Source organism: Ruegeria sp. (assembly GCF_028066395.1).
Classification (GTDB): Bacteria; Pseudomonadota; Alphaproteobacteria; order Rhodobacterales; family Rhodobacteraceae; genus Ruegeria.
In genome coordinates, this window is record NZ_JALCBM010000025.1 from 10,109 (window position 1) to 52,241 (window position 42,133).

The following is a 42,133-nucleotide window of genomic DNA, read 5'->3' on the forward strand; positions in this document are numbered from 1 at the left end:
GCATCGCAACCACCGTGGACGCCACCCGCGCATCCAGCTTGCGGGTGATCAGGTCACGCGCGGCAATCAGAACAACGGTCGCGACAACCAGAAGCGTTTCGGGTTGGAACCCCTCCAACCCCGGGCGGATGATCATCAGGACGCCTATGAAGCCAACGCCAATGGCGCTCCACCGTCGCCAGCCGACTTTCTCGCCCAGAAACAGCGCGGCCCCCATGGCCACGGCCAGTGGCAGGGCCTGAAACACCGCCGCGACCGTGGACAGATCGATCAGAGACAGCGCGGTCACGAACATCACCGCGCCCAGCCCCTCGCACGCGGCGCGCGCGACCGGCAACAGCGTCCACGCGGCGGGGTCGAAAACCCGTTTGCGCGTCGCAACCGACAGAAGTGCAAAGCTCAGACCGCTGACAACACCCAGCGCAATCAGAATCTGCCCGGTCGGCACGGTGACCGACAGGTGTTTGATAAACATATCCTCGATTGCAAAAGCCGCCATCGATCCGACAAGCAGCAGGATGCCGTTGATGTTGTTCATAAGCTCTTCCGAAAATCCCGGCAGCCTGCGCAGGACTGCCCCTTGCACAGCAAAACCGCAAGCGGCGCAGTCTGGCAAGAATAATCACCCGGCGATGTATGAATTGATTTGCGATGACCAATCGCGTTTCGTGATAGGTCAGTCCTTGTCGAGCGGCACCCCGTACAGCTCCAGCCGGTGGCCTTTCAGCTTGTAACCTAGCTTGGCGGCGATCTTTTCCTGAAGGGCTTCGATCTCGGGGTCGACGAATTCGATCACCTCGCCCGATTGCATGTCGATCAGGTGATCATGGTGATCGCGTTCGGCATCCTCATAGCGCGCGCGCCCGTCACCGAATTCCAGCCGTTCGAGTATCCCGGCCTCTTCGAACAGTTTCACGGTGCGATAGACGGTGGCGATAGAGATACCCGCATCCTCGGCCGAGGCGCGGGCATACAGCTCCTCGACATCCGGGTGATCGTCGCTTTGTTGCAGCACATGCGCGATGGTTCGGCGCTGGCCTGTCATGCGCAGGCCCTTGGCTTCGCAACGGGCGATGATCGTGTCGGACATGAAGTTGCCCCCTCAAGGATAGTTCGGGTGTCTGTCTTAATACGGATGGGCGGGCGGCGCCACCGGGGAATCGCGGCTCAGGCCGCGCGCTGCAGATCAGCCCAGACCGGCAGATGGTCCGAGGCGATATGCGCAGGCCGCGCGTCATGCACCCCGTGTGCCATCGCCTGCAACCCCTGCCCCAGCGCGATCCGGTCCAGCGCGCCCAACGGCTGCGCCGCCGGAAAGCTGGGCACCGGCGGCAGGAACCGCATATCGGGCGCCAGATGGTCCAACACCGGCTGCCGGGACCATTCGTTGAAATCCCCGGCCCAGACGGTGGGCATCTGCACCAGGTCAGAATCAAAGCGGCGCAAATGAGTGATCTGCTGGCGACGCGATGCGGACAGCAGGCCCAGATGCATCCCCATCACCCGCAGTGGCCCTATCTGGGTTTCGAACTCGACCCGCACAGCGCCGCGCGGCTCCAGCCCCGGCAGATCGTGATGTGCGGTGTGGTGCACCTGTATCGCGTCTCCGCGCCAGATCACGGCATTGCCATGCCAGCCCAGACTACCCGCGCCACCCAGATCAACCACCTGCCAGCCCGATTCTTCCAGCATGAAGTGGGGTAGCGCCGCAGGGCGTGGCGGCAGGCGCTTGTCGGCCTCTTGCAGGACAACGATATCGGCCTGCATCCCGTCCAAAACCTGCAGGATGCGCTGCGGCTGCCTGCGAAAGTCCAGCCCGACGCATTTCTGAATGTTGTAACTGGCGATACGCAGGGTTCGGGTCATCGGCATGCGTACCATTTTGCACCGTTGGGCCGCAGATTGACCAATGTTTTGTGCAACCCCCAACGCCGTTTGGTTTTGACGCCTGTGATCATGTCCCGCAGAACGTGGCACTGACCACTTCGTCGGAGGCCGGAGGGTTCATCAACTCTGCCGCGTCGGGCTGGTCCGTATAGGGCTGCGCCAGCACCGCGTTCAGACGATGGAAAGGCGCGTAGTCACCCTGCACTGCTGCCTGAATCATCTGTTCAACCCGGTGATTTCGCGGGATGAAAGCCGGGTTGGCGGATTGCATTGTGGCCTTGGGGTCAGCCTCGCGCTGCAACCGGGCCTGCCAGCCTTCGGCCCAGCCGTCAAACGCCTCGGGGTCGGTGAACTGGTCGCGGGGAGCACTACCGCCCAGCGCGCGGAAGGTGTTGGTGAAATCCGCCTGATTCTGCGCCATGCGGGTCAACAGGTCCGAGATCAGTTGCAGGTCGCCATCCTCGGCGCGGGTCAGACCGATCTTGGCGCGGAAGCGGCGCAGCCAGTTGTCCTGCAACAGGTCGGGCATGGCGTGGACGATCTCGGTCGCCTCTTCCACGGCGGCCTCCTTGTCCTCAGCCTGCTGGATCAAAGCGGTGGCCAGTTGCGCCAGGTTCCACACGGCGATATCGGGCTGGTTGGAATAGGCATAGCGCCCCATCCGGTCGATCGAACTGTAGACCGTGTTGGGGTGATAAGTGTCCATGAAGGCACAGGGACCATAGTCGATGGTCTCGCCGGAAATGGCGCAATTGTCGGTATTCATCACCCCGTGGATAAAGCCCACACTCATCCATCCGGCAATCAGGCGCGCCTGCGCATCGCGCACGGCCCGCAACAGGCCCATCGGACCGTCGGCCTGCGGGTAATGCCGCGCGATGGCGTAATCGATCAACTGTCGCAGGTGGTCCAACTGCCCGCGCGCCGCGAAGACCTGAAATGTGCCCACACGCAGATGGCTGTGCGCCACGCGGGTCAGCACCGCACCGGGCATCGGGCCTTCACGCAGAACGATCTCGCCGGTTTCCACGGCGGCCAGAGCCCGCGTGGTCGGGATGCCCAGCGCATGCATCGCTTCGGACACGACATATTCACGCAGCACCGGACCCAGCCACGCCCTCCCGTCCCCCTGCCGCGAGAACGGCGTACGGCCCGAACCCTTGAGCTGAATGTCGCGCCGGATGCCATCCGTGCCAACGGTTTCGCCCAGCAAAACCGCGCGTCCATCGCCAAGCTGCGGGTTGTAATGGCCGAACTGATGCCCGGAATAAAGCTGCGCCAGCGGCTCGGCCCCTTCCGGCAGGGTGTTGCCCGCAAACGCCTCGGCCATGTCCTGCAGATCGCCGGATGAGACGTTCAGGATGCGTGCCAGCGGTTCATTGAAGGCAATCATCTTCGGCGCACGCACCGGTTCCGGCGCTTGCCGGGCGAAAAAGCCATCCGGCAGTCGGGCATAGCTGTTGTCGAACGGGATCGTCAGGGTCATGCGGCAAACATAAGCAACCGGCCCGCGATTGCCATAGCGGATCGCCCTGCCCCATGCTTAACTGAGCCTGAATGCCAGAGGGACCGCCATGACCGCCGATCAGATCATCGCCCACCTGAACCTGCAGCCCCACCCCGAGGGCGGCTGGTATCGCGAGACATGGAAGGCCGACAATCCGGGCCGCGCCACCGGCACCTGCATCTATTTCCTGCTGCGCGCCGGTGAAAGCAGCCACTGGCACCGCGTCGATGCCACCGAGATCTGGCTGTATCACGCAGGCGCCCCCCTGATTCTGTCGATCAGCGCCACCGATGAAGGCCCGGCAACCGATCATCTGCTGACATCGAACCTGACCGAAGGCGCGCCGCAACTGATCGTGCCCGAAGGCCATTGGCAGGCCGCGCGCAGCACCGGAGAGTACACTCTTGTCAGTTGTACAGTGTCCCCGGGCTTTCAATTCGAGGGGTTCGAGCTGGCCGCACCGGGGTTCGATATCCGTCGAAACTGACCTCACAACCTATGGCAGAGATGTCACAGGCCACAGTTTTTCCCCGGGTTCTGCCATAATGAGACCACCAAAACCTGCAGCTTGGGTAAAATTCATTATTTTAAGCGTATTGGGATAGTTGGTTATGAGTGATCCGGAACAGAGTGAAAATCCATTGGATTACCCCAGATTGCGTCTGGATCGACAAATGGCGAAGATCCTTATGTGGTTGAAGCTGGGGATCGGTGCGGCCGGTTTTACCATCGTCATTGGATATCTGGTTCTAAGCAAGGCTGAGTTCGGCAGCAGTTTGGGTGGCTATGTTCTCGTGTCATTCGTCCTGCTGATGATCCTGATCCTGGGCGTGCGCGATATGCTGTCCCTTGGTCTGGCCAAGCAGTCCGAACGGAAGACACGCAAGAAGTAACGGCGCAGTGTTTCAGTACATGGTGTCCTGACCCTAGCCCCGCACTGCCACATCGCGTGCCGGGGCGGACACGACTCCGCCGCCCACCAGCGCCGCCACCCCGGTGGTTCCGGGACCCGAGGTCGGCAACCCGCGCGCCACCCGCACGGCGAGATAGGCAAAAGCCTGCGCTTCCAGCATGTCCCCGTCAAGATCAACGACCTCAACCGGATCGACGGGGCAATCGAGCGACACGCGCAGCATCTCCATCAGCACCGGATTGTGACGGCCACCACCGGTGACCAGAACCCGGGCGGGCGGTTTCGGGCAATGCTCCATCCCCTGCGCCACCCCGGCGGCGCACATGGCGGTCAGGGTGGCCACCGCATCGGCATCGCCCAATTGCTGTACCAGTTGGATCATCTGGGCAAAGTCGTTGCGATCCAGTGACTTGGGCGGCATGCGGGCAAAGAACGGCTCGGCCAGAAACAACTCCAGCGCGCCGGGTTCCACGGTGCCACGGCGCGCCACCGCACCGTCACGATCCATCGGCTGGCCCAGCCGCGCCTGCATCAGGTCATCGACCGGAGCGTTGGCCGGGCCAGTGTCAAAGGCCAGCAACGCGCCGGGGGCCTCGGGGCCGTCAAAAGACGGATCAACATAGGTCAGGTTGCCCACCCCACCGAGGTTCAGGAAGCACAAGGGCTGACCCGCGCCGATCCATTTGGCGCAGGCAAAGTGGAAGAACGGCGCCAGCGGCGCGCCCTCGCCCCCCATGGCCACATCATCGCTGCGGAAATCCCAGACCACCGGCAGGCCCAGCGCCTGTGACAGCCCGTTGCCATCGCCCACCTGCAGGGTGCCGCGCCCGCGCGGCTCATGCGCCAGGGTCTGGCCGTGAAAGCCGATCAGGTCGACCTCTTCGAACTCCGACAGGGCCTCGGCATGGGCTTGGGTGACCAACTCTGCGGCCGCTTCGACCTGCGGCCCGTGCCATTGCCCCAGCGCATCGCGCAGCACCGCGCGTTCCTCAGCGGAATAAGCGCGATACCCGGTGGGCCCGAAACCCAGGATCGCCTGCCCGTCGGTTTCCACCACAGCGGCATCCACCCCGTCCAGCGAAGTGCCCGACATCGCCCCCAGCGCCCGCACCGCCCCATGTTTTGCAATGGCCTTATTCATGGCCTTTTCCTTCTGTCCCTCGGCCCCTATAAGTTGCCCCGCAATTCAACCCTGAGGCAAGACATGACCTACCATCCCAAATCGGATTTCATCGCAGTGATGATGGAGCGTGGCTTTTTGGCCGACTGCACCGATTATCAGGGCCTTGACGAGGCGCTGATCAGCGGGGTGCAGACAGCCTATATCGGCTATGACGCCACAGCTCAGTCGCTGCATGTGGGTCATCTGATGAACATCATGGTCTTGCGCTGGCTGCAAAAGACCGGCCACAAACCGATCACCCTGATGGGCGGCGGCACCACCAAGGTGGGCGATCCTTCGTTCCGGTCGGACGAACGCCCCTTGCTGGGCCCCGAGCAAATCGACGCCAATATCGCGGGCATGCAACAGGTTTTTGCCAAATACTTGTCGTATGACGACAGCGAAACCGGCGCGCTGATGCTGAACAACGCCGAATGGCTGGACGGGCTGAACTATCTCGATTTCCTGCGCGATATCGGGCGACATTTCTCGGTCAACCGGATGCTGTCCTTCGAGTCGGTGAAATCACGGCTGGATCGGGAACAATCGCTGAGCTTCCTCGAATTCAACTACATGATCCTGCAGGCCTATGACTTTCTGGAACTGAACCGCCGCTATAGCTGCGTTCTGCAGATGGGCGGATCGGACCAGTGGGGCAATATCGTCAACGGCATCGACCTGACCCGCCGCGTACTGGATCACGAGATTTACGGCCTAACCACCCCGCTGCTGACCACCAGCGACGGGCGCAAGATGGGTAAATCTCAGGGCGGCGCAGTCTGGTTGAATGGCGATATGCTGAGCCCGTATGAGTTCTGGCAATTCTGGCGCAACACCACCGACGCCGATGTTGGCCGGTTCCTGAAAATCTTCACCGAACTGCCGGTAGACGAATGCGACCGTCTGGGTGCGCTGGAAGGGTCCGAGATCAACGAAGCCAAGGTGCGTCTGGCCAACGAAGTCACCGCCCTGCTGCACGGGGCCCCGGCCGCAGCAACAGCCGAGGCCACCGCGCGCGAGGTGTTCGAAAAAGGCGGCGTTGGGGACGACCTGCCGACCCTGACCCTGGCCGAAGCGGATGTGCCGATTTCCATCGTGCAATTGATCGTCAAATCGGGCCTTGCCAAATCGGGGAAAGAGGCCAAGCGCCTGATCGCCGAAAACGGCGCCAAGATGGACGATGCGCCGCTGACCGATGCCGGGCTGATGATCGACGCGGGCGCTCTGTCCTCGCCGATCAAGCTGAGCGCGGGCAAGAAGCGGCACGCGCTGGTGCAACTGGGCTAAGCGGCCCTATCCCACAAAAGGAAACGGCCACCCCAACTGGGTGGCCGTTTTTCTTTCAGTCGATAGGGGCGTTAGCCGCGGCCCTTGCCGCCTTTACCACCACCTTTACCGGAGCCATCATTTCCCTTTCCACCGCCTTTTCCGGGTCCGTCATGGCCCTTGCCGCCACCGTGGCCACCTTTACCGCCACCTTTTCCGGGCCCGTCCTTGCCCTTACCTCCGCCTTTGCCGGGACCGTCCTTCCCTTTCCCGCCGCCTTTACCGGGACCATCACTGCCACCACCGTCGCCGGGACCGTCATTACCACCACCGTCGCCGGGACCGTCATTACCACCGCCATCGCCGGGACCGTCATTACCACCACCGTCGCCGGGGCCGTCATTACCGCCGCCATTACCGGGGCCATCATTACCACCGCCGTCACCGGGTCCATCATTGCCACCATTGCCCGGACCATCAGCTTGTGCCCGGTCCGAGGAACGATCCTCACCCCGGTTGGTTTCCCCGATCGATGCCGTCGGCAGATCGGTCAGCAATGCAGCAAGCCCTGGGCACTGCGCCCCGGTCACCTGCAATGTCGTCTCGAAATCCGAGCGTTGCTGCAAACGCTCCAGAAAACTAGGCGTGACCTGCGTGCAGTCGCACAGCGCCGTATAGTAACCCGCATTTGCCAGATCGCGGGCCGTGCGCCAGTTGCAGGTCTCTGACGCCGCCGCGGCACTGCTTGCCGCCATCAGCCCCATGACAGGCACGGCAACCACCGCACCCAATCCGTGTTTCGTTAACTTTCGCATACCAGTTACCTCCTTCCCCGCAAACACGCCAACGTGTCCGGTTCTCTGTTCCCGAATTGGGCACTGATCGTGAAGCACAGCTTAAGATTTGCTGAGAATCGCTTCAGGACGGCCCAGCCATCGCGGTGGACTTCGGGCCTTAGACGCGGTAAATGAACAACTGTTCATATCCCCGGAAGGAGGCCCCAATGCAGCTGACCACAACCGCCGCTCTCGTCACCGGAGGCGCCTCGGGCCTGGGTGAGGCAACCGCCCGCCATTTCGCCGAAAACGGCGCGCAGGTCACGATTGTGGATCGCGACAGCGAACGCGGCCCACAGGTCGCAGCCGAAATCGGCGGGCATTTCGTGGAAACGGACGTGACCGATGAAGCTTCGGTCGCGGCAGCGGTTGCGCAGGCCGTGGACCGGATGGGCAAGATCACGGCAACGGTGAATTGCGCGGGCATCGCCTATGGCATCAAGACTGTTGGCCGGGACGGCCCCCACCCTCTGGACGCCTTCCAGCGCACCATCGACATCAATCTGGTGGGCACCTTCAACGTCTCGCGCCTTGCGGCCGAGGCGATGGCCGGGAATGACCCCGAACCCGATGGCGCGCGCGGGGTGATCATCAACACCGCCTCAATTGCGGCCTTTGACGGACAAAAGGGTCAGGCGGCCTACGCGGCCTCAAAGGGGGGCGTGGTTGGCATGACCCTGCCCATGGCGCGCGATCTGGCCGCAAGCGGTATCCGGGTGATGACCATCGCACCGGGCATCTTCATGACCCCGATGCTGGCCAGCCTGCCGCAAGAGGTTCAGGCCCAACTGGCCGCAGACGTCCCCAACCCCGCCCGCCTGGGCGACCCGCGCGAATACGCCCGTCTGGCCGGATTCATCGTCGAAATGGGCTATCTGAACGGAGAGGTCATCCGCATCGACGGCGCGCTAAGGATGCGCTAGCAAGACCCATGACCGAGCGAGAAAAGATGGAGGCGGGAGAGTGGTACTGCTGCCTCGACCCCGAACTGGACGCGCTGCGGGCTCAGGCGCGCCGTGCGGTGCATGTGCATAATCACAGCGACCCCGACACGCGTGGCGCTATGGCCCCTGCGCTGCACGCCCTCTTGGCGCGGGTCGGGCAGGATTGTCTGATCGAGGCCCCGTTTCACTGCGCCTATGGCATCAACATCCATCTCGGCAACCGGGTCTATTTCAACGCAGGCTGCACCATTCTGGATACGGCGCGGGTTCAGATCGGGGATGGCACCATGCTCGGCCCAAACGTGCAGATTTATTGCGCGCAACATGCGAAAGACCCCGAACAGCGCGCGCAAGGGCTGGAAATCGCCCACGCCGTCGCCATCGGGCGCAATGTCTGGGTCGGCGGCGGCGCGATCATCTTGCCCGGCGTGACCGTCGGCGACAATGCCATCATCGGCGCGGGCAGCGTGGTCACCAAAGACCTACCATCGGGCCAGACCGTCGTGGGCAATCCGGCGCGCGCCCGGACCTAGCCGCCCTCGGCCTTCTCTTCCAGCAACAACCACTCTTCCTCAGCAGCCGACAGCTTCTCCTGCCGTTCCACCAGTGCTTCGGTGGCTTTCTGGAACTTGACCGGCTCACGCGTGAACAGCTCAGGATCGGACATCAACTCTTCCAGCTTGGCGATCTCGGCCTCCAGCCGGGCAATCTCGGTTGGCAGCTTCTCCAACCGGTGCTTTTCCGAGAAGGAAAGCCCGGATTTAGGCTTACTCTCCTGCTTCACCTTCGGCTTCGAGGGTTTTGATTTTTCTTCCGTTTTCCCGATCTCATCGCCCCGCTGCGCGATGTAATCCGACCAGCCGCCCGCATAAACGGTGGCCCGCCCATTGCCCTCCATCGCGATGGTGGTGGTGGCGACGCGGTCCAGAAAATCCCGGTCGTGGCTGACCAGCAGCACAGTGCCGTCATAGTCGTCCAGCAACTCCTGCAGCAGGTCCAGCGTTTCCACGTCCAGATCATTGGTCGGTTCGTCCAGCACCAAAAGATTCGAGGATTTCGCCATCAGCTTGGCCAGCAACAGCCGCGCCTTCTCCCCACCGGACAGAGATTTAACCGCCGCCCTCGCCTGCGCGTCGTCGAACAGAAACTCCTTGAGGTAACCCACCACATGTTTGGGCTGCCCGCGCACCATCACCTGATCGGCCTTGCCGGACACGCGCATCTCGGGATCGCCGGTCAGGCTGTCCCACAGGGTCATTTCGGGGTCCAGCTGCGCGCGGGCCTGATCGAACACTGCGATCTCAAGATTGGTGCCCAGCGTGACCGAACCCTGATCCGCGGCCTCCTGCCCCAGAAGCATTTTCAACAGCGTGGTCTTGCCCACCCCGTTGGGTCCGACAAAGGCCACCCGGTCACCGCGCTGCACCAGCAGGTCGAAACCCCGCACGATCTGTTTGTCGCCGAAACCTTTAGCCAGCCCGTGCGCCTCAATCACTTTGCGCCCGGATTTGGGACCGGCCTCCAAGGACATCGCGGCCGAGCCCTGACGTTTGATCTGCGCCGCCCGCTCGGCCCGCAGCGCCTGCAATGCGCGCACCCGGCCCTGATTGCGCTTGCGTCGCGCACTGATGCCTTCGACGGCCCAACGCGCCTCGGCCTTGATCTTGCGGTTCAGCTTGTGGCGCTGCTGATCTTCCTCATCCCAGACCTTGTCGCGCCAGGCCTCGAATCCTTCGAACCCCTGCTCCTGCCGCCGCACCGCGCCCCGGTCGATCCACAATGTTGCCCGCGTCAGCGCCCGCAGAAAGGCGCGGTCATGCGAGATCAGAACGTAAGCCGCCCGCGTCGCCCCAAGCTCGCGCTCCAGCCAAGCAATGGCTTCGATATCCAAATGGTTGGTCGGCTCGTCCAGCAACATCAAGTCCGGCGCTTCAGCCATAAGCTTGGCCAATGCCGCGCGCCGCCTTTCCCCGCCCGAGGCGGTCTCGACCGCGCGTGACGGGTCAAACTTCAACCCCTCCCCGGCACGCTCGACCTTATAGAGCTCCCCCGGCTCCAGCCCACTGGCGGCATAGTCGCCCAGCGTGGCAAAGCCCTGCATGCCCGGGTCCTGTTCCATGTAGCCGACGGATTTGCCCGGGGGCACCACGATCTCACCCCGATCAGCCTCGACCAGACCCGCCATCACCTTCATCAGAGTGGATTTGCCCGACCCGTTGCGCCCCACCAGCGCCACGCGGTCGCCGGGCTGCACCACCAGATCAAGATCGGAAAACACCGGATCACCCCCGAAGGTCAGGGAAATGCCGGACATCTGCAACAAAGGAATTCTCGCCATGCCCGCCAGCTAAACCGGCTGACAAAGGGCGTCAACGCCCCGGCTTCACCTTTTCAAAAATACTCAAATCACCCGACCACGGCCCGCAGCAAACGTTTGCGGGCCGGGGGAATCGCCCCAATCTCAAGCCCCGTGAACACGTGCAGCGTGTTCATATGCCGATCCACCACCGCATGATCGCTGACCCAACCGCCCATCAGCAGATAGGTCCGCAACAAAGGCGGCATCCGCAGCATCGCCTTTTTCGCATCCGGCCTGCGCCGCAGACGCGCGGCAAAGCGGAACACATCCGGTGCCTTGACCCGTGGCAGCCAGCGTTTCGGCCCCAGATGCCGATGCTTGAGCATGGCAAAAGCGTCCAGATACTGCGCCGTCTCGGTCCCCGCGAAAGAGGAACAGCCAAACAACATGCTGACCCCGTTCCGATCCACAAAAGCCGTCATCGCCCCCCAGGCGATGCGCAGGATGTCCGGGTCAGTGCAATCGGGATCAACACAGAACCGGCCCATTTCCACCATACGGCCCCGAAAATCCTGCAAAGCGGACAGATCGTAAAACTGCGCCGAATAGCTGTTCGCGATCTCGGACCCGTCCTGCATCTGCAACATGCGGAAACAGCAAACCAGTTGTCCTGTGCGCACATCCTCGACCAGAACATGCGCGCAGAGATCGTCATACGCATCACAATCAGCCTGACCGGTTCCAAAGGCGCGGGTGCGCAGCGCCTGTGCGGCGGCGATATCCTCGCCGCCATGCGCTAGCCGGGCACGATAGCGGCCTTTCTTCAACAAAACGGTCCGGGTCATGGTCGCATCCTCCGGGGTTGCCGACCTGAATTGCGTTAGCGCCCTCTTAGCACAGGATGTGTAATCATCCCGTGACAAAATCAGGTCCCGTCAGCGCCCGGGATATTGGCCGGGTTGAAGTTGCCGATATTGCCCAGCAGCTGCCGCAGGAAGCCTTTGTTCTGGATGCTGGACTCAGTCACGCGACGATCCAGGACGATGATATAGCCATCCTCAAGCCCGAACCGTTCGATATTGCTGACCACCCCGCGCTGATCGAAACTGACCGCCACCAGCTCGCGAGAGACGACCTCGGGCCGTTTCGCGCCGCGATAGCGGACGCGCGAGGCGACATAATAGAAACCGGAATCGCGCAGCACCCCGGACGAGCTTGGCGCGCCCAGTGATTCCAGCACGGTATCGCGGGTATCGACGCCCACTTTGACCTCGGCCAGTTCTTCGGGCGTCGGCACATAGCCGTGATTCTTGAAAATCGGTGTACAGGCCATCACGGCCAAACAGGCACCAAAGGCCAGTGATTTAAACACTGGTTGCATGTTCTTCGTTACCTTCACCATTCAGACCCTCTTGCCTTGGCACCGTGCGGCTTCTATCCGATTACAGAAACCGTTGCCTTGGTTCAACACAGGAAAGGGTCGCGAATGACCGGACCGAAACCGCTGCGCGTGGCCGACCTGCCGCAAAACGCCCCCACCCCGTTCGATCTGCGCCCCGGCGCGGCGCAATTGGAGACCCTGAAACAAGAGCTTGGCCTGCTGGGTCTGCGCAAGCTGTCCTTCACCGGCACGGTGCAGGCGCAAGGCAAGCGCGACTGGCTGCTGACCGGCAAACTGGGCGCGACCGTCATTCAACCCTGCGTGATCACGCTCGAACCGGTGACCACACGGATCGACACGCCAGTGCGCCGGGTGTTTCTGGCCGACTGGGATGAACCCGATGAGCCCGAGTTTGAAATGCCCGAAGATGACGAAACCGAAGCCCTGGGCCCCGAGATCGACCCCGCCCAGATCATGGCCGAGGCGCTGTCGCTGGCCCTGCCCCAATACCCGCGCAAGGAAGATGCCGAGATCGGCACCGCCAGCTTTACCGAGCCGGGCAAACGGGCGATGACCGATGAGGATGCGAAACCCTTTGCCGGGCTGGCGGATTTGCGCGAGGCGCTGAAAAAAGACGAGTGACAGGGGCCCGATTTCCTGTCATAGCAGGCGGTCAGAAAAATCGCTTGAACATGACGAGAATCGCAGTATTTTCGCGCGCTCATCGGATTTAGGGTTGGACATTGCGGGGCTCGTCCCCTAAACGCGCGTCAAACCACGATAAAACGAAATACGAAACCCGGCTGGCGGCGAATCTGCTGGCCCTTAGTCAGACAAAGGTTGAGACCATGGCCGTCCAACAGAACAAAGTTTCCAAGTCGCGCCGCAACAATCGCCGCGCACATGACGCTCTGGTTGCTGCTAACCCGAACGAATGCCCCAACTGTGGTGAGCTGAAGCGCCCGCACCACGTCTGCGCATCCTGCGGCCACTATGACGATCGTGAAGTCGTCGCACAGGCCGATGAAATCGACCTGGACGAAGACGCGGCCTAAGCCTGATCGCACGCAGGCCACGGCATGACGGATCAGCCCTCGCAAACCGAACGGATCATCATCTCGGTTGATGCCATGGGCGGAGATTCGGGCCCCGCAGTTGTTGTTGCGGGGATTGCCAAGTCGGCGGACAAGAACCCCAAGATCGGGTTCATCCTGCACGGCCGGGAAAGCGAGCTGAAAAAACTGGTTGCCAAACGGCGCGTCCTTGAAGGGCGCGTCGTTTTTCGTGATTGCCCGGATGTGGTCACGATGGAGGACAAGCCCAGTCAGGTGGTGCGCAACGGCAAGCAGACCTCGATGTGGTCGGCGCTGGAATCGGTACGTCAGGGCGAGGCGCATGGCGCCGTGTCCTGCGGCAATACCGGCGCGCTGATGGCACTGTCGATGATGCGCCTGCGCAAACTGCCGGGCGTGAACCGCCCTGCCATCGCCATCCTGTGGCCCTCGCGCAATCCGCAGGGTTTTAACGTGATGCTGGATGTGGGCGCCGATGTGCGCGCCGACGCCAAGGACCTGCTGCAATTCGCGCTGATGGGCGCGTCCTATGCCCGCAACGGCATGGCGCTGGCCCGGCCTCGGATCGGGTTGCTGAATGTGGGCACCGAAGAACACAAGGGCCGCGCCGAGCTGAAAGAAGCACACATGATGATCTCGGATTTTGCCGATCAGGCGAATTTCGATTTCGTGGGCTTTGTCGAAGGCAGTGACATTCCGGGCAACAAGGCCGATGTCATCATCACCGATGGCTTTACCGGCAATGTCGCGATCAAGACCGGCGAAGGCACCGCCGGGCTGATCGGCGATCTGCTGCGCGAAGCGTTCAAATATTCGCCCCTGTCGCGGCTGGCCTCGATTCTGGCCATCACCTCTCTGAACCGGCTGAAAAAGCGTATCGACCCGCGGCGCGTCAATGGTGGCGTGTTTCTGGGCCTGAACGGCACGGTGATCAAATCCCATGGCGGCGCGGATGCCACCGGTGTGTCGGCGGCGGTCAAGCTGGCCTTCACGCTGGCCGAATCCGGTTTTTCGGAAAAACTGGCCGCACGGGTTGCATCCACGGCCGAGCTTCAACAAGATGCCGCGCATTCCGCGCCGCAGTCGGAATAATAACAAAAAAGGCAGTACCCCAACATGGCAGGCCGCTCAGTTGTTGTAGGTGTCGGGCATTATCTACCGGAACGCGTCGTCCCGAATGCCGAGTTCGAAAAGACGCTGGACACCTCGGATGAATGGATTCGCACCCGGTCGGGCATCGAACGCCGTCACTTTGCCGCCGAGGACGAGACGACCTCGGATCTGGCCACCCGTGCCGCCGAGGCCGCGCTGGCCGATGCCGGGCTAACTGGCGAAGATATCGACGCAATTGTGCTGGCGACCTCGACCGCGGACCTGACCTTTCCGTCCGCCGCCACCATGGTGCAGGCCCGGCTGGGCATGACCAAGGGGTTCGCCTTTGACGTCCAGGCCGTCTGCGCGGGATTCGTTTTTGCGCTCAGCAACGCCAACGCGCTGATTCTGTCGGGTCAGGCCAAACGGGTGCTGGTGATCGGGGCCGAAACATTCTCGCGAATCATGGACTGGACCGACCGTTCGACTTGCGTGTTGTTCGGCGACGGCGCCGGCGCGCTGGTGCTAGAGCTGCAGGAAGGCGAAGGCACCCCGCAGGATCGCGGCATTCTGGCAACCGATCTGAACTCGGACGGGCGCTACAAGGACCTGCTCTATGTGGATGGTGGCGTGTCGACTCACACCACCGGGCACCTGCGCATGCAGGGCAATCAGGTCTTCCGCCATGCCGTTGAAAAGCTTGCGAAAACCGCCGAAATCGCGCTGGATCGCGCGGGTCTTGGCGCCGATGATGTGGACTGGATCGTGCCGCATCAGGCCAATATCCGCATCATTCAGGGCACCGCCAAGAAGATGGGCCTGCCCATGGACCGGGTGGTGGTGACCGTTCAGGATCATGGCAATACCTCGGCCGCTTCGATCCCGCTGGCGCTGTCGGTGGGCAAGGAACGCGGCCAGATCAAGCCGGGTGATCTGATCGTGACCGAGGCCATCGGCGGCGGTCTGGCCTGGGGCGCGGTGGCGCTGCGCTGGTAACCGGCGCAAACCGGCTTAACCGCACTCTTGCAATTCGTTGATATTGACAGCGAATTTGCCCTGACCATATGCTTTGCTATCAACAGGGGGAATAGCATGGGCGACAAAACACTGACCCGAATGGATCTGAGCGAGGCCGTCTTTCGTGAGGTTGGCCTGTCACGCAATGAAAGCGCGCAACTGGTCGAGAGCGTTCTGAACCACATGTCCGACGCGCTGGTGCGCGGCGAACAGGTCAAGATCTCGTCTTTTGGCACCTTCAGCGTTCGGGACAAAACCGCCCGTATCGGTCGCAACCCCAAGACCGGCGAAGAGGTTCCGATCAAACCCCGCCGCGTTCTGACCTTCCGCCCGTCGCATCTGATGAAAGATCGCGTCGCCGCCGGGAACCGCAAGTAACGCCCGGGGCCAGCAGAGATGAGCAAGTCCCCCGACGCCTTTCGCACCATCAGTGAAGTTGCGGATTGGCTGGGTGTTCAGGCCCATGTGCTGCGATTCTGGGAAAGCCGCTTCACACAGGTCAAACCGGTCAAACGCGCCGGAGGCCGCCGGTACTACCGGCCCAACGACATGCGTCTGCTGGGCGGTATCAAGAAATTGCTGCATGACGATGGCGTCACCATAAAGGGCGTCCAGCGCATCCTGCGGGAACAGGGCGTGGCGCATGTCTCGGCCCTGTCGCCGGGGCTGGATGACGAAGCGCCACAGGTCGTGGCAGAGACCCCCGTGGAAGCCCCTGTGGTCGACAGCACTGTCGTGCCCTTCACCGCAAAACCGGCTGAGGATCGCCAGATCGGCATGGATCTGCAGGCCCCTGCCGCGCCTGCTCAGGACGCCCCGGAACCGCAGGCCCTGACCGAACCTGCGGGGGAAGCGGCGCTGGATACCGCGCCGTTGCTGGGCGGCATCGCCTCGCGCACATGGCAGGTCTCAGATTTCGATCCGCAGGTTCTGCGCCGCATTGCCCCCATCGCCAGGGACCTGCGCGCCTGGCTGGACCGGGTCGAAACGCAACCGGCGGGATAAGACAAAAAGGCGATGATTTCCTCTTGCCCCTGCCGGGAAAGTCTTTATGAACACCTCAACGTCGGGCTATGGCGCAGCCTGGTAGCGCGTCCGTCTGGGGGACGGAAGGTCGCAGGTTCGAGTCCTGCTAGCCCGACCAAATCACACCGACGTTTATGGCAGACAGGCCAGATCCCGCTCTGTCGCAAGGGGGGATCGGAATGACAGGCGTGTGCCCGAACCAGCAACTGGAAGCGATGATCGCCCGTGGTGAGATCACCGCCGATCCGGCAATCATCCCCGCTCAAGTCCAACCGGCCAGTCTGGATTTACGTCTTGGAACAGTGGCTTACCGCGTCCGTGCCTCGTTCCTTGCGGGCGAAACCCGCAGCGTCGCCGACCGTCTGGCCGAGTTCGAGATGCATCGCATCGACATCTCGGACGGCGCGGTTCTGGAAAAAGGCTGCGTCTATCTGGTGCCGCTGATGGAATCGCTGACCCTGCCCGCCGACACCAACGCGGTGGCCAATGCCAAAAGCTCGACCGGGCGGCTGGACCTGCTGACCCGCACCATCACCGATGGCGGGACCGAGTTCGACCGGGTGCCCGCAGGCTATACTGGCCCGCTTTACGCTGAGATTTGCCCACGTTCTTTCTCGGTTCTGGTGCGCCCCGGAATGCGGCTGAACCAGATCCGGTTCCGTCAGGGTCAGGCGGTGCTGAGCGATCCGGAACTGGCCACCCTGCACGCCGAATCGCCCTTGGTCGATGGTCCGGCGGTGATACAGGACGGGCTGGGCTTTTCGGTCGATCTGCAATTGCCCGATACCGATCTGGTCGGCTATCGCGCCAAACCCCATACCGGCGTGATCGATCTGGACCGCATCGGCGGCTATGCGCCGCAGGATTACTGGGAGGAGGTGCGCACCACCGATGGCCGCATCATCCTGGACCCCGGCGCGTTCTATATCCTCGTCAGCCGCGAGGCGGTGCATATCCCGCCGCTTTATGCCGCTGAAATGGCGCCCTATCTGGCCATGGTCGGCGAATTCCGCGTGCATTACGCCGGGTTCTTCGATCCCGGTTTCGGCCATGCCGCCGCTGGCGGCGCCGGGTCGCGCGGGGTGCTTGAGGTGCGCTGCCACGAGGCACCTTTCGTGCTGGAACACGGTCAGGTCGTCGGGCGGCTGGTCTATGAGAAGATGGCCGAGATGCCCACGCAGCTATACGGGGCGGGCATCGCTTCGAACTATCAGGGACAGGGGCTGAAACTGTCCAAACATTTCAAGGCGGTATAGGGTCAGGCCCTTATTTGATGTCGCGGTCCTGCTCGTCCGGGACCTGACGGGCGGGTTTCGCGGTGCCGCCCTGCCCGGACTTGCGCCCCAACTGGCCCGCCATATCAAACCCCTTGCTTACGCCCTGATTCACAATCCGGCGCATCACCTGGCGCACGATCATGTTGATGATCTGATTTGCGTTCATGTCTCAACTCCGTTTCGCGGCCCTAACATAGGCGTTTCCTGCGGCAACAAAAGGGCCGTTCGATCACTCTTCTTCGAACAGCTCGGTCTGGTCGTCATCCAACTCGTCCTCACGCCCTTCGCCCAATGGCACGGCCCCGGGCGGCGGGCGGTTTTCCAACAGCCCGGCGGCGCGCAATTCCTTGAGGCCGGGCAGATCGCGGGCGTTTTCCAGACCGAAATGATCCAGAAACTCGGGTGTGACGACAAAAGTCACCGGGCGGCCCGGCGTCATGCGGCGGCGGCCCAGCCTGATCCACTCCATCTCCAACAACTGGTCGATGGTCCCGCGTGAGACGGAAACGCCGCGAATCTCCTCAATCTCGGCCCTTGTACAGGGTTGGTGATAGGCCACGATGGCCAGCGTCTCGATGGCCGCACGGCTGAGCTTGCGGGTTTCGACCGTTTCCTTCTGCATCAGGAAGCCCAGATCGGGGGCGGTGCGGATCGCCCAGGCCTCCCCTACGCGCACCACGCGCACGCCGCGCCCCTCATAGCGTTTCTGCAGCATTTCAACAGCTTGCGCGGCGTTGCTGCCATGGGGCATGCGGGCCTCAAGATCGGCGATGGTGACCGGCTCGGCGCTGGCGAACAGCACGGCCTCGACCATGCGTTCCTGCTCGGCCAGGGGCGGCGCCTCGAACAGCATGCCGGTCTCTTCGGGGGCGTCAGTCACGGGTCTCGGTCCTCTTGCGCAGTTGGATCGGAGCAAAACTGTCGCTCTGCTTCATCTCCATATGTCCTTCCTTCACCAACTCAAGCGAGGCCGCAAAGGTCGCCGCCGTGGCTGAGCGTCGGCGTACCGGATCATTGTCCCAGCCCTCGGGCAGATAGGTCTCCATATCCGTCCAGGTGCCGGCAAAGCCGATCAGCGGGCGCATGCGTTCCAGCGCCTGTTCCATGGTGAACACCGCGTCGCGATCCATGACAAAGGGGCGAAATTCGTCACGGGTGCGGATGCGGGCGTAACCCTGCATCAGGTCCAGCAGCGTGGCGGAATAGGTCACGGTGCGAAGGCGGGTGACGTCCTCACCCTGCCCCCGTTTAAAGAAATCGCGGCCCAGTTGATCCCGCGCCATCAACCGTGCAGCGGCATCGCGCATGGCCTGCAGGCGTTCCAGTTGAAAGGCCAGATGCGCGGCCAGTTCCTCGCCCGATGGCCCCTCGTCATCCGGGTCGGGCGGCAGCAGCAGGCGGGATTTCAGGAAGGCCAGCCAGGCGGCCATGACCAGATAGTCGGCGGCCAGTTCAATGCGCAGCGCGCGGGCCTTTTCGACAAAGGCCAGATATTGCTGTGCCAGCGCCAAAACCGAGATTTTGCGCAGGTCCACCTTCTGCGTGCGCGACAGGGTCAGCAGCACGTCCAGCGGGCCTTCGAACCCATCCACATCGACAATCAGCGCCTCGGCGGCCAGCCGATCGGCGACCGACACCGGGTCTTCGCTGAAAAGACTATCGTTCATATACCTGCCCGCCCATTAGGGCAGATAGTTCCGCCTCGGCGGCCTTGATGTCAAGTTCCTGCGGCGGTTTGCGCATCGCCAGCGCCCGCTCTGCGCGGGTCTGTGCCGCTTGCGTCATCTGTCCTGCGGCCTCCAGCACCTGCGTGCGGGCCTCAAGGCTGCCATTGCAGTGCAGAACCACGTCACAGCCTGCCGCCAGCGCCTGCTGGGCGACCTCCTCCGGTGCGCCGCTGAGCGCCTTCATCGAGATATCGTCGGTCATGATCAGACCGTCAAAGCCGATCTTCTCGCGGATCAACTGGATCATCGTCTTCGAAATCGTCGCCGGTTGCGGGTCGATCCGGTCATAAACCAAGTGCGCCGTCATCCCCATGGGCAGATCGTTCAGGGCCCGGAACGGGGCGAAATCTGCGTTCTCCAACTCCTCCAGCGGCAAATCCACATGCGGCAGGTCATGGTGGCTGTCCAGCGTCGACAGCCCGTGACCGGGCATGTGCTTTATCACCGGCAAAACGCCGCCATCCAGATGGCCCTGCGCGACCGCTTTCCCGATCAGGGAAATCTGTTTGGCGTCAGAGCCATAGCAGCGGTTTCTAAGGAATTTATGCGTGTCATCCCGCGCCAGATCGACCATCGGCGCGCAGTTGCTGTCGATACCCAGCGAGAACAGCTCATCCGCGATCAGACGATATCGCAGATACATCGCGCGGTCCGCCTGATCCCCGGCGCGGGCGGTGTGGTCCAGCGGCGGCACCCATTCGCGAGCCAAGGGCGCGCGCAGACGCTGCACGCGGCCGCCTTCCTGATCGATGGTGATGGGGCAATTGCGGCCCACAGCCTCACGAAAATCATCGCACAGGGCGCGCACCTGATCGGCGCTGTCGATATTGCGGGCAAACAGAATGAACCCGAACGGGTTCATGTCACGAAACAGGGCGCGTTCTTCGGCTGTCAGGCGCAGCCCTTCGGCATCGCTGATAACTGCGCCAAAACTCACCGCGCGGCGACCGGGATACAGTCCGCGCCTTGCGCCACAAGGGCGGCACAGAACTGACGCGAGTCGCTTACGTCCTCAAACCCCATCACCCGCAGGCGGTAAAAGGTGCGTCCACCGCTTGAGGTTTTCTGGATAACACGCTGTTTTCCGTCCATATACTCACCAAATCGACCATTCAGACGCGCCCATTCGGCCTGTGCCACATCAGCGCTTTCATACGCGCCAAGCTGCGCCAGACGGGTGCCCTTGGGCAGCGTATCGGGGTCAATGTCCAAGCCGACGGCGGCCTTGACGGCGGCGTTAATTGCGTCCTCAGTGCTGGCGTTGGTGGAGGCGCTGGGAACGGCCCGCGCCGGTCGGGTTTGCGGGCGCAGCGAGCGTCGCACGCCGGGCAGCGCCACCAGCGCCGGATCGGGCTGTTGCGCGGCAAAATCGGCGGGATCGATTGCCGGTTCTTCCTCGGGCGTGACCAGCGAGGCCAGCTGCACATCTGCCTGCGGACTTTCCTCGGCCAATCCGGCGACCACCGAATCCACCGCGCTCTGCCGGGTCTCTTCCTCGACCACATGCACCGCCGGGGTTGGCTCCAGTTGTGCCACCGGCACGTCTTCGTCGGTCAGAGAGACCGGACGCGGGGCAAGGATCAGACGATCCGCCGGGGCCTCGGCCGTGCCGACAGCGGCCACCGCGTTCACGGCCAGCCCCTGATGATCGGCGAGTGTCCCGCCGGGATTTTCGGGCTGGATACGCATCGGACCTTCGGCGGCACGCACCACCGGCACCCCGCTGACATCGCGCATGATCAGTTGATAGCCCCAGACAGCCACCCCTGCGACCAGCGCCAGCGAGGCCACAGCACCCAGCATGTTGACCACACGACCCACGCCGCCCCCGGCATGCGGGGCCGCATCATCATACATATCCTCGGGGTAATCATAGCCATCCTGAGGATGCGCCTGATTCGGGTAATGCATCTGCTCGGGGCGCGTTTGCCCCGAGTAATCGTAACTCGCCATATCCGCCTCACCGCCCGATTGCGCCTTAAAACGTGGCGCGCGGGTCATTTCTTGTCTGCCTCAGACCGGCGGTTCGGGCGGTATTGGTTACCGCATCTCCTGCGCCGGAGTAACGCCAAGAATACCCAAGCCCGCTGAAATCACAACAGAAACGGCCCGGGCCAGTGCAATTTTTGATTGGCTTGTGGCAACATCGCCATCCTGAATGAAGCGCACAGATTCGTCGTCAAAGCCCAAATTGTACAGATAGCTAAAGTCATTCACCAACTCGATGAGGTAGAAGACCACTCGATGAGGCTCATTAGCTTTCGCAGCAGCCTCAACCAAACGAGGCCATTCTGCAATTTTCTTGGTTAACGTCAGTTCAGCATCATGGGACAAACGACTGAGGTCAGCGGACGCCAAGGTAGCATCATCCGCAGGAATTGATGCTGATTCAGCTTTTCTCAAAACACTCATGACACGCGCGTGTGCGTATTGCACGTAGTAAACTGGGTTTTCGTTGTTGCCTGCTAAAACCTGGTCAAAATCGAAATCCAGAGGCGCGTCATTCTTGCGAGTCAGCATGACAAAGCGGGTAACGTCTGGTCCGACCGCATCAACCACATCGCGCAGGGTGACAAAGTTCCCGGCCCGTTTGGACATCTTGAACGGCTCGCCATTCTTCCACAGCTTCACCAACTGGGTCAGCTTGATATCCAGCGACACCTTGCCATCGGACAGCGCCGACACCGCCGCCTTCATCCGTTTGACATAGCCGCCATGATCCGCGCCGAACACGTCGATCAGCGCGTCATAGCCGCGGCTCACCTTGTCATAGTGATAAGCGATGTCCGGGGCGAAATAGGTCCAGCTGCCATCCGATTTCTTCACCGGACGGTCGACATCATCGCCATGCTCGGTGGACTTGAACAGGGTCTGCTCACGCGGCTCCCAATCCTCGGGCTTTTTGCCCTTGGGCGGTTCCAGCACGCCCTCATAGATCAGGCCCTTGTCGGTCAGCGACTGCAAGGCGGCCTCGATCCGGCCCGTGCCATAGAGCGATTTTTCCGAGAAGAACACGTCCATCTCAACGCCCAACGCCTTCAGGTCGGCGCGGATCAGGTCCATCATCGCGTCGGTGGAGAAGTTGCGCAGCTCTTCCAGCCATTCGCTTTCGGGCTTGTCGATCAGGCTGTCGCCATATTTCTCTTTCAGCGCCTCACCGATCGGGATCAGGTAGTCGCCGGGATATAGACCCTCGGCAATCTCGGGGCTGAGGCCATTGGCCTCGCGATACCGCTCATAGGCGGACCGCGCCAGCACATCCACCTGCGCGCCGCCATCGTTGATGTAATATTCCCGGGTCACGTCATGGCCCGAATAGTCCAGCAGGCTTGCCAGCGCGTCCCCGAACACCGCGCCCCGCGTATGGCCCACATGCAGCGGCCCGGTCGGGTTGGCCGAGACGTACTCGACGTTCACCTTCTGCCCCTGCCCCATGGTCGAGCGGCCATAATCGGTGCCCTGTTCCAGAACGGCGGCCAGCACGCCTTGCCACACGCCTGGCGCCAGACGCAGGTTCAGAAAGCCCGGGCCTGCCACCTCGGCGCTGGTGATCCGATCATCGGCAGCCAGTTTCCCGGCCAGCGCATCGGCAATGTCGCGCGGCTTCATCTTGGCCGGTTTCGCCAGCACCATCGCCGCGTTGGTCGCCATATCGCCATGCGCAGCATCGCGCGGCGGTTCAACCGCCACGTTGTCAAAGCTCAGCCCCTCGGGCAGTGCGCCTTCGGACTGCATCTGCGCCAGCGCGTCCAGTACCAGGGCGCGGATCTCGGAAAACAGGTTCATTTCGGATGTCCTTTTGCTTGCCCGGCGGTTTATCACGCGCGGCGGCAAGGTCAATGGAAGGCTAAGTTTTGGCTTGGTTTGGCGGCGGGACGGGATAGTGTCGATGCACAGCTTTCAACCGGAGATGACCCGATGCGCCTCGCCCTTCCCCTGTCTTTGCTGCTGACCACCGCCCTGCCCGCCTGGTCCGAGATACCCACACCGCAAGGTCATGTGTTGCTGACCCTTGGCGGCGCGGTCACGGAAACCAACCTGCCCGCGCGGGGTGAAGGTGATGGCGGGTTGCTGGGATATCTGGAGGTTCAGCATGATGGAGCGGCCGGCTTTGACGCGGCCACGCTGGACGGGTTGCCCCAGACCCAGATCACTATTCTTTATGGCCCCGAGGGCAATCAGCGCAACATCACCTTTTCCGGCCCGCTTTTGTCGGACCTCATGGCGCTGGCGGGGGCCGAGGGCAAAACCGCCAAGCCGATGGCCATGGACGGGTATCAGGCCGAAATCCCATGGGACAGCATCGCCGCGCATCAGCCGATTGTTGCGACCCATGCGGACGGCGCTCCGATGGGGATCGGCGGCTATGGCCCGACGATGATTGTGTTCCCACCGACCGATGACGCCGATCTGGCGCAGGAACAGGCCGGGCAGCAGGTCTGGGCGCTGGCCTATATCGGGATCAAGTGATCAGCTGGTCAGTCTTGCGTGATCCTGCAGGGCAAACCGGTCCGTCATCCCGGCGATATAATCCGAGACGATGCGGGCCAACGCTGTCTCATCCGCTGCGGCCTCAATATCCGCATGCCAGCGCGCGGGCATCTGGCGCGGGTCGTTCAGATAGATCGGAAACAGGTCCTCGACCACTTTGCTGACCTCGGCCCGCACCTTCATCACACTGGGCGCGCGGTACATCTGCGCGAACAGAAAGGCACGGATCTGTTTCAGCTGCCCCCAAAGCCCGTCCGAGAACCGAATGACCGGATGCCCCAGATGCCGGATATCCTCAACCGTCCGCGCGCCGGATTGTGAAATCAGATCGCGCGAGGTTTCGATCACGTCGCCCACCATGACGCCAAACACCCGCCGCAGCGCCTCATGCCGTCGGCGATAGGGGTCGAGATCGGGATATTTCCGGTTCACCTCGGCATAGCAGTCGCCGACAATGGGCAATTGCGTGATTTCGTCATCCGAGAACAACCCGGCCCTTAGCCCGTCCAGCAGGTCGTGATTGTTATAGGCGATGTCATCGGAAAGCGCCGCCACCTGCGCCTCCGCACTGGCATGGGTGTGCAGTTCCAGATCAAAGCCATGGTTGCATTCAGCCAGTGCCCAGGGCAATTCGCCCGTAACCGGGCCATTGTGTTTCGCAATGCCTTCCAGACATTCCCAGGTCAGGTTACAACCATCGAATTCGGCATAGTGCCGCTCCAGTTTGGTGACGATCCGAATGGCCTGCGCGTTATGGTCGAACCCGCCATAGGGTGCCATCAGCGCATGCAGCGCATCCTCGCCTGTGTGCCCAAAGGGCGTATGCCCGAGGTCATGCGCCAAAGCCACCGCTTCGGTCAGTTCAGGGTTTAAACCCAAAGCACCCGCAATCGTGCGCGCCACCTGCGCCACTTCGATGGAATGAGTCAGCCGGGTGCGATAACTGTCGCCCTCATGCTCGACAAATACCTGCGTCTTGTGCTTGAGCCGCCGAAACGCGCTGGCGTGAATGATCCGGTCCCGGTCGCGCTGAAAGCATGACCGGAAACTGCTTTCCTCCTCTGGCACAAGCCGCCCCTTTGCGCGGCCCGGATCCGAGGCAAAACCCGCTCGTTTCAATGGTCTTGTCCTTGTCGCCTGTCCTTGGGTTTTCTATATTGTATGGCGTAAGGGATTTAAACCTCTGGAGTCCGGCATGAATCTGCCCCCCACAGTCACGGAACGCGCCTTTGAACGTCTGGCCGAAATCGGCGCGGCGGATCAGGGTCAGGCCCTGCGTATCGCGGTGGAAGGCGGCGGATGTTCCGGTTTTCAATACGAAATCGCGCTGGACGCCCCGAAAGAGGATGACCTTGTGCTGGAAGGCAAAGGCCAGAAGGTCATCGTGGACGCGATATCCCTGCCATTTCTGGAAAACGCGGTGATTGATTTCACACAAGAATTGATTGGCGCGCGGTTTGTGATCGAAAATCCCAACGCCACCTCTTCCTGCGGCTGCGGGACATCATTTTCGATGTGATCGCAGGTGGGGGCTTTGCCCCCACACCCCCAGGATATTTTCAGCCAGATGAAGCAGGGATCCGCTCTCTGACATATCCACCAGAGAGCTTCACCTGGCGCGGTCATCGGCGTCCCCGCCTGTACCGCAGTACCGTTCTCGAACAAATTGGTTAATGATCCGTTTCTTCATCTGGCCAAAAATATCCCGGAGCGCGAGGCAGAGCCTCGCCCCACCTCTCGACCTTGCCGCTGGGTCTATTCTGCGCGATAGGTTGCATCACAGCATCGGAGGGCCGCGCATGAAAATCGCCACGTTCAACATCAACGGCATCAAGGCCCGGGCCGAGGCCCTGCCCCGCTGGCTGGATGAGGCGCAGCCGGATGTGGTGCTGTTGCAAGAAATCAAATCAGTCGACGAAAACTTCCCCCGCGAGATCTTTGAAGAGCGGGGTTACAACGTGGAAACCCATGGGCAGAAGAGTTTCAACGGCGTGGCAATCCTGTCGAAACTGCCGCTGGAGGATGTAACGCGGGGATTGCCCGGGGACGATGAGGACGAACAGGCGCGCTGGATCGAGGCTACGGTCATCGGCAAGCAGGCGCTGCGGGTTTGCGGGCTGTATCTGCCCAACGGCAATCCGGTTCCCGGTCCGAAATACGAATACAAGCTGGCCTGGATGGAACGTTTGCACATTCGCGCGCGTGATTTGCTGGCGAGCGAAGAACCAGCGCTGATGGCGGGGGATTACAACATCATCCCGCAAGCCGAGGATGCCAAGCGCCCTGATGCCTGGCGCGAGGATGCGTTGTTTCGCCCTGAAAGCCGGGCCGCTTTCCGCAAGATTTTGAATCTGGGCTTCACCGAGGCGTTTCGCGCACGCACTCAGGGACCCGGGTATTATTCATTCTGGGATTATCAGGCCGGGGCGTGGAACAAGAATGACGGCATTCGCATCGACCATTTCCTGCTGACCCCGCAGGCCGCCGATCTGATGCGCGATTGCCGGATTGACGCTGAAATTCGCGGACACGAGAAGCCGTCAGATCACGTACCGGTCTGGGTGGACCTCGATCTGTGATGGCCTAGGCCGTGGGATCGTAGCTGTAAATCCATTCGTATTTCCGCGCCAACCTCGACCCCACCGCCATAAGTGCGGCTTGCGCCGCCAGCCGCATCGGGCCGCGCAGGTGGAAATTGCGCGCGTTTGATCCGGCCGCAGCCACAACACGGGATGCGCGGGGGCGACGTGCGGCCTCATAGGCGGCAAGGGCGCTGGCAATCCCGGGTTGTTCGAAAAAGGCGCGGCGCAGAACCCATGCGTCCTCGAGCGCCAAACAGGCGCCTTGCGCCATGAAGGGCAGTGTCGGGTGGGCCGCGTCGCCCAGCAGGGCCAGACGACCATTCTGCCAATTCTGCGCCACCGGCCGCAGGAACAGGGCCCAAAGATGGGCCTGATCGACCTTGGCCAGATAGTCGCGCACCGGCCCGCCGAAATCGGCGAAGCGGGCGCGCAGGTCGGTCGGGTCGCCTTCGCGCCGCCAGCCTTCCTCTTGCCAGTCCGAGCGTTCCTCGATTGCCACGATATTCATCAGGCGCTGGTCGCGCAGAGGATAGGTGACCACGTGCCGCCCCGGCCCCATCGTTAAAGACGCACAAGGTTTTTGGTCCCGCTGTGACCATGGGATTGTCGCCCTCCATGCGATCTGATGCGTAAAGGCAGGCGTTTCGTCCCCGTTCAGCGCCGGACGGATCACGCTGCGCCCGCCATCGGCGGCGATGGCGCAATCGGCGCGCAGGCTCTCGCCGGTCTGTAGGACAATCTCAGCCTCGGTCGGGTGTGTGTGAACTTCGGCAACACGGGCGTTCTGACGGATGTCGACCCCGGCGCGCTGCGCAGCCTCATGCAGCAAACCCAGCAGGTCAGCGCGGTGATAATAATAGGTCGGCCCGGCCTGCGGCGGAGGCATACGGCTGATGACCCGGCCCTTGCGATAATCCCGCAGGATCGTGCCATAGGATCGCTGCGCCATGGCGGGGTCCTCATCCACCACCCCGAGCGCCCGCAACACGCGCAGGCCATTGGCGCTGATTTGCAGCCCGGCGCCGACCTCAGTCAGTTCCGCAGCCTGTTCCAACACGGTCACCTGCGCCCCGCATTGCCGCAGGGCAAGGGCCGCGGCCAACCCGCCAATGCCCCCACCGATGACGCAGAATGTCAGACCGTTGATATCCATGGCACCGGCTTAACGCAAAAACGCCGGAGCGACAGGCCCCGGCGTTCGGAATTTTACCATGATCCGTAGCGATCAATCGTCGCGGTGAACTTTCTCGCGCCGCTCGTGACGTTCCTGCGCCTCAAGCGTCATGGTCGCAATCGGACGCGCGTCCAGACGTTTCAGCGAGATCGGATCGCCGGTCTTTTCGCAATACCCGTATTCGCCCTCGTCAATCCGGCGCAGGGCCGAATCGATCTTGGCCACCAGTTTGCGCTGCCGATCCCGTGTGCGCAGTTCCAGCGCGCGGTCGGTTTCCTCGCTCGCGCGGTCGGCGACATCGGGAATGTTGCGGGTGTTGTCCTGCAGCCCTTCGATCGTATCGCGGCTGCCTGCCAAAAGTTCATTTTTCCAATCCGTCAGCTTGCGGCGAAAATACTCCAACTGACGGTCATTCATGAAAGGTTCATCCTCAGCCGGACGGTAATCATCCGGCAGGAAAACTTCCTGCTTCATATTTGCTCCCTCGGTATTGCCAGAAACGTCGGTTGCGGTTGTTCTACCTGACATTTGGCACCCCTTTCTGCGGAGCGTTTATCCGACAGCGCGGGGAATGTCACTATGGAAACGTTGCCCCGACGCGCCGTTACGCTGCCCAGTCTAAATATGAGACATGTAACGGGAAAACCTTGAAATACTGTGGAAACAGCCGGGCATTTTCAGGGCAATCTTCGGCTTCACTTTCGCGCGAGGGTGGCGAATCGATTACAAGGGCTTGTAGTTGCGGCGCTTTCCGGCCCATCCGACGCAGCGGCGCGGCTTGTCAAAAAGGCATCCGCTTAGTACCCCAAGGGGCAGACAGTGCCCAAAAGGGCCGCGAATCCACCCGAGGACCCCATGACCGCACGTTTCCAAGGCACCGCTGAATATGTCGCCACCGACGACCTGACCATCGCCGTCAACGCCGCCGTGACGCTGGAACGCCCGCTGCTGGTCAAGGGCGAGCCCGGCACCGGCAAGACCGAGCTGGCCAAGCAGGTGGCGGGTGCGCTGGGGCTGCGGATGATCGAATGGAACGTGAAATCCACCACCCGCGCGCAGCAGGGCCTGTATGAATATGATGCGGTCAGCCGTCTGCGCGACAGTCAGTTGGGTGACGAGCGTGTGCATGACGTGTCGAACTACATTCGCAAGGGCAAGCTGTGGCAGGCCTTCGACGCGGACGAAAAGGTCGTTCTGCTGATCGATGAAATCGACAAGGCCGATATCGAGTTTCCAAACGATCTGCTGCAGGAACTCGACAAGATGGAGTTCCATGTCTACGAGACAGGCGAGACGATCCGGGCGCGTCACCGCCCCATCGTCATCATCACGTCGAACAACGAAAAGGAACTGCCGGACGCCTTTCTGCGCCGCTGTTTCTTCCACTATATCCGCTTTCCGGATGAGGCCACGATGCGCCGCATCGTCGAGGTGCATCACCCCGGCATCAAGGACGCGCTGCTGACCACCGCGCTGACCCAATTCTACGAAATCCGCGACACTCAGGGGCTGAAGAAAAAGCCCTCGACCTCGGAAGTGCTGGACTGGCTGAAACTGCTACTGGCCGAGGATCTGACGGCCGAGGACCTCAAGCGCGATGGCGCCAATGCGTTGCCGAAACTGCACGGGGCGCTGCTGAAGAACGAACAGGACGTGCATCTGTTCGAACGGCTGGCCTTCATGGCGCGCGGTCAGCGCTGATTGCCGCCGGTGGCGGTGACGTTCAGGTGATGACCGCTTGCACCCGCCAAGGCCGGATGGCAGCATGACCAAAACCGGGGCCAGCGATCTATAACCCCGGTTGCCGAGCAGGAAAGGACGCCAGAATTGCCCGACACAGTGTCGATCCGCCCTTTGCGCCCCCAAGATCGCGCCGCGTGGTCCGAGATGTGGCAGGACTATCTGGCCTTTTACGAAACCACTGTGCCGGATGACATCTACGACAGCACCTTTGCCCGGCTGCTGGGCGATGACCCGCAGGATTTCAACTGCTTCGTGGCCGAGGTTGACCGGCAGTTGGTCGGCCTGACCCATTACCTGTTTCACCGCCATGCCTGGAAGGCCGAGAATGTCTGCTACCTGCAAGACCTCTACGCCCGACCTCAGGCGCGCGGCACCGGGGTTGGCCGTGCCCTGATCGAGGCCGTCTATGCCGAGGCCGACCGTCAGGGCACGCCAACGGTCTATTGGCTGACGCAAGAGTTCAACACCACCGCGCGCAGGCTGTATGACCGGATCGCCAAGGTGACGCCCTTCATCAAGTATCAACGCCCATGAGGGGGCTGGCCGCATTCTGCCTGCTGGCCGCAATGGCAGGCTGCACCAGTGTTCCGCCGGTTGAACAGCCCACCCGCGTGCAGGCGATCGAGGCCGTTCTGCCGCCCACGAAATCCTTCACCGCCGCGCGTCCCCTGCCCCCGGCCCGGTCGAACACCAACATCGCCGCCGATTTTCTGGACCTGCATTTCGAGCTGGAAAGCGGCACACCGCTGCCCGTCTTCACCCGGTTCGAAGGCCCCGTCACCGTCCGTCTGACCGGCACCCCGACCGGAACCATGCAGACCGACCTGAACCGCCTGCTAAACCGCCTGCGGCGCGAGGCGGGTGTCGATATCCAGCAAATCTCTGAGGGTACAGCCAACATCACCATCGAGGCGGTCAGCCAGCAGGACATCCACCGCATCCTGCCGCAGGCCGCCTGTTTCGTGGTCCCCAACTCCTCAAGCCTTGAGGAATATCGTAGTGACCGGCGCAAACGCAAAAGCAGCTGGACCGAGCTGACCAGCCGCGAGCGTCTGGGCATCTTCATCCCCTATGACGTCAGCCCGCAGGAAATCCGCGACTGTTTGCACGAGGAACTGGCACAGGCGCTGGGGCCGCTGAACGACCTCTATCACCTGCCGGATTCGGTGTTTAACGATGACAATTTCCACACCGTCCTGACCGGGTTCGACATGCTGATCCTGCGCGCCACCTATGCGCCGGAATTGCGCACCGGCATGACCCGCGAACAGGTGGCGCAGGTGCTGCCCGGCGTGCTCAGCCGTCTGAACCCGCGCGGGGACCGTTTGCAGCCGCAACCTCTGACCGATACGCCACGCGCCTGGATCAGGTCCGTACAGCGGGCGGTGGGTTCGGGCGGCGCCACCGGTCGCCGCGTGCGCGCCGCGCAAGAGGCCGCCCGGATCGGACAGGAAGAGGGATGGACCGATCACCGCCGCGCCTATCCGCATTACCTGATGGGCCGGATGGGCCAGTTCGACAACCCCGAAGCGGCGCAGAGGCAGTTCGACATTGCCCTGCAATATCTGAACGCCACCCCGGGGACCGAGGTGCAGCGCGCCTATATCACCGCCCAGACCGCTGCCTTTGCGCTGGCCCGTGGGCAGGGTCCCGACGCCCTGCCCGATCTCGATCAGGCTATAGATGTGATGATGCGGGCCGAAAACGCCGCCCTTCTGGCCACGCTGATGCTGCTGAAATCCGAAGCGTTGCGTCAGGCCGGGCGTCTGGATCAGGCCCGCGCGGTCAGGCTGGACAGTATCGGATGGGCGCGTTACGGGTTCGGCTCGGACGTGGTGGTCCGCTCGGTCACGCAAGGTCTGCCGCAGCGCTCTGCCAGCAACACAAATGGGTAACGGCACATGTTAGTGGTACTGGGAATGGCGATCATCGGGGCGATTCTGGGGGCCCTGACCGCCCGCAAACGCAACGGCAGCGGCGCGGATATGGCGCAATATGCCGCCGGCTACGGGATCGCCTTCGCGCTGCTGGGGCTGGTGCTGTCGCTGATCCTGGTCCGGCTGGTCACCTGACGCGATGTTTCTGCCCTTCTTCGATAACCTGCGAAAGGCCGGCATCCCCGTATCCCTGCGGGAGTATCTGACCTTTCTGGAGGGCATGAAGAAGGGCCTCGCCACCTATGATATCGAGGCGTTCTACTACCTCGCCCGGGTGTCGATGGTGAAGGACGAACGCAACCTCGACAAGTTCGACCGCGCCTTTGCCGCCAGTTTCGAAGGGCTGGACGAGATCGGGTTCGAACAGGTGCTCGAGGCCGTCGATATCCCCGCCGACTGGCTGACCAGAATGGCCGAAAAACACCTGACCGACGCGGAAAAGGCCGAAATCGAGGCGCTTGGCGGTTTTGACAAGCTGATGGAGACTCTGCGCGAACGTCTGAAGGACCAACAGGGCCGCCATCAGGGGGGCAACAAGTGGATCGGCACCGCCGGGACTTCGCCATTCGGGGCCTATGGCTATAACCCCGAAGGCGTCCGCATCGGCCAGAAGGAAAGCCGCCATCAACGCGCGGCCAAGGTCTGGGACAAGCGCGAATTCAAGAACCTGGACGACACGGTCGAACTGGGCACCCGCAACATCAAGGTCGCCCTGAAACGCCTGCGCCGCTGGGCGCGCGAAGGGGCTGCCGAGGAACTGGACCTCGACGGCACCATCCGCGCCACCGCCGAGCATGGCTATCTGGACGTCAAAACTCGCCCCGAGCGTCACAACGCGGTCAAGGTGCTGCTGTTTCTGGATATCGGCGGCTCGATGGACCCGCATATCAAGGTGGTCGAGGAACTGTTCTCGGCCGCCCGGACCGAGTTCAAGCATCTGGAATATTTCTACTTCCACAATTGCCTCTATGAAGGCGTCTGGCGTGACAACCGCCGTCGCTGGGACCAGCAGACCCCAACGCATGAGGTGCTGCGCACCTATGGCGGCGATTACAAATGCATCTTCGTCGGCGACGCCTCGATGAGCCCCTACGAGATCGCCTATCCCGGCGGCGCCAACGAGCATTGGAACAAGGAGGCCGGTCAGGTCTGGCTGTCCCGCGCGCGCGAACAGTGGACGTCAAACCTGTGGATCAATCCGGTGCCCGAGAAATACTGGGACTACACCCAATCCATCGCCATGATCCGCGAGATTTTCGAGGACCGCATGGTGCCGATGACATTGGCCGGGCTGGAACAGGGTATGCGGGAATTGACGCGGTAAAGTGCTGACCAAGCTACCCAACCGGATTCCCGACCAAATCGAGATACATTTCCTTGATATGCAAGCGGATTTCAAAACCCCGCCACCGCATCTCCAACAGCCACTTCGAATAGTCTTTTTGCTCAACATTTTTTCGATTGCGATCCAGTTTCAACCTGCTCCTTTCGGCTTTCAGTTTCTCCCAACACAATGATGGGCGATACAGATGTACTGACCTGCCAAGATTTTCGGTGCCGCATACACAAGCCTCATGCTTTGGGTCATCTCATTGTTTGCCGCAATCTGATGCTGCAACGAGACACGGAATGCGCGAGCAGGCTTGAAACCGCTTCCACAGTTTCATAGCTCTCACTTCAATATGAGCAGTACATCCCCGACCATCGGCCCGATCCTGATCCTTGATGACATCCGCGACGGGCAGATGCATCTTGCGGCCCTCTTCATCACTCCCAAAGGCGCCCACCCGGCCCCGGTTGCTACGCCGGATGGCGTTGCCGAACCACAACTTCTGGCTGAATATTCCGCGCATGATGTGTTTCGCGCACGGTTTGTGCTGCCGGCTGACAGGGCCTCCTCGTATCGCTGGGACGGCACCGATTATGCGCTGGCCGGGTTGGGGGATGATCTGCGGCTGGCCTATGTGTCCTGCAATGGTGAAGAACATGGCGACATGGATCGCGACGGGGCCGAGCGGAATGCGATGTGGGCACGGATGGGGGCGCAGCATGACGAGGCCCCATTTTCCCTGCTGCTGCATGGCGGCGATCAGGTTTACGCAGATGAGGTGACCCGCGGCCACCCCTTGTGCGACGAGTGGCCCGACCACCTGCCACGCGACCCCGCGCGGGCTGATCTGCACGACATGCGCAACCACCTGCGCGAAGGCTTTCTGCGCCGCTATCTGGCCAATTACGCGGCCCCCGAGATGGCGTATCTCAAGGCCCGGGTGCCGTCGCTGATGCAATGGGACGATCACGATATCTGCGACGGCTGGGGTTCGCTGCGGCGCTCGCGCACCTATTCTCCGGTCGGTCAGGCCCTGTTCGATGTCGCGCGCGAGGCGGCGCTGCTGTTTCAGCACGGCACGGTTGAGGGCGATCTGCCCGCCCGGTTTGCGGACCCCTCGGGCCTGCATCTGGGCTGGTCGGTTCAGGCCCCCGGCCTGCGCCTGATCAGCCCAGATCTGCGGTCCGAACGCACCCGACGCGAGGTCATGGGCAAGCGCGGCTGGCAGATGATGGAGGATCTGGCAACACACCCCGCCCCGGGCCGTACTCTGGTGATGTCCAGCGTGCCTTTGCTGGGACCGCGCTTGTCGCTGCTGGAACTGCTGATGGTGCTGATCCCAAAAATGCAGAAATACGAGGATGACCTGCGCGACCAGTGGCAAAGCCGGGCGCATCGCGACAGCTGGGCGCATATGCTGGAACTGATGCAGCGCATCGCCGCCCGCCCGGATCAGGAGGTGACGGTTCTGTCCGGCGAGATTCATCTGGCCACACGGGGTGAGATGAAGCTGGATCAGGGTAAGGTTCTGCACCAACTGGTCGCCTCGGGCATCACGCACCGGGCGCCACCAAAGGCCTGGGCACGGGTGCTGGGCGCCCTGGCAACGGTGGGTGAGACGCCCCTGCCCGGCCACCCTATCCATATCCGCCCAATCCCCGGTCAGCGCCGCCGCTATGTGGCCGAGCGCAACTTTCTGGTGGTTCAACGCACACATGGGCACTGGTCGGCGCGATGGGATTTCGAGGATACGGGATCGTCAGGGGCATTGCCGCTCTGACCCCTTGCCTGCTTGCCCGCCCCGGCCCATATCTTACCCATGCTCCGTCTCACCCCGATCCTGCTGGCCGTACTGTATGCCCTTGCGATGTACCGGATTTCCGTCTGGCGCACCCATCGTGAGCTGGATGCGAAATCGACCGAACTGGCCGATCCCGCGCTGAAGCGTATGACTGACCGTCTGGCCGTCGCGTTGGAGATCGAGCGGGTGCCCGTCTATATCTACGAGATCGACCCGGTGAACGGTTTGGCCGCGCCGGACGGGCGGATTTTCATCACCCGTGGATTCTATCGCAAGTTTCGCAACGGCGAGGTTTCGGCCGAGGAAATGGCCAGTGTCATCGCGCATGAGTTGGGGCACGTGGCGCTGGGGCATGCCCGGCGGCGGATGATTGATTTTTCCGGCCAGAACGCGATGCGGGCGGCGCTGATGATGCTGTTGAACCGCTTCATCCCGTTCATTGGCGCTTGGATTGCGAATGCTTTGACAGCACTTCTGGCTTCGCGCCTGTCGCGAGGGGATGAGTATGAGGCGGATGAGTATGCCGCCGCGTTGCTGACCAAGGCCGGGATCGGGATCGGGCCGCAGAAATCGCTGTTTCACAAGCTGGAGGATCTGACGCAGCAGCGCGCGGGTGTGGTTCCGGCTTGGTTGATGAGTCACCCGAAGACGGATGAGCGCATTGCGGCGTTGGAGGTTTTGGAGCAGCGGTGGGCGCGGGATTGAGGGTTCGGTGCGAGGGGCGCTGCCCCTCGCGCTCCCCGGGATATTTTTGGCCAGATGAAGGGTGGACCCGTGTCAGGTGGTGAGGGCTTTGCCTAAGCGCGGCAGGCGGGCTTTTTTCATCAGGGCCCGCAAGGTCCATTGGGTGCCGGAGAGGCGGTTGGCCTCAGCCAGGACGCGGGTGGCGATGGTGGTCAGCCCCTCGGGGTCGGTTTGCCAGAAGGTGTGCAGTAGGCTGTCTGGGTCGTGGCGGGTGAGGTCTTCCTCGGCCAAGATGTTTTTGGGGAAATCCTTGGCGTTGAGCGTGACGATTGTATCTGCCGATGCTGCGACGGCGGTGGCGAGGACGTGGATATCGGCGCTGTCGGGCAGCCAGAGGCGCTGTTCCAGACCCGGCGCGGGTGGGCGTTCGGCTTTGGGCCAATGCGATTGGGTCAGGGCGATCTCGGCGCGGGCTTGTGCTTCGCCCTCTGGGCCCAGTTTGCGGGCGGCGCGGGCCCATTCTTCGAGGATGCGGGCGGACCAGATGGGGGTGAAATGCCCCAGCTCTGCCGCGCCGAGCAGCATTTCCCGCATCACCGTGGGGTAGATCACGCAGGTGTCCAGCACCGCTTTCATAGGCGGAAGAACACGGCTTTGAGGTAGCCGCTTTCGGCCAGTTGCGGCAGTTGCGGATGATCGGGGCCTGCAAAGCCGGTGTGGATCAGTTGTGCCTGCCGTCCGGCGCGACCTATGCCGCGTGCGGAGGCGTCGCGGAAGCGTCCGAGATCAGCCGCGTGCGAACAGGAGCAGAGGCCCAGATAGCCGCCAGGTTTTACTAGCGGCGCGGCCAGGCGCGCGATGCGTTCATAAGCACGCAGCCCGGCGTCGAGCGCCTGTTTCGACGGCGCAAAGGCGGGCGGGTCGCAGATGACCACGTCGAATTGCGCGCCCTCTTCGCCCAGTTGCGTCAGCACGTCAAAGGCGTCGCCTTGCCGAGTTTGGAAACGGTCTTCGAACCCAGATGCCTGCGCGCCCTTCGTGGCCAGCTCCAGCGCGGCGGCAGAGCCATCGACGCAGAGCGCCTGCCCGGCACCGCCCGCCAGCATGGCCAGCCCGAAGCCGCCCACATGGCTGAACACGTCCAGCACCTGCGCGCCGGGTTGCACGAGGCGGGCGGCAAAGGCGTGGTTGGGGCGTTGGTCGTAGAAAAGGCCGGTCTTTTGCCCGCCGGTCAGGTCGGCCATGTAGGTGGCGCCGTTCATCGGCACCGGCAGCGGGGCCTCGGGTGCCGCGCCGCGCAGAGTCTGGTTCACATCGTCCAACCCCTCAAGCCCCCGGGTGCGGCCCGAGGCGTTTTTCAACACCGTAGTGACCCCGGTGACCTTGACCAGCGCGGCGGTCAGGTGGTCCAGATGCGCCTCGGCCCAGGCGGCGTTGGGCTGGATCACGCAAGCGTCGCCGAACCGGTCGATGATGACGCCGGGAAAGCCGTCCGCCTCTGCATGGATCAGGCGATAGTACAGCGCGTCGAACAGGCGTTCGCGCATCTGCAGCGCACGGGTCAGGCGGGTTTCGAACCAGTCGGCATTCAGATCGGCGGAGATGTCTCGATCCAGCACCCGGCACATGATCTTTGACGCCGGATTGACCGCGACCAAAGCAATTGGCGACCGCTTGTCATCCTCAAGCACCGCCAAAGCGCCCGGGGCGATCTTGCGCGTCCGGCGGTCGGTGACGATGTCATTGGCGTAGACCCAAGGAAAACCATGACGCAGGCCGCGCGCATTGGCTTTGGGTTTCAGACGGATGCGGGGGCGGTCGGCGGGTTCAGTCATGCCCGCCCTCATAATCGCGAACGCGGCGCGGGGAAAGCCCCCGTCAGCGGTTGCGACTGCGCCAGCCGCCGCGCCGTTTCGGGGCCTGCGCGGTTTCCAGCCCGTCGCGCAGCACCTGCGTCATCGGGTGATCACCATCCTGCGCCGAATAGGCGCTGTGCAGTTCGACCAGCGCCTGTCTCTGATCGCACTCGGGCGGCAGGCCCAGCGCCCAGTCCAGAAAGATACTGCGGCATTCGGGCAAGGTGATGCCTTCGATGCGATAAGCTTCGAAAATAAGGCCCTTGGGGTCGTTGGGGTCGTTACTGCGCGCCATCTTTGCCCTCCTCAACCACGCTGCCGATCAGGGCGGCGGCGGTGGCGTAACTGTCCTGCAACGCGGCCTGCAGCTGTTCGATCTGCTCGAACCCGGTGGCGCGGCACAGAAAGGCCGCGCCGCCTTCGCCGATCCGGTCGACCTCGAGCCCTTTGACCGAGAGCAGCCGCGCCGCGCATTGCACCGACCAGCATAGATCGTAACCGGCCTTGAGCGTTTGTGCCTGCGCGACATCCAGCAATCCGGCGGCGACAGCGCCGTCGAGGCCCGCCTGCACATCGCGCTGTGCCGTGCCGGACAGCAGCGCCCCGGTTTCCGCGAGCAATTCGATATCCATCATCCGGCCCGGTCCGTTCTTGGCATCCCAGACACTGGCGGGCGCTTTTGCCGCTGCCAGACGGGTGCGCATCTCGGCCACCTCACGCAGGACCTTGTCGCGGTCGCGTGGCTGCGACAGGAAATCGGCGCGGAAGGTTTCGATATCGGCAGCCAGCCCGGCGTCGCCCGCAACCACATGGGCGCGGGTCAGCGCCAGATGTTCCCACACCCAGGCCTCGTTCTGCTGATAGCTGGTGAAGCTGGCCCAACTGGTCGCCACCGGCCCCTGATTGCCCGAGGGGCGCAGCCGCATGTCGACCTCATACAGCCGCCCCTGCGCCATCGGCGCGGTCAGCGCGGTGATCAGCGCTTGGGTGAAGCGCGCGTAATAGGTGCGCGTCGCCAGCGGGCGCGGGCCATCGGACATGTCCTGATCCAGCGGGTCGTAGATCACGATCATATCCAGATCGGATTGCGAATTGATCCGTCCCGCCCCCAGCGAGCCCATGCCCAGAACCGCCGCCCCACGCCCCGGAGGCGCCCCGTGTTTGGTCGCGAACTGCGCCGTCACGCACGGCAGGATGGCAGCGATCACGGCATTGGCGAGGTCCGCATATTGCTGCCCGGCCTGCGCGCCGTCGATCAGCCCGCGCAAGTGATGCACACCGATGCGGAAATGCCATTCCTTGCACCAGCGGCGGGTCAGATCGAGCTGCGTTTCATAGTCACTTTCATCGGTCAAGGCCTGCGTCAGCTCGGCCTTCAATGCCTCCTGCCCCGGCCAATCGGCAAAGAAACTGCCGCCGATCACCGCATCAAATACCGAGGCATTGCGTGACAGATGCGTGGCCAGCGCGTGCGAGGTGCCGACGATGTCGATCAGCAGGTCGATCAGTTGCGGATTGGCCTCGAACAGGGAAAACAGCTGCACCCCGGCGGGGAGTCCGGCCAGAAAGCCGTCAAGCGCCTGCAGCGCCTCATCCGGTTGCGCGGTTTTGGCCAGACGTGACAGGATTTCAGGCCGCAGCCGGTCGAATATCCGCGCCCCGCGTTGCGAGCGCAGCGCCGGATAGGTCGTCCAGCGGGCCAGTACGTTCTGGTCAAACGTGACCTCGGGCGCAGATGCGCGCGCGGGGGAAGGCCCCGGGGCAAAGAAGCCTTCGGTCAGTTCATGCACCTCAGTCAGGCGGCGGGTCAGGTCCTGGGTCAGCTCGGCACTGGTGATGCCCATCAGGCAGGCCACGCGGTCAATCCCGTCGGGCGTTTGCGGAACCTTGTGAGTCTGGGCGTCATGAACCATCTGAATGCGGTGTTCGACCTCGCGATGGGCGCGGTAATGGTCGGTCAGCCTGTCGGCCACGTCCTGCGGCACCCAGCCTTTGGTGGCCAGCGCGGCCAGCCCCGGCACAGTGCCGCGCACCCGCAGATCGGTGTCACGGCCTCCGGCGATCAACTGGCGGGTCTGGGTGAAGAACTCGATCTCACGTATCCCGCCCTGCCCCAGTTTCATGTCATGGCCGGGGATGGACAGGGCGCCGCCTGTGCCCTTGTTCTCACGTATGCGCAGGCGCATGTCATGGGCGTCTTGAATGGCGGCAAAATCCAGATGGCGCCGCCAGACAAAGGGGCGCAGGGTGTCCAGAAAGCGCTGCCCGGCCGCGATGTCTCCGGCACAGGGACGGGCCTTGATATAAGCTGCCCTCTCCCATGTGCGGCCGAGGCTTTCGTAATACCGCTCGGCCGCTTCGGTCGCCATACAGACGGGCGTGACCGCCGGGTCGGGACGCAAACGCAGGTCAGTGCGGAAGACATAGCCATCGGCGGTCTTGTCGCTGAGCGTGGCGCAGAAATTCCGCGTCGCCCGGACCATGCTTTGCCGCGCGTCAAGGAAGTCATCCGGGTCGAACCGGGTTTCATCAAACAACACGATCAGGTCGATATCCGAACTGTAGTTCAGCTCATGCGCGCCCATCTTGCCCATGGCGAGGATGATCAGCCCGGCAGCAGTGTCCGCATCATCCTCGACCATCCCCGGCAGCTTGCCGCGCCGGATCAGGGCCGCGATCTCGGCCTTGGCGGCCATATCTGCGGCCAGCGCACCGAAATCCGTCAGCGCTCCGGTCACCTTTTCCAACGGCCACGCGCCCGCCAGATCGGCCAGCGCCGTCAGCAGCGCCACCCGCCGCTTGGCCTGCCGCAGGCCGGGTTTCAACTGATCCGGCGGCAGGGTCTGCACGGCCTGCATCACATCCGACAACGCCTGATCCGGCTGCTGCAACGCCTGCGCCAGCCAGTCCTTTTCCTGATCGATCAGACCCTTCAGATAAGGGCTGGACCCGGCAGTTCCGGCGATCAACTCTCTCTGTTCGGGCGTTATATCCGGCACTGCGGCGCCTGTTTCTTCTCCCAAAGCGGAATCAAAGGCGCGCGGGCAGCGCTGCGGGATCAAAGGGGCGTTCATTTCGCCTCCAGCGGTGTGTCCTGACTGAAGCTGTTGACCCAGACGTTATGACGCCGCTCCCAGAGGGATGAGATCAACATCACCTCCCACCCCGGCGCGCCGGGGCGCTGATAATCAGCGCGGTAAGACAGCAGGACGATATCAGGGGTCAAAACCCGCAACTTCGCCTCGCTCAGCTTGTAGTCCGCCATAGTCGGCGCATCGGCGAACTGCCCCACATGATCGTCGCGATTGGCAAAGCCGGTTGGATAAACCCCCAGAAAATCCGGGCTCAGCAAAGCCCGATCCGCCTGCGCATTGCCTGCCACCAAAGCGGCCCAGACCTGCTGTTCCAGGCTCAGGATGTCATCAAGGGTCGGGGGCGTCGTGTTTTCAGTCATTTGCATATACGTGAACTCGGGCACAAGACACCAAAATAAGCCGAAATAGGCTGGAAGAAGACGGAAGAGCATTGAAAACGTAGGGGCAAAGACATCTCCTGAACTCGGTTCGAGGAAAGTTTACCGCCTTTCAATGGACGTTTAAACCGGCCTTTGCGGGCTTACGGCTAAATGCATGGTACCGAAGTTCTAGGACAACAATTGATCGAAAGCGGTTCAGTTGTGCATGAGTTTTCGCCAAACGGAACCGAAAGTCTGACCATCGAGATCGGCCGAGAAAAACGCTTGCGGCTGGTCCTAAAGCGCACGATTGCAGGGGACGAGGTGTTCCTAAGCACATCCCACAGGACAACACTTGCGAAGTGGCGCAAACTGCTTACAACTCGCAGTGTTTCATTAGTAAGGGAGTGAAGCACGTGGAGGGGCGGAAATTCCCTTGCGGCTCTGGACCGGCTTCCCAAGGCTCACGTGTTGGACCAAAACAATAGCAAAATGACTTTTGAACAAGAGAACTTACTTCATCGGCTTACCAAGTCTCAAAGTGTCGCGCGTAAGCTGCTAAACTCAGATCTAAAGACGATTAAGAGAGTTCTAGCGGCAGGACTTAAAATCTGGTTAGGCGCATTCGGTGCTTTCACCCTTGGTGTCATCTTATCCTTGCCTTGGAGTGTTTGGAGGCTTTTTGATAGCAATACCCTTGCTTTCCTAGCTGGAAACGTGACCATCCTCCTGTTTTTTTCCTACGTGGTATTTCGGTTGTCTGTTTTTCCTTTGATAATTTGCCTTTACCTTTGTGAGCATCTATTGAGCCGCATCAAGTTAGCCACAAGTCGGAAACGCAGCCCAAAAGTACGCGAACGGTATGTAAGGTTCCGAGTATGGCGGCTTGAAATGATAGATTTTAGTGACCCGCGCCTAATAATTTCTCAGTCTGTGGTTTCTATGGTCTTTGTATTTTTCGCACTTTATGGACCTCTCTTGCTGCACAATGCACCAAAAGAAAGAGGGTTTGCCTGGGTCGTCGCGCTAGGGGTTATTCTCGGAACAGTTGTCCCCACTGTCATTAGGCCACTTGTTCAAAGCCGTAGAAGAGGCACGCCGTTTGGAAAGGCATTTGTCCGCCATGTCTCTATGCCTGCGAACGTTGTTTTCTTTTCAGTTGTGATCTGTGTAGCTGGTTACTGGCGATCTGAAATGCTAATTTCTGCATACCCGTACGCGTATGAAACTGATCAAGGCGCATGCCTCCTATCTCCAATTTTTCCAGTTTTTAACGGCGTGCTATACTATGATCAGCTGTCCGAGACATTTATCGTACTCCACCCGTCCGGCGGCGGGATGTATCTTCTATCGGAAGTTGGAAAGGACCGACCTCATTGTTTGTCCCGGGCTTCCTGACAAACTTGAGACTAAGGTGAGGCTGTTCCTTCTTGAATACAGCTTACGCCACCAGGCCTGAACACCGAAGGGCTCGACCGGCGCAAGTGGCCTCTGTCCAAACTTGTCAAAACTTAAAAGAAACCGTGGCGCGCTACGATGCGGAACCTGCGCCGGTTCCTGCATGGCGTCAACCATTCAAGCATGAATGTAAATCTTTTTCACATCACCCCTTGCAACCACCCAAACGCCGCCCCATCTAGACAATGTGAAAACAATTTACATCAACCCGGAGAC

At 62.0% G+C, this 42,133-nt stretch carries 45 protein-coding genes and 1 tRNA gene; 23 read left to right on the top strand and 23 right to left on the bottom strand.

Annotation, left to right across the window (positions count from 1 at the left end; genetic code table 11):
• The 4 genes from MPJ51_RS09945 to MPJ51_RS09960 form a co-directional block, all read right to left on the bottom strand.
• On the bottom strand, nt 1-538 hold a 538-nt coding region (locus MPJ51_RS09945; protein ID WP_298385524.1), incomplete at its 3' end, for a DMT family transporter.
• 138 nt (nt 539-676) lie between these two features.
• Nucleotides 677-1,090 carry a Fur family transcriptional regulator gene (locus tag MPJ51_RS09950; RefSeq protein ID WP_298385527.1) on the bottom strand — a complete coding sequence of 138 codons (414 nt, stop codon included), beginning with the start codon at nt 1,088-1,090 and terminating at the stop codon, nt 677-679.
• Between the two features lie 77 nt (nt 1,091-1,167).
• Nucleotides 1,168-1,872, bottom strand: a complete 705-nt coding sequence (locus MPJ51_RS09955) for an endonuclease/exonuclease/phosphatase family protein (RefSeq protein WP_298385530.1) — start codon at nt 1,870-1,872, stop codon at nt 1,168-1,170.
• Between the two features lie 82 nt (nt 1,873-1,954).
• Nucleotides 1,955-3,373 (bottom strand): YdiU family protein, encoded by a 1,419-nt coding sequence (locus MPJ51_RS09960; protein ID WP_298385533.1) that lies wholly within the window; start codon nt 3,371-3,373, stop codon nt 1,955-1,957.
• Nucleotides 3,374-3,461: 88 nt separating this feature from the next.
• Here MPJ51_RS09960 and MPJ51_RS09965 point away from each other — a divergent pair, with 88 nt between their 5' ends.
• Both MPJ51_RS09965 and MPJ51_RS09970 read left to right on the top strand, forming a co-directional pair.
• Nucleotides 3,462-3,881 (top strand): cupin domain-containing protein, encoded by a 420-nt coding sequence (locus MPJ51_RS09965; protein WP_298385536.1) that lies wholly within the window; start codon nt 3,462-3,464, stop codon nt 3,879-3,881.
• A gap of 187 nt (nt 3,882-4,068) precedes the next feature.
• Nucleotides 4,069-4,287 (top strand): hypothetical protein, encoded by a 219-nt coding sequence (locus tag MPJ51_RS09970; protein ID WP_298385539.1) that lies wholly within the window; start codon nt 4,069-4,071, stop codon nt 4,285-4,287.
• 33 nt (nt 4,288-4,320) lie between these two features.
• On the opposite strand, the gene MPJ51_RS09975 is transcribed toward MPJ51_RS09970, so the two are convergent.
• The gene (locus MPJ51_RS09975; RefSeq protein WP_298385541.1) at nt 4,321-5,448 is read right to left on the bottom strand and encodes an anhydro-N-acetylmuramic acid kinase; all 1,128 of its coding nucleotides are present in this window, start codon (nt 5,446-5,448) and stop codon (nt 4,321-4,323) included.
• 63 nt (nt 5,449-5,511) lie between these two features.
• Here MPJ51_RS09975 and tyrS point away from each other — a divergent pair, with 63 nt between their 5' ends.
• Nucleotides 5,512-6,756, top strand: coding sequence for a tyrosine--tRNA ligase (gene tyrS / locus MPJ51_RS09980; protein ID WP_298385544.1), 1,245 nt, complete (start codon nt 5,512-5,514; stop codon nt 6,754-6,756).
• 71 nt (nt 6,757-6,827) lie between these two features.
• Here tyrS and MPJ51_RS09985 read toward each other — a convergent pair whose 3' ends face one another.
• Entirely contained in the window at nt 6,828-7,550 is a 723-nt protein-coding gene (locus MPJ51_RS09985; RefSeq protein WP_298385547.1) for a hypothetical protein, read from the bottom strand.
• 188 nt (nt 7,551-7,738) lie between these two features.
• Here MPJ51_RS09985 and MPJ51_RS09990 point away from each other — a divergent pair, with 188 nt between their 5' ends.
• Together MPJ51_RS09990 and MPJ51_RS09995 are read left to right on the top strand one after the other, a co-directional pair.
• Entirely contained in the window at nt 7,739-8,494 is a 756-nt protein-coding gene (locus tag MPJ51_RS09990) for an SDR family NAD(P)-dependent oxidoreductase (protein WP_298385550.1), read from the top strand.
• Nucleotides 8,495-8,502: 8 nt separating this feature from the next.
• The gene (locus MPJ51_RS09995) at nt 8,503-9,048 is read left to right on the top strand and encodes a sugar O-acetyltransferase (RefSeq protein WP_298385552.1); all 546 of its coding nucleotides are present in this window, start codon (nt 8,503-8,505) and stop codon (nt 9,046-9,048) included.
• Here MPJ51_RS09995 and MPJ51_RS10000 read toward each other — a convergent pair.
• The 3 genes from MPJ51_RS10000 to bamE form a co-directional block, all read right to left on the bottom strand.
• Nucleotides 9,045-10,853, bottom strand: a complete 1,809-nt coding sequence (locus MPJ51_RS10000) for an ATP-binding cassette domain-containing protein (RefSeq protein ID WP_298385555.1) — start codon at nt 10,851-10,853, stop codon at nt 9,045-9,047. The genes MPJ51_RS09995 and MPJ51_RS10000 overlap by 4 nt on opposite strands.
• 68 nt (nt 10,854-10,921) lie before the next feature.
• Nucleotides 10,922-11,659, bottom strand: coding sequence for a GNAT family N-acetyltransferase (locus MPJ51_RS10005; RefSeq protein ID WP_298385558.1), 738 nt, complete (start codon nt 11,657-11,659; stop codon nt 10,922-10,924).
• A gap of 80 nt (nt 11,660-11,739) precedes the next feature.
• Nucleotides 11,740-12,216 carry an outer membrane protein assembly factor BamE gene (bamE, locus tag MPJ51_RS10010; RefSeq protein ID WP_298385560.1) on the bottom strand — a complete coding sequence of 159 codons (477 nt, stop codon included), beginning with the start codon at nt 12,214-12,216 and terminating at the stop codon, nt 11,740-11,742.
• Between the two features lie 84 nt (nt 12,217-12,300).
• Here bamE and MPJ51_RS10015 point away from each other — a divergent pair, with 84 nt between their 5' ends.
• From MPJ51_RS10015 to MPJ51_RS10050, 8 genes are all read left to right on the top strand, one after another.
• Nucleotides 12,301-12,837 (top strand): DUF177 domain-containing protein, encoded by a 537-nt coding sequence (locus tag MPJ51_RS10015; protein WP_298385563.1) that lies wholly within the window; start codon nt 12,301-12,303, stop codon nt 12,835-12,837.
• Nucleotides 12,838-13,043: 206 nt separating this feature from the next.
• Nucleotides 13,044-13,250 (top strand): 50S ribosomal protein L32, encoded by a 207-nt coding sequence (rpmF, locus tag MPJ51_RS10020; RefSeq protein WP_008756996.1) that lies wholly within the window; start codon nt 13,044-13,046, stop codon nt 13,248-13,250.
• Between the two features lie 24 nt (nt 13,251-13,274).
• The gene (gene plsX / locus MPJ51_RS10025; RefSeq protein WP_298385576.1) at nt 13,275-14,360 is read left to right on the top strand and encodes a phosphate acyltransferase PlsX; all 1,086 of its coding nucleotides are present in this window, start codon (nt 13,275-13,277) and stop codon (nt 14,358-14,360) included.
• A gap of 24 nt (nt 14,361-14,384) precedes the next feature.
• A complete protein-coding gene (locus MPJ51_RS10030) occupies nt 14,385-15,356 on the top strand; it encodes a beta-ketoacyl-ACP synthase III (protein ID WP_298385579.1) in 972 nt (323 codons plus the stop codon).
• Between the two features lie 96 nt (nt 15,357-15,452).
• The gene (ihfA, locus tag MPJ51_RS10035; RefSeq protein WP_298385582.1) at nt 15,453-15,755 is read left to right on the top strand and encodes an integration host factor subunit alpha; all 303 of its coding nucleotides are present in this window, start codon (nt 15,453-15,455) and stop codon (nt 15,753-15,755) included.
• Nucleotides 15,756-15,773: 18 nt separating this feature from the next.
• Nucleotides 15,774-16,382, top strand: coding sequence for a MerR family transcriptional regulator (locus MPJ51_RS10040; RefSeq protein WP_298385586.1), 609 nt, complete (start codon nt 15,774-15,776; stop codon nt 16,380-16,382).
• A 62-nt stretch (nt 16,383-16,444) separates the two neighbouring features.
• Nucleotides 16,445-16,521 (top strand) — tRNA-Pro (locus tag MPJ51_RS10045).
• Between the two features lie 61 nt (nt 16,522-16,582).
• Complete coding sequence (locus tag MPJ51_RS10050; RefSeq protein WP_298385589.1) at nt 16,583-17,659, top strand: 2'-deoxycytidine 5'-triphosphate deaminase; 1,077 nt, start codon at nt 16,583-16,585, stop codon at nt 17,657-17,659.
• A 10-nt stretch (nt 17,660-17,669) separates the two neighbouring features.
• On the opposite strand, the gene MPJ51_RS10055 is transcribed toward MPJ51_RS10050, so the two are convergent.
• The 6 genes from MPJ51_RS10055 to argS form a co-directional block, all read right to left on the bottom strand.
• Entirely contained in the window at nt 17,670-17,846 is a 177-nt protein-coding gene (locus MPJ51_RS10055) for a hypothetical protein (protein WP_298385592.1), read from the bottom strand.
• A 63-nt stretch (nt 17,847-17,909) separates the two neighbouring features.
• Nucleotides 17,910-18,560 carry an SMC-Scp complex subunit ScpB gene (scpB, locus tag MPJ51_RS10060; RefSeq protein ID WP_298385595.1) on the bottom strand — a complete coding sequence of 217 codons (651 nt, stop codon included), beginning with the start codon at nt 18,558-18,560 and terminating at the stop codon, nt 17,910-17,912.
• Nucleotides 18,553-19,347 (bottom strand): ScpA family protein, encoded by a 795-nt coding sequence (locus tag MPJ51_RS10065; protein ID WP_298385598.1) that lies wholly within the window; start codon nt 19,345-19,347, stop codon nt 18,553-18,555. Before MPJ51_RS10065 ends, scpB begins: the two co-directional genes overlap by 8 nt.
• Nucleotides 19,337-20,344 (bottom strand): beta-N-acetylhexosaminidase, encoded by a 1,008-nt coding sequence (gene nagZ / locus MPJ51_RS10070; protein WP_298385601.1) that lies wholly within the window; start codon nt 20,342-20,344, stop codon nt 19,337-19,339. The genes MPJ51_RS10065 and nagZ overlap by 11 nt, the downstream gene beginning before the upstream one ends.
• Nucleotides 20,341-21,408, bottom strand: a complete 1,068-nt coding sequence (locus MPJ51_RS10075) for an SPOR domain-containing protein (protein ID WP_298385604.1) — start codon at nt 21,406-21,408, stop codon at nt 20,341-20,343. The genes nagZ and MPJ51_RS10075 overlap by 4 nt, the downstream gene beginning before the upstream one ends.
• A 39-nt stretch (nt 21,409-21,447) precedes the next feature.
• Nucleotides 21,448-23,193 (bottom strand): arginine--tRNA ligase, encoded by a 1,746-nt coding sequence (gene argS, locus MPJ51_RS10080; RefSeq protein WP_298385607.1) that lies wholly within the window; start codon nt 23,191-23,193, stop codon nt 21,448-21,450.
• Nucleotides 23,194-23,325: 132 nt separating this feature from the next.
• Here argS and MPJ51_RS10085 point away from each other — a divergent pair, with 132 nt between their 5' ends.
• Nucleotides 23,326-23,877 carry a hypothetical protein gene (locus MPJ51_RS10085; RefSeq protein WP_298385609.1) on the top strand — a complete coding sequence of 184 codons (552 nt, stop codon included), beginning with the start codon at nt 23,326-23,328 and terminating at the stop codon, nt 23,875-23,877.
• Here MPJ51_RS10085 and MPJ51_RS10090 read toward each other — a convergent pair whose 3' ends face one another.
• Complete coding sequence (locus MPJ51_RS10090; RefSeq protein WP_298385612.1) at nt 23,878-25,017, bottom strand: deoxyguanosinetriphosphate triphosphohydrolase; 1,140 nt, start codon at nt 25,015-25,017, stop codon at nt 23,878-23,880. It lies immediately after the preceding gene.
• Nucleotides 25,018-25,093: 76 nt separating this feature from the next.
• On the opposite strand from MPJ51_RS10090, the gene MPJ51_RS10095 reads away from it, so the two are divergent.
• Both MPJ51_RS10095 and xth read left to right on the top strand, forming a co-directional pair.
• Nucleotides 25,094-25,417, top strand: a complete 324-nt coding sequence (locus MPJ51_RS10095; protein WP_298385615.1) for an iron-sulfur cluster assembly accessory protein — start codon at nt 25,094-25,096, stop codon at nt 25,415-25,417.
• 280 nt (nt 25,418-25,697) lie between these two features.
• Entirely contained in the window at nt 25,698-26,477 is a 780-nt protein-coding gene (gene xth, locus MPJ51_RS10100) for an exodeoxyribonuclease III (RefSeq protein ID WP_298385619.1), read from the top strand.
• A gap of 4 nt (nt 26,478-26,481) precedes the next feature.
• Here the strand turns inward: xth and MPJ51_RS10105 are convergent, their stop codons facing one another.
• Together MPJ51_RS10105 and dksA are read right to left on the bottom strand one after the other, a co-directional pair.
• Nucleotides 26,482-27,633 carry an FAD-dependent monooxygenase gene (locus MPJ51_RS10105; RefSeq protein ID WP_298385622.1) on the bottom strand — a complete coding sequence of 384 codons (1,152 nt, stop codon included), beginning with the start codon at nt 27,631-27,633 and terminating at the stop codon, nt 26,482-26,484.
• Nucleotides 27,634-27,705: 72 nt separating this feature from the next.
• A complete protein-coding gene (gene dksA / locus MPJ51_RS10110) occupies nt 27,706-28,128 on the bottom strand; it encodes an RNA polymerase-binding protein DksA (protein WP_298385625.1) in 423 nt (140 codons plus the stop codon).
• A 381-nt stretch (nt 28,129-28,509) separates the two neighbouring features.
• On the opposite strand from dksA, the gene MPJ51_RS10115 reads away from it, so the two are divergent.
• From MPJ51_RS10115 to MPJ51_RS10145, 7 genes are all read left to right on the top strand, one after another.
• Nucleotides 28,510-29,355 carry a MoxR family ATPase gene (locus tag MPJ51_RS10115; protein ID WP_298385628.1) on the top strand — a complete coding sequence of 282 codons (846 nt, stop codon included), beginning with the start codon at nt 28,510-28,512 and terminating at the stop codon, nt 29,353-29,355.
• A gap of 126 nt (nt 29,356-29,481) precedes the next feature.
• Nucleotides 29,482-29,931, top strand: a complete 450-nt coding sequence (locus MPJ51_RS10120) for a GNAT family N-acetyltransferase (RefSeq protein ID WP_337959813.1) — start codon at nt 29,482-29,484, stop codon at nt 29,929-29,931.
• Nucleotides 29,928-31,292, top strand: a complete 1,365-nt coding sequence (locus tag MPJ51_RS10125) for a DUF2927 domain-containing protein (protein ID WP_298385631.1) — start codon at nt 29,928-29,930, stop codon at nt 31,290-31,292. The genes MPJ51_RS10120 and MPJ51_RS10125 overlap by 4 nt, the downstream gene beginning before the upstream one ends.
• Nucleotides 31,293-31,298: 6 nt before the next feature.
• Nucleotides 31,299-31,469 carry a hypothetical protein gene (locus MPJ51_RS10130; RefSeq protein WP_298385632.1) on the top strand — a complete coding sequence of 57 codons (171 nt, stop codon included), beginning with the start codon at nt 31,299-31,301 and terminating at the stop codon, nt 31,467-31,469.
• 4 nt (nt 31,470-31,473) lie between these two features.
• Nucleotides 31,474-32,658 (top strand): VWA domain-containing protein, encoded by a 1,185-nt coding sequence (locus MPJ51_RS10135; protein ID WP_298385635.1) that lies wholly within the window; start codon nt 31,474-31,476, stop codon nt 32,656-32,658.
• A 358-nt stretch (nt 32,659-33,016) separates the two neighbouring features.
• Nucleotides 33,017-34,444 (top strand): alkaline phosphatase D family protein, encoded by a 1,428-nt coding sequence (locus MPJ51_RS10140; RefSeq protein WP_298385638.1) that lies wholly within the window; start codon nt 33,017-33,019, stop codon nt 34,442-34,444.
• Nucleotides 34,445-34,483: 39 nt separating this feature from the next.
• A complete protein-coding gene (locus MPJ51_RS10145) occupies nt 34,484-35,170 on the top strand; it encodes a M48 family metallopeptidase (protein WP_298385640.1) in 687 nt (228 codons plus the stop codon).
• 72 nt (nt 35,171-35,242) lie between these two features.
• Here MPJ51_RS10145 and MPJ51_RS10150 read toward each other — a convergent pair whose 3' ends face one another.
• Genes MPJ51_RS10150 through MPJ51_RS10170 form a run of 5 tightly spaced genes read right to left on the bottom strand, consistent with a single transcriptional unit; the run spans nt 35,243 to nt 40,459 of the window.
• Nucleotides 35,243-35,785, bottom strand: coding sequence for a PIN domain-containing protein (locus MPJ51_RS10150; protein ID WP_298385642.1), 543 nt, complete (start codon nt 35,783-35,785; stop codon nt 35,243-35,245).
• On the bottom strand, nt 35,782-36,984 hold the full coding sequence (locus MPJ51_RS10155) for a class I SAM-dependent rRNA methyltransferase (protein ID WP_298385644.1): 1,203 nt from the start codon (nt 36,982-36,984) through the stop codon (nt 35,782-35,784). Before MPJ51_RS10155 ends, MPJ51_RS10150 begins: the two co-directional genes overlap by 4 nt.
• Nucleotides 36,985-37,027: 43 nt before the next feature.
• Nucleotides 37,028-37,300: a hypothetical protein gene (locus MPJ51_RS10160; RefSeq protein ID WP_298385647.1), complete on the bottom strand. Its 273-nt coding sequence runs from the start codon at nt 37,298-37,300 to the stop codon at nt 37,028-37,030.
• Nucleotides 37,287-40,079 (bottom strand): bifunctional [glutamine synthetase] adenylyltransferase/[glutamine synthetase]-adenylyl-L-tyrosine phosphorylase, encoded by a 2,793-nt coding sequence (locus MPJ51_RS10165; RefSeq protein ID WP_298385650.1) that lies wholly within the window; start codon nt 40,077-40,079, stop codon nt 37,287-37,289. The genes MPJ51_RS10160 and MPJ51_RS10165 overlap by 14 nt, the downstream gene beginning before the upstream one ends.
• Nucleotides 40,076-40,459 (bottom strand): nuclear transport factor 2 family protein, encoded by a 384-nt coding sequence (locus MPJ51_RS10170; protein ID WP_298385653.1) that lies wholly within the window; start codon nt 40,457-40,459, stop codon nt 40,076-40,078. The genes MPJ51_RS10165 and MPJ51_RS10170 overlap by 4 nt, the downstream gene beginning before the upstream one ends.
• Between the last annotated feature and the right edge of the window lie 1,674 nt (nt 40,460-42,133).

Coding starts and splice junctions, on each gene's coding strand:
- MPJ51_RS09950 (WP_298385527.1), bottom strand. CDS start 1,090: ATGTCCGACACGATCATCGCCCGTTGCGAAGCCAAGGGCCTGCGCATG.
- MPJ51_RS09955 (WP_298385530.1), bottom strand. CDS start 1,872: ATGCCGATGACCCGAACCCTGCGTATCGCCAGTTACAACATTCAGAAA.
- MPJ51_RS09960 (WP_298385533.1), bottom strand. CDS start 3,373: ATGACCCTGACGATCCCGTTCGACAACAGCTATGCCCGACTGCCGGAT.
- MPJ51_RS09965 (WP_298385536.1), top strand. CDS start 3,462: ATGACCGCCGATCAGATCATCGCCCACCTGAACCTGCAGCCCCACCCC.
- MPJ51_RS09970 (WP_298385539.1), top strand. CDS start 4,069: ATGGCGAAGATCCTTATGTGGTTGAAGCTGGGGATCGGTGCGGCCGGT.
- MPJ51_RS09975 (WP_298385541.1), bottom strand. CDS start 5,448: ATGAATAAGGCCATTGCAAAACATGGGGCGGTGCGGGCGCTGGGGGCG.
- tyrS (WP_298385544.1), top strand. CDS start 5,512: ATGACCTACCATCCCAAATCGGATTTCATCGCAGTGATGATGGAGCGT.
- MPJ51_RS09985 (WP_298385547.1), bottom strand. CDS start 7,550: ATGCGAAAGTTAACGAAACACGGATTGGGTGCGGTGGTTGCCGTGCCT.
- MPJ51_RS09990 (WP_298385550.1), top strand. CDS start 7,739: ATGCAGCTGACCACAACCGCCGCTCTCGTCACCGGAGGCGCCTCGGGC.
- MPJ51_RS09995 (WP_298385552.1), top strand. CDS start 8,503: ATGACCGAGCGAGAAAAGATGGAGGCGGGAGAGTGGTACTGCTGCCTC.
- MPJ51_RS10000 (WP_298385555.1), bottom strand. CDS start 10,853: ATGGCGAGAATTCCTTTGTTGCAGATGTCCGGCATTTCCCTGACCTTC.
- MPJ51_RS10005 (WP_298385558.1), bottom strand. CDS start 11,659: ATGACCCGGACCGTTTTGTTGAAGAAAGGCCGCTATCGTGCCCGGCTA.
- bamE (WP_298385560.1), bottom strand. CDS start 12,216: ATGGTGAAGGTAACGAAGAACATGCAACCAGTGTTTAAATCACTGGCC.
- MPJ51_RS10015 (WP_298385563.1), top strand. CDS start 12,301: ATGACCGGACCGAAACCGCTGCGCGTGGCCGACCTGCCGCAAAACGCC.
- rpmF (WP_008756996.1), top strand. CDS start 13,044: ATGGCCGTCCAACAGAACAAAGTTTCCAAGTCGCGCCGCAACAATCGC.
- plsX (WP_298385576.1), top strand. CDS start 13,275: ATGACGGATCAGCCCTCGCAAACCGAACGGATCATCATCTCGGTTGAT.
- MPJ51_RS10030 (WP_298385579.1), top strand. CDS start 14,385: ATGGCAGGCCGCTCAGTTGTTGTAGGTGTCGGGCATTATCTACCGGAA.
- ihfA (WP_298385582.1), top strand. CDS start 15,453: ATGGGCGACAAAACACTGACCCGAATGGATCTGAGCGAGGCCGTCTTT.
- MPJ51_RS10040 (WP_298385586.1), top strand. CDS start 15,774: ATGAGCAAGTCCCCCGACGCCTTTCGCACCATCAGTGAAGTTGCGGAT.
- MPJ51_RS10050 (WP_298385589.1), top strand. CDS start 16,583: ATGACAGGCGTGTGCCCGAACCAGCAACTGGAAGCGATGATCGCCCGT.
- MPJ51_RS10055 (WP_298385592.1), bottom strand. CDS start 17,846: ATGAACGCAAATCAGATCATCAACATGATCGTGCGCCAGGTGATGCGC.
- MPJ51_RS10065 (WP_298385598.1), bottom strand. CDS start 19,347: ATGAACGATAGTCTTTTCAGCGAAGACCCGGTGTCGGTCGCCGATCGG.
- MPJ51_RS10075 (WP_298385604.1), bottom strand. CDS start 21,408: ATGACCCGCGCGCCACGTTTTAAGGCGCAATCGGGCGGTGAGGCGGAT.
- argS (WP_298385607.1), bottom strand. CDS start 23,193: ATGAACCTGTTTTCCGAGATCCGCGCCCTGGTACTGGACGCGCTGGCG.
- MPJ51_RS10085 (WP_298385609.1), top strand. CDS start 23,326: ATGCGCCTCGCCCTTCCCCTGTCTTTGCTGCTGACCACCGCCCTGCCC.
- MPJ51_RS10095 (WP_298385615.1), top strand. CDS start 25,094: ATGAATCTGCCCCCCACAGTCACGGAACGCGCCTTTGAACGTCTGGCC.
- xth (WP_298385619.1), top strand. CDS start 25,698: ATGAAAATCGCCACGTTCAACATCAACGGCATCAAGGCCCGGGCCGAG.
- MPJ51_RS10105 (WP_298385622.1), bottom strand. CDS start 27,633: ATGGATATCAACGGTCTGACATTCTGCGTCATCGGTGGGGGCATTGGC.
- dksA (WP_298385625.1), bottom strand. CDS start 28,128: ATGAAGCAGGAAGTTTTCCTGCCGGATGATTACCGTCCGGCTGAGGAT.
- MPJ51_RS10115 (WP_298385628.1), top strand. CDS start 28,510: ATGACCGCACGTTTCCAAGGCACCGCTGAATATGTCGCCACCGACGAC.
- MPJ51_RS10125 (WP_298385631.1), top strand. CDS start 29,928: ATGAGGGGGCTGGCCGCATTCTGCCTGCTGGCCGCAATGGCAGGCTGC.
- MPJ51_RS10130 (WP_298385632.1), top strand. CDS start 31,299: ATGTTAGTGGTACTGGGAATGGCGATCATCGGGGCGATTCTGGGGGCC.
- MPJ51_RS10135 (WP_298385635.1), top strand. CDS start 31,474: ATGTTTCTGCCCTTCTTCGATAACCTGCGAAAGGCCGGCATCCCCGTA.
- MPJ51_RS10140 (WP_298385638.1), top strand. CDS start 33,017: ATGAGCAGTACATCCCCGACCATCGGCCCGATCCTGATCCTTGATGAC.
- MPJ51_RS10145 (WP_298385640.1), top strand. CDS start 34,484: ATGCTCCGTCTCACCCCGATCCTGCTGGCCGTACTGTATGCCCTTGCG.
- MPJ51_RS10150 (WP_298385642.1), bottom strand. CDS start 35,785: ATGAAAGCGGTGCTGGACACCTGCGTGATCTACCCCACGGTGATGCGG.
- MPJ51_RS10155 (WP_298385644.1), bottom strand. CDS start 36,984: ATGACTGAACCCGCCGACCGCCCCCGCATCCGTCTGAAACCCAAAGCC.
- MPJ51_RS10160 (WP_298385647.1), bottom strand. CDS start 37,300: ATGGCGCGCAGTAACGACCCCAACGACCCCAAGGGCCTTATTTTCGAA.
- MPJ51_RS10165 (WP_298385650.1), bottom strand. CDS start 40,079: ATGAACGCCCCTTTGATCCCGCAGCGCTGCCCGCGCGCCTTTGATTCC.
- MPJ51_RS10170 (WP_298385653.1), bottom strand. CDS start 40,459: ATGACTGAAAACACGACGCCCCCGACCCTTGATGACATCCTGAGCCTG.